This is a genomic window from Winogradskyella aquimaris (assembly GCF_042676105.1).
Taxonomy (GTDB): Bacteria; Bacteroidota; Bacteroidia; order Flavobacteriales; family Flavobacteriaceae; genus Winogradskyella; species Winogradskyella aquimaris.
On record NZ_JBHTJQ010000002.1, the window covers coordinates 346,029 to 403,346 of the forward strand.

Genomic DNA, 57,318 nt, shown 5'->3' on the forward strand with positions numbered 1-57,318 from the left:
TCGATTAGTTTACCAAACAGGTAGCGATCGTAATACCGCTCACGGCTCCATCCATGCGTTGCACCTGGAGCAAAGACAAAGTCGAAGTCCTTACCTTGTTTAATGAGTTCTTCAGCTAACACCGCCGTTGTCTTGAATGGTACCACATGGTCTTGTAGCCCATGGATAAACAGGAGTTTATCCTCCAGATTCTTTGCATAGTTGAGCGCTTTTCTTTCAAAAATCTGAGGGTGTGTCTGTGGGCGCCTAACAATAGCCACGTCGTCTGTGCCGAAGAACATCGGGTCAACAGCCGCTGCTGCTGCAATACCCACCTGAAATAAGCCAGGCTTCATTAACAGCGAGTATACGGAGAGTGTGCCACCGTAACTGCTACCCCAGATACCGATGCGATCGGGATCTACATAATCTAGCGACTCCATGTAAGCAACGGCGCTTGCATAATCCTCAATATCCTGGTCGGCAAAGCCTAGAAGAAACTCTTCACGAAATGCCCGACCATAACCATTGCTACCACGTGAATCTATTTGAACGATAATATAGCCCTTTTTAACCAACAGCTGCTGTACAAGGCTGTAGTTACCGGCCCAGCGGTTTCTCGCTGTATTTGAATACACAGGCCCAAACAGCACCGGATACTTCTTACCGGGCTGCATGTTGGTAGGTTTCAGAATCCGGGCATGGAGGGTGTAGTCATCAACCAGGCTAGGGAAACTAACGTATTCCGCAGCCGTCCAAGTTCGCTCTGTGAAGGCGGGCAATGGTGAGTGGGTTACTCGCGTAGCGTCACCATTTTCGCTGCTTACCACGTAAAGCTCCTGCGGTGATATGTCGTTACTATGCAAAAAAGCCAATTGCTTACCATCAGGTGAGGGGTATCCAACGTTTCGTCCTGCAAGACGTGTCATCTGTTTGGGTTTGCCACCAGACATATCCAATCGATATACATGATGTTCATACGGATTTACGCCGTTACCTTCATAAAACAGTGCATCACCAGCAATACTTGGGACAGATAGCACATCGTATGATGGATCTGTCAGGAGCTGTGGATGATCCTCAGCCTTTGAGGGATCGATTGTATAAAGGCCATATCGATCACCCATATCGCTTAAGAAAACGACCTTCTTACCATCCGGATGCCAGTTAGATCCAAAGGATGTGTACATGCGGCTCTCCCGAACACCGCGCCAAATCTCACGTAGCTTGCTTTCCCCAGGTTTTACAATGTACAGCTTACGTTCAACTGCTGTGTCGGATGCGGTATCAACTAGCAATGTACCACTCGGTGACCAGTTAAAGTCAATTACTTGGTTGGCGTGTGGGTCTGGCAAATTAAGGTAGGTAATGTTGCCGCTTTCTACATCGAGCAGGCCAACCTTACGAATTTCGTTAGGGTCACCCGGGTAACTTCTTCTTACCTTGTTAGGGTCGGTTTCATCTGCAAGGTAGTTTGGGAATGGTACTTTTCGCATCTCGCGTCGGTCAACGACATGAAATGCTATTGTCTTGCCATTAGGGGACCACTTGTAAGTAGGTCCACTCCAAATGCCTGGACCGATTTCTCGTTCCGGTCGGCTATAGCGTCCCTTTGGTAGGTTCGAGAGACTGGAGATACCGATTTCGGTAAGCTGATGATTCTGTTTGGTAGCGAAGTCAGCAAGCCACAGGTCTCCGTTTGCTATATAGGTTGCTTTGTTGCCGATTGGCGATATTGAGAGGTTATGTGCACCTGCCTCAACGGGTAAAAACTGGAGATCTTCTCCTTGGCTTAGTGATGTCTTCCATAGGTTGTTAGCTCGCAGGCTAACAATTGTGTTTGAGTCGGTCCAGACAATTTCTCGGACTGTCTCGGATGCTGTATTGGAGCTAAGGCGCACTTTCTTCCCATCGCTTGTAGATACCCAGAGACCACGCCCAGGATTTCCTGGTTCACTCCAGGAAAAGGCGAAGTGCTCGCTATTCGGTGACCATATAGGTCGGGACGGGCTTGTTCCCGTCAGTTTTGGTGTTGCGAAAATTTCATCAAGGGTGAGCTCACCTCTCTGCGCTGTGACTGTTGTGGGTAGAACCATGAGTAAGGCTAGCAGTACCCATATTTGCCAATACGATATCTGTTTCATTTTTTTCTTAATAAATGTCTAGTAAAATATTCTTAAACTACTCAAAATAACCTTCTATCCATTAGATAGCCCACTTCCTGAATCTATTTTTGTTTTCTCATCAATTCTTATCTGGTGCCTATCTGTAGGCATTATGGTATAGCGTTTTTTTATTTTAAATCATCAGAGAAATGTCCTTTGTGTTTTCCTTTTGAGAATTTTTCTTTGTTAAATTTATGAGATTTTCCTTTAGAGATAGTCAAACTTTTCCATTCACTTCCTTTAATCATTTTGCCAATATAGACCAGCTGTCCAATGTGGTAGGCATAATGAGCTAATTGTCGGTTTATTGCTTCAATTATTGAGTGCTCTTGATTTCGGATATAAACTTTTGTTTCAAAATTATCTTTGGTGATTGAGTCTAACGCATTAAACAAACATTTCCATCCATCATTCCATTTATCGATGAGGTCGTTCTTTGTTTTTATGACTGATTCAAATTCCAAATCCCTATTTCTCCATTCCTTTTCACCGTCCGAAGTCAAAAAATTCGTCCAGCGTGATTTCATATTTCCCCAAAGATGGTTTACAATTATTGCTATAGAGTTTGATTCCTCATTAAATTGCCAAAAAAGTTCTTCTTCATTCAGTTGATTGAATGTTTTCTCTCCGACAGATTTATAATATTCAAACTGTTTTTTGACACTATCTAGGTATTTGGTTTTCATTTAGTGTTTGTTTTTCTCAAATTGGCTATAACATTCTTATATATAGCTATTCTCATAAAATCAGATATGAAATTTGGCCATAACCTAAAGATAGCAAATTGCAGTGACACGAGCCATTTTTAGTGGCGAACTGGCGAATCAATTCTGATTAGAGATTTTAGATCTAAGGTATTGTAGGCGTTTTTGTAATAAGTCCTTACAAATAGCTGAGCCATTTTTTATCCTTGTTGTTAAGCTTGTAGTTACCAAACTTTTTACAAAGTGGGTAGAGCATAAGTATAATAACAATCCATATGAGATAAACATATACCAAGTTTAACCCATACCCATCAAGATTAGGCGATTCGGTAACCCATCCTTTAATAATCATTTTGCGCCAACCAAAACCTGTGAACCAAGCTAAGAATAATGCTAGGATATGGATGACATACAAATGAAGGATGTAGTAGAAAAATGGCACCTTACCAAATACACTGATGAATTTTACGGTTTTCCCCTTTACATTTTCAGTATAGGCCAAAATTAATAGTATTGGTCCTAATGTCATAAGTAAATACGTTAGTGATGGTGGATATTTTGCCGGATTTAAAAACGAAAACACTGTTTGTAATACAGTATTATAACTATTCCAAGGATTGAGGTTGCCATAAGTATTGAATAGACGAATGATTATAAAGCCTACTATGGAAAATGAACCAATTAGTTTAAAGACTTTTTGTCGCTGCAATGCGTCTTTATTTGAGCTGTAGAATGAACCAAAGTAATACCCTAATGACATTACGCCAATCCAAGGAATTATAGGATAACCGATCACTAGAATTTTGCCATTCTCTAAAGTGTAAAAACCAAATTTATGAATTATTGACCAAAATATTCCTCCTTCAATAGGTACATAATCAAGGCCGTTGTGCCCAAATATCATTAACAGACTAAAAATCAGAATATATTTTAAATTTAAATGAATTAGTGCAGCTAGGAATATCATGCTTACCCCTAATGACCAGATAACCAATAAGCTTATGGTACTAAAATGAATATCGAAATACCAAGAAAAATTAACAACAACCAGTTCAATAAAAACCAACCAAATACCTCGTTTTAAGAGAAATGAAGACAATTCAAATTTTGATTTTTTTCTTCCAACCAAATAAGCAGATATGCCAGCTAAAAAACTAAAGGCTGGAGCACAATAATGCGTAATCCAGCGTGTAAAGTATAATGCGGTATTTGTTTTTTCGGGATCGGTAGGGTCAAAGAAAAAGGCATCATAATGAAAATAGTCCCTGACGTGATCTAGTGCCATAATAATCATAACTAGCCCTTTGAGCAGATCAAGTGATTGAATTCTGGTTGATTTAGTGCTGTTCATTTTATGATGTCATTTTTTCTAAGGGCTTAAAATACGTGTAGTTTTGAGGTTGTAAGCAAATTATTGATATCACGTTAAAGTTACTGTTTTTTAGCTAGCATGTTGCAAATGTTTTAAAATGGTGCTTTTTATATTAATTGAAATATTATATGAATCTAATCAGATACAACATTTAGAAGCTTTCTAAAAGCCTCCCATTTAACCTTATCTGCATGAATCTCAAATATTCTTGGATTTTTACCAATAGAAGTAATGGCGCCAAAACCAGCACCAACTCCTGCAAAAAGCAGGGTTCCAATACCAGTATAACCCTCAACAGGAGATTCCCCAGAACCGATACTTAAAAGAATTATTGTTCCTGCACCAATTGAAGAACCTACTAGGATATTATTACCAAACGATCTCTTAGTTTTAATACTACCGATGCTGTCTAAAGGAATGGTAATTAGTTTCTTTTTTCTTTTTAACTGCAAGTGGGATTCGTCAGTTGATACTAACTTGCCCTTAGCAATTTTTTTACCTTCTAAATTGTATACTCTCAAAAATGCATTTGACTTTACTTTTTTCTCTTGAGCATTTATAGAGAAGCACAGTGAAAGCGTCAAAATGAGGATTAAATGTTTCATAATAATGAATGTAATTCAAAATAGATTGTCCATTATTGAATTAGATTGGTGAGTTAAAGGCAAAAGTCTAAGTTAAGTATAGATGGAATGGGTTGGGTACTAAGTTAATAAATAAAACCTTGCAAAAGTCTTTAGGAATGAATTCCGATTAGGAATTTCAGCCGTAATGAACTATAGCCGTTGTTGTGGTTAGTGTTTTTTATTTATTTACTCAATTTTAATATTCTAAATGCTCCTTGAATTACCAACACAAAAACGATTGTTCCGATAATCAAATCAGGTTTATTGGAATTTAACCAATTTACCAAAACTCCTGCGATTATCACTCCCAAATTGATAATCACATCATTCGAGGTAAAAATCATACTTGCTTTCATATGAGCTTCTTCCTTGCTCTTTGACTTTTGCAAAATATAAAGGCAAATTCCGTTTGCAATAAGTGCAAAAATCGAAACGATAATCATTGTTGAGAAATCGGGAAGTTTCTCGTCTCCTAAAAACCTTCTTAAAACTTCTACAAATCCAATAATCGCGAGTGTTATTTGAAAATATCCAGCAAGTTTTGCAATCCGTTTTTTTCTTGTCAGAGTGCCGCCAACTGCAAACAAACTAATTCCGTAAACGAAACTGTCGGCAAGCATATCCAAACTATCGGCAACCAATCCCATTGATTTTGAGATTATTCCAGTTGTCATTTCGATTAGGAAAAATGCGAAATTTATTCCGAGTACTGTCCAGAGTATTTTTTTCTGGTCTGCGTTTTCTTTAAATTCAGTTTGGTCGGTTTGTTCGGTTGAGATTTTCTTTGCGCCTAAATTAAGTTCGAAAACTGACTTTTCGATTTGGTCGATTTGTCCGCTGTGAAAAACAGTCAATTTTCGGTTCGGAATGTCAAAGTGCAAATTCACGATACTCGAGATTTCATTCAATTTCATTCGGATTAGATTTTCTTCCGATGGACAATCCATTTTGGTAATCTCAAATATCGTTTTGTTCATTCACTTTCTCAGTTATTGGACATTAACCACAACGTGTTTGTGTATGATTTCGTTGTGAGTTTCAGCAACTAAATTAGCAAATACAAACCAAATAGAAAATCCGTTTGGATTTTGAGAAGTAGTCAAGAACAAGCAATTTCTAATACCCATTACTGTGTTTAGTTTTTATTTATAAAATTCTTCTTCGTGAACTTTTATTGTAGTTAATTCAACTGTATGCCCATCAAGGTCTTTGGTGTAAATTGAATTAAAGTAAATATGATCTTGGATATTAAATTCTAAATTTAGTTCGACATATCGAAGTTTTGCTTTTTCAAAATTTTCTTTTGTCACATTAAAAGCAAAATGGTCTATTTTCACATTTTTGGAACTCGGATCAAGTTTAGAGTCCGCTGGATCTGCTGGAAATAAGGCGATTCCTGATTTGCCAGAAAGTAAAAGGATTGGAAAGTCTCCCCATTCAGGTAGCTGATATCGTTCAAGTCCCAACACGTTTTCATACCATAAAGCAGAAGCTTCCATATCACTAACTCGAATTGCTACATGATCCAAAAATTCAATTTTAAACTTTTTATCTATCATATGTCAAACTAAACACTACGGTCTTGCTAGTAGTAGTTGTATGGGTTAGTACTTAATTTTGCAAGCATACCCCAAGCCTAAAAAAAAACCAAGCGAATTTTCAGAATAAGGCCAGTATAAGCAATTACTTTTAGCCATTTTTGTAGCTATTTATTCTTTTAAACTTACTAGAAACTCCTTTATATGACTTGTGACTAGTTCTGGGTTTCTTTCAAATTCATACCCTGTTACGGCTCTTACATCAAGATTTACAATTTTAAGAGAGGGAAACGAGTCTACCCAATTTTCAACATCCGCCGTGAGCAAAGGTTTTACAGTATTTTCAAAGTAATCTTTAACTTCTGATTTTATTTTCTCCTCAGACGATACTTTTTGGAAAAACTTCTTTGGTTCATCATATTCTATTCGCTCAGGTGCAGAGGCATACAATAGAATTATATTCATGTTTTCAATACCACGTTGGTTATCGGCATTTAAAAAACCAAGTGCTGGGACATTTGGAATTTCCGTTTCCTTGGTAATGTATTGAGGTTGATAAGATGTGATGGATTCTATACTCTCATCAGCATATTCTTCACCACCTTGAGCCCAAAACATCATTTTATAGGAGTTTAGAGGGTCTTTCTCTATTATTTCTTTAAAACTGAATCCTGGATTTCCCGCTAAATAGATTTGGCCAATATTCTTTTCGGGATGATTTTCGGCTAAATAAGTCATCATAAATCCTGCGTAGGAGTTCCCAATAAATACTGCTTTATCAATTTCTAAGAATGTCAAAAGGTTCAATAAATCATCAACATCAGTTTCCACTTGATTTGATTTAGAATCGGAAGAACTTTTCCCATAACCTCGTCTTGAATAGGTTATGATACGGTTTGAATCCTCAAAGTTTGAAATGAAGTTGTCATACTGACTACCATCACGGCTATCTCCATGAAGAAAAACAAGTGGTGTCTTATCTCCACCAGAGTCATAGTATTCTATTTTAACGTCTTCTAATTCTGCAATTGTTTTTTCTTGTCCATAGGATAAGGAAATAAGAAAACACAAAAGCAATGTGATGTTGGGTATTATATTATGGCGGTATTTTTTCATGTTCATATCAGTTTTAATTAGCTACAACGGTTTTGTATGTGATACGTTGCGGAAAAGCAGCTATGTTTTTACGCCGTAACCGAAAGATAGTGAATTGTAATGACACGAGCTATATAGTAGCGAACTGGCCGAAGGCAATTTAGCCGCAATGAGCTACACACGTTGTTGTGTTCTGTTTTTAATTTATTTTAACCCAATTTTGAGTATAGTCGGTTCCATCTTCATTAAAGTCTATTGTAAGAATATCTTGAGACTCATCTAATGAGAACGTAAACAAGAACTCGTCATCATCATTATCAATAAATAGGATTATCTGATTGTCAAAATCTACTTCAAATGTGCCAGAGTTAACCAATCCCTGTGAGTCATTATAAGTTAGCAGCCCTTTATTATCTCTGATATCATCATCAGGATCAAATTCCAAAAACTCGCAACACCTTGGAATCATATCAGAAATATTTCCATTGATAACTTCATCTTGAATTTCCCAACTACCCAAAATTCCTGTGGTTTCTAAGTTGTCAAATGGTGCTGGATCATCACTTTCACATTGAAAAGCCATTAAAAAAGGGGTGAACAAGAGTATTTGAAGATATTTTTTCATATCGAATTTTATCCGAAAATTACATTATAAATTTTTTTGTTAGATGTCTTTTTTGATTACTAAATCGTTATTTTTTCACTTCCAAGCAAGTATTTATTTCCTGAATCAATTGCTTAGCTTCTTTTTTTACCCTCTTAAAGTATTTCATCATACCTTTTCTGCGAACATAAGTTTGCTTTATATAATTTCTTCCTTCAATACTTTGAGCAAATGAAATCAGGTTCTCAAGTGATTCTTTTTCAATCGGTAACACGGGGAAGCCACTTAAGTCTTTTTCAGTTTTTTGACGAATTACCTGGTTTATTTCATGATACATGGCATTATATTTCTCCTCTTCATTAAAAGCATCGAGAAGGTACTTAGTATCAGTATAATATTTCGTGAGATTGTTTTGTAGATTTTCAAAACCTGTAAGATTTGGGTTTTCAGAATTCTGCAGTTTATTAAATGTTCTATCTGTCATTGGTAGCTGATGATAGGGACTAAAAAAAACGAGTTTTAAGCTATCTAAGTGGCTGGTGTCATACGAAATTTTATGAAGTGCCCATGCCCCAATAGTTATACGGCGTTCTAATTTACCCGTAACGTAATTACTTTCTACTGTATCTCGAGCGAGGTCTCTTTTAAACTCTTCTAATAGTGCCTTAGACTTATTGAATTCTTTTCTTCCTTCATTCCAATTATTGATCTGCAACGCAATCAGAATACCTATAACCACAAGTATGATTTCTCCGATTGCATATTTAAGATACTTTCCAGTTTTACCTTCTGAAAGTAAATTTTGTCTAATTTTTCTAAAGAATTTTATCATTGGCAGAGAATTTCTTTAAAGTTAGAATAATTATTTATTCTAGAGTCTACCATGATAAAACACAACGGTTTTGTTTAAGCATTGACGCTCGCAATTCCGAGTGGATTGCTTCACCAGTTCGCACTTGGTGTTCGTGTCGGACGTAGTCGAATCCGCCGTAATTGCGGTGACACATTGTTGCCAATAGTATTTTATTCGATATTAATTTCTACATAATTATATTCATTACGCTTATCATAGATTTTTAAGAGAAATGAATTTTTATCATTAGATTCAAAAACTTCCTGTATGGACCAATTTTTTGAATTAATACTGCCAACATATTTGAATTTTTGCTCTAAATCATTCGCGGTTTTTAACTCATAAATGTCAATAATTGAACGATATTCATAGTAGTCTTCAAAACTGTTATCGTAATAAGATGAGTAAAGAATCATATATCCTGGTAAAAAAACAGGAAAAGAGCCACCATCAAATTCAGAAGGAACAGAGAGAGTTGAGCCAGTATATGAATCGATTAGATATAATTCGCAAACATCCCTACATTTGGAGATAAGGTGAACTTCAGCATTTTCAGAATACCCTACATATCTGTAACAAGTTTCAGGATCTCTTTCTTTACATTCAAATTTAATAATTGATTTTCTGTCGCCTGTTTGCAACTCAAAGTCCTTTTCATAGTCAGCTGTTTGCAGGTCTTTTTTAAATGAATTTTCGTAAAAATATAATGAATCAATTATTTTAAAATCATATTTAAAACGACTATCAGTATTTGAATCAGTTGACGTGAACAGTTTTTTATCTACACTACTGAAATCAACTGTTTTAATCGAGTCGTTTTGACCATAAATGTTCAAAAAACAAAATAGATTGAATAATAGTACTGTGGTTTTTTTCATTTTGTTGGCAATGGTTAATATATGAAAAGTAGGTGATTTCAAATCACGAAACTTTCGGTTAATTACAAACTTTGACACGAGTCACAATCCTTGATTTTAAAATTGTTTCTCCTGTTTTTTAATACATTATTTTAGGTCTTTTTTTATCAGTACGTTAACTCTTGAATTTGATTTAGTTCTTTATCCCAAATTATAATTTTTCCTTTTTCATCAGTTGTCACAATTTTGCTATCTGATTTATTCCAATCAATACCCCAAAGAAGATTTTCCGATTTGGATTCTTTAAGTAGATCACCATTTTCAGTCCATAGCCTTAATGATTCACTAGCAGTTGCTAAAGTTTTTCCATCTCCGCTCCATTTTAGATTTCTATATTCAGCTTTACTCTTTTTAATGTTCTTTAAATTTTTACCATTTGCTGACCAAAACTGTAATAAAGGTGTATAATCATTTTCAAAATCGCCATAGTCGGCCGTTACAAAGAACCTGCCATTTGGATGCCACGCTACACAAAGCATAAGGACATCTTCTTTTCTTGGCTTAATGTCATAAATAGAATCGTTATCAAAATCGTAAATGGATATTCTCTCGCCAACAACTGTAACTATGTTTTTATCTGGGTGCCAATCTAATCCCATAAGCCCTTTTTGTTTTGTATCAATCCGTTTAATAATTCCTCCACTTTCGTTGTAGATGTTTAGAATGCCACTATAATCTCCAGTTGCAAGCAGTTCCCCATTATAGTTCCAGCCAATTGCCCTCGCACCAGATTCATCAAGACTGTCAAGGACGATTTGATCATTTGAATTAGGGTCTAATATCAATGATTTCGATTTCTCATTTTGCATTGAAATAGCCAATATATTTTTCATTGGATGCCATTTCGTTTTGGTTATTGTTCCTTTCAGAGGGATATTATATACCAGTTGATAGGATTCTGATGAAAACAGCCTTAATGTATCCTGAGTACCTCCAGCAGAAATTTGGTCGTTATTTGGATTCCAATTCGCTGTCCACAGCCACCAGTTCTCTCTTTCTTTTTCTGTAGCCTCTCGACTTTCTTTACACCCATAAACAAGTATAAGAAAAACAATTAGAATTATTGAATGGTTGGTTTTCATAGGTTATTCAAGATTACTTATGCCCATTGTCGTGATTTCGTTATTGCTTAATATTTACCGATTTTCTTTCAATTCTTTTTTTATCAATTTCATTACAGATTCATTTCTTTTTTGTTGTTTTTTCAAACTCTCATAATAATAATCCCAAAGGAGTTTTCGTAGTGTCAATAAGGCATCAAATTTTAATACAAATTCTTTTTTATCAATATTTTCCCATGAAATGACTCGTGCTAAATATTCATAATCTAATCCCTTATTTAAAATAAAGTGTTGACTAAACTCGTGTAAGCTTCTTCTGTATTGAGCATTCAATTCGTTTAAAATCGATTCATAATACCCAATTTTATTATAGAAGACAATAATTTCTTTCTTTATTGAATCTGATAATAATTCAAGTTTACCTGATGATTTAATACTTTGAAACGTAGTCGAATTATAATTTAAAGGTGCTACCCAATGAGGTTGAAACTCATTCTTACCCAAAAAAACTAAAGTGTCCAAAGTAGCACCTTTGTTTCTAGCCCTATCAATAATTAAGTTATGCCTGCTAAGTTCTTGTTCAGAATATTTAACATGATAAGCAAGATCAATACTGTCTTTTTTTAAATCAGACATTAAATCATACAAAATATTAGAAACTAATTTTTGATTCTTTTTTTCTTCATTCCAATTATTGATCTGCAACGCAATCAGAATTCCTATAACCACAAGTATGATTTCTCCGATTGCATATTTAAGATACTTTCCAGTTTTACCTTCTGAAAGTAAATTTTGTCTAATTTTTCTAAAGAATTTTATCATGTTTTTGGTTTGTGTTCTCCATAAGCAGCTTGCTTAGCCAGATGTTCTAGGTATATTTGATTTGGCAATATCAAATTGACTTTAAATAACTTTATCATTCCTTAATACTGGGATACGTTTCTTCTAGAGCAACTTTTAATAATTCCATTTTTTTAATTGTCGTATTAAAGTAATTTACAAACGGCATACTAGACCCAATTACGTTTTGAATTGCATTATCAAACTTTAAATCATTTAATAAATTCTGGTGATTAACTGCAAATCCTTTTGATTCTTTAGAAATGATATTGTTAAAGTTCCGAAAAGAATAATTTTCGAATAAGTATGGGCGTAAGGTATTTCTGTTCACCTCAACATTTGATTGATAATATGATTCTAAGGTTTCATATAAGCTTTTTAGAGCTAGCATTTCTCTTTTCAGTGAAGTAGATTTTTTAAACTCAAATGTTTCTGATGAGACGATATTATCAAATTTGTTTTTTATCAAATTCAGTTTATAATACCCTAATATGTAAAGCATTGTGCTGTCAAACTGTTTTTGCGTTAACGATTCTGATTTTGAAATGATTATTTTTGAAAGCGTTTGGGCTGTATTTGCACGTTTCTCCCAGTTTATTTTCTGTTTTTTCACATATGCCAAGTTCTCATTGAGTTCAAAATATATCTCAGTAGCAATATCAATTTCTTTTTGTTCTAATTTTAATTCTTCGTTCCAGTTATTAATTTGTAATGCAATCAAAATTCCAATAACTACCAATATAATCTCACCAATTGCATAAATTAGATACTTGCTGAAATTGTTTTCAGAGAGCAGCTTTTGCCTAATTTTTCTAAAGAATTTTATCATTGATTAATGGTTGGTTATAATGAAGCACAACGGTTTTGGCTATGGTTTCGTTACGGAATGTTACGCGAGTATCATTCCGCCGTAACCATAAATTTAGCAAAAAGGCTTGAAATTCCGATTAGGAATTCAACCGCAATGAATTATAGCCATTGTTGTGCTTTCGTTATTTTTTTAATTCCTGTTCAATCAGATTAATTATTTCGTTTGTATCTGTAATCAATACTTTAAGTTTATCAATTGGGTCTTTATTAATCCAAAAGTGAACTGCCGCATTGTTTATATATTCTTCTTTTTTGTCCCTCAAATGATTAGCTAAATCCGATTGGTTTTGTTCTCCAAATAAAAAGTCAGATACAGGCTCAAATCTCATTATACTATTATTATATGTAAAAGGCGCATCATTTGGAAGAGCCCATTCCGTTCCAATTCTTATCCATTCTGCAACTTGTTTGTGCTTTGCATAATGTTTGACTAATTCATCTCGCAATTCAGAATTCCGAATATCCTTTAAATTTCCTGTACTCGAAAGGTCATCAAAAGTTGAAGTAGATGAAGAAAATATAGGATATATGCTACCATAGCCAAAGAAATCGTTCGCAGCTGCAATAAGTCTTTCGTCATTACTGTCTTTGGAATTGAGAACTAAAGACAGGTTTTCTATGGTTTCAATTCCTTTTTCTAAATCAGATATATTATTTTTAAATGTATTGATATCGTCTCTGTTTTCAGAGAGTAATCTTTTTAGGTATAGATTCTCTTGCTTTGCAGATTTTCGATTTTCATTCGCATTGTTGATTTGTAAGGCAATCAAAATTCCAATAACTACCAATATAATCTCACCAATTGCATAAATTAGATACTTGCTGAAATTGTTTTCAGAGAGCAGCTTTTGCCTAATTTTTCTAAAGAATTTTATCATTGATTATTGGTTGGTTATAATGAAGCACAACGGTTTCGTGTATGAGCTGTTTTTAATGGTTTATATACTTTGTTGTGCTTTCGCTATACACTTACTAACCATTAGTTCTTTTTAAATACTTTCTTTATTTTGCTCGGAAGCTATAAGTTTTTTGAGCTTTTCAGCTTCTTTGATTATACCATTTAATTTGAAGGACATCAGCCCATGGTGACTCCTTGCTGCAGCTACGAATTGTCTAAATTGAATGAATTCAAGAGATCTTGGATTGGCAATCCAAGGATGATGTTTTATGGCCTCATTTGGGTCTTTTTTATAGAGATACTTAAAGTCGTTCCATTTATCATAGCATCTAAACCTAAGAGTATTTACATTTTGACTATATTCTAGATTGTAGTATGATTCTCTATCACAAAGTTGGTAATACTTTTGAATTTGTGTCACTAGACTATCTGAGCCTATTGAGTACAAACTACCAGTGTTCTTTAATTCTTGAAATACAGAGGTATTAAGGTTAAAGGTATTTATATAAAATATCAAATCACTTGTTATGTAATCTAAGTGATTTGTTGCCAGATTCTTATCAAGTAAATTAAAAATACTGTCAGTAAATTTTAATTTAATCTTAAAGCCTCCATTCAAATCAAAAGAATCAAGGCTAGCAGCTCGTTCGATATTTAAATCTAATTCTTTGGATAATTTTATTAGTAGCGTATTATTTCGATCAATAGATAATCTATTTGAGTTCCAATTATTTAAAGCAAGTGCAATTAAAATACCGATAACTACTAGAATTATTTCTCCAATAGCATAAGTCAGGTATTTTCCGAATTTGTTTTCAGAGAGCAGCTTTTGCCTAATTTTTCTAAAGAATTTTATCATTGATTATTGGTTGGTTATAATGAAGCACAACGGTTTTGTAAATGATACGTTGCGGAAATGGCAGCGCACATGTGCGGCTGGCTTTCCGGGGAAAAACGTGCGCTGTTTGCTCTTTTTTTCCGAGTTATGTTTTTTTAAATGTAAGAAAAATTCTTTGAGTTAGGTTGGATTAGCTATAAACTATACACGTTGTTGGCAGCAGTTTAATATTGAATTTATTATCACATTTTTATATTTTTTAGACTCCAAAACTTGGGTAGATCTTTATTGTCGCCATTAGTATCTTTTACCAACCCGTAATAATTTTCCGCAATATGCATTTTTGATATTTTTAAGTTTTCATTTTTACCTACAGAAATATCTCTAACAATTTTAATATCATCAAACAGTGTTCTACAACCAAATATAATTTCCTTTAATTCTCCTGGATAATCGTGCAGTTTATTTTTTAGTAAAAATACTTCTCGATATTCTTGTTCATAAGCCCAATCTATTGATTTTGTTGTCACAACAGGAATGATATCTTTGATATTAGATCCATTAAGTCCCACAAACGGGAATTTTTTACTGTAAGATACTTTATGTAAATCTGGAACTTTATCATCGGGAATATCAAAAACTAGACACATTCCTTTATGATTATCAGCATAATGTGCCCACAAAAGATTATTCGTGTAATCAGAACTATAACAAACGACACCAAACTGACTTATTTGTTCTTGAATAGCTTGTATTCTTAAAATATGTTCTTCTTCTAATCGTTCCAATTTACCATTTGATAAAGGAAGAAATTTTTCTATTAGACTAAATTCAAATGGATCATTAAATTCATAAGGATCAGCAATCCAATTTTTCTGGTTACTCAAGTTTTGCAGAGTTAGTTTGTTAATAGACTGATATCGATATAATTTCATGTAGTAAAAATTGCTGCCAACGGTCTCGTATAACCGTCAGTTACGGGTTAATTTGCGTTAATTTTCGTTTGAGCACAGACGCTCGCAATTCCGAGTGGATTCGACTGCGTCCGAATCCACCGTAATTGCGGTTATACATTGTTGTAAAACGTTTTTATTCTTTTCATTCCTTGACAAAATTTTCTCCTCCTCCAGTTAATGTTAAACTTGAATTGTTATATCCTCCACCAATTTTCATTACTTTATCAAGCCCATTGTCGAAATTTAGGATTACAGATTTATCAATAAATTCAAACTTTCCTTTAAAATTTTTTCCGTCTCCATTTTCAAAAAGAAATGTTCCATTCTCGTTAAAGCGTATTTTTCTCACAGCATAATGTGGTGTCCACCAATTTCCAATTAAATTTTTACTTGAGTAAGATTTTAAATCGTAATCTTTTTCGGTAGTTAAATCAGTCATTTTGGAATACATCTTTTGTTTTCCATTGTTAAGTAATTTTAGAAATAGTCCCATTGATTCAGCTGTTTCTCCCATCAAGTTATTTTCAATAATATAACTCCATTCTCCACTTCGGAAAACGTAGTGATAACCACCACCTGTTCCTTGTCGTTCTACTTTTCCGTCGTATAGTATTAGATTCGGTTTGTCAGATATCGTTTTGGGTTTATTCCAAGAAATGTATCTTAAATCTCCATTTTTAAGTTTGTCTATTTTTATAATAAACTTTTTATTCTCACAATGAATAATGTTGTTTTGAACCTCAGCATTAAGTTTTAGTATCTGTTCTTTAACTTCAAGCTCTTTAGTTTTTGATTCGAGTTGATTTTCTTTTTGAGTTAATTCTGTTTCTTTTTGGTTTAGGCTATTTTCTTTTTCTGAATTTTTACACGACAAAAAGCTAATTAAAATTACTAAACTTAAAATTTTTCTCATTATTGGTTGATTTGGTTAAATGTTTTACAACTTGTTTATATGCGTTATTGAAAGTTCTATAATATGCCCAATGGGAGGGATAACGATGCTTTTATGTGATTTTTTTCATCCATATTTTTCGCTTTCAAAATTTCAATTTTCAATATAGACACTTTTTACAACTTATCGAAAGGATTAATAAGCTCAATTAAGGTAGTGGCAAAAACATGGGTGTAAACTTGCACCTAATTGATATTGGTCATTTTATAAATCCTTCCTTCTTAATACCTTAAGCTTACTAAAACTAATTATCATGAAAGGTCTATATTATATCGTAGTTCTTGTATTAGGTTTTACAATGGCTACATCATGTTCTAGTAATGATGATAACAGCGATCCTGTTATTGAAACCACTTTTTTAGAAATGTACGAAGGAACCGTATGGCATATTGCCATTAACGAACTCAGTAGCGAGTATCTCAAGTTTCAGAATAACGAAACCTTCCCTTTTGAGCAATGGGGATTGATTTATGGTGCAGGTTGCTATGAACATATCTATTATAACGTTAATGACTTTAGCGCTGTGATTACTGAAAATTCCGAAGACTATTTAGAACTTACCCTTCCTAGTGGACATGTATGGATTTTTGCAGTTGAAGACGGCCTGTTGCACTGGGTAGACGTGAGTGAGGATGGTATTTATGATTATGTTTATGACAGTCAGAATGCCGCAGTAATAGACGATTTGGATATTTGTTGGGAATAGATGTATCCAACTATCACGTGATTGCATATGAGGTATTCTTTTAGTTTGAACTTATGGATACTGACTAAAATCATACGAAACTAAAATTAAGATTACTACATTTAATGTATGAAAAATATACTGTTGCTTACCGACTTTTCAGAGAACTCCATAAATGCGATACACTATGCTTTAAGGTTGTTTTCTGGCCGTAGCCATAACTTTTTTGTGTTACACGTTAAGGTTTCAAACACGTATCTAAGTGACGATTTAGTGGCTATGGGCAACAAGAGTATTTATGACTCATTGGTAAAGAGACCAAAAAGTAGATTGAAAAAATTGGTAGCAGGTTTTGAGAAGGCCTACAGTAAAGAGGACTTTCGTTTTGAAATGCTCATAGATCATGATGTATTTATAGATGCGGTTAAGCAAGTTATTGCATCCAAGGCTATAGATCTTATAGTTATGGGAACTAACGGTGTTACAGGTGCCAAAGAGGTCTTATTTGGTAGTAATACCATTAATGTAATTAGAAAGGTATATTGCCCAACTTTGGTCATTCCTGAGCGGTTTGAATATACAGCGCCTGATGAGGTACTTTTACCATTGGATCTTAAGGATTCACTGCATGGTGATGCATTTGCTAGTCTACTGGCTTTTATGAGACTATATTCTAAAAAGTTGCACCTGCTGCGTATACATCCTAACGGTGAATTTTCTACAGAAGAAGAACAAGACCGCAAACATATTGAGCAACATTTAAATGATATGACTCATGAGTATCATGTGGTAAGTAATACACCAATGGATCATGTGGTGAATGCCTATACCCAAACGCATGGTATTGATTTAATTGCGCTTTTGGTTCAGAAAGAAAGTCTGTTTGAAAGATTCTTTACGGGATCGTCAACAACGGAGATTAGCAAGAAACTTAAAGTGCCGTTATTGGTCTTTCATGTTTAAAAACAAAAACTGAATTTATAATCAAAAGTGTGCTTAAACGAGATGTGTACTTTTTAGGTAGAGTTAGATGATTTCCTTTTTAATACCTAATGCTATTGGGTTGATGAGCTGTTCCTTTTCTAAGGTTTCAAGAATGACATTAATGTAGTCTCTTACGGTTTTTTCAATGGATTGTGGATCTACAATTTCAATAGATCCTTTCCAGAGTAATTCTTGGTCTTTAGTTGGGCAAATACAAAATACCGAAGTCTCGGCGTGGTAAACCGTATATTCTTCATAATATTCTGGATTGTAAAAACTGTCCTGGTATCTTAAATAATCCTCTTTAAATTTTATAAACGTTTCATCGTACACATCAAAGTTTTTGGTGTACACTATTTTATCTTCAGAACCTACTACCTTTGAGAATATAATGGTGTCAAAGCCATTTTGTAAAAGCTGTTTTTCCAGGGTGTCTAATTCCGTTTGGGAAAGTTTTTCTGTAATAGTACGGTCTGGGAACACCTCAAAGCTGGTATAAGCATCTGTGCCTCGTTCAATAAACTTGGTCTTAAGTTCGTTCTCAAATTTTTGCTTGGCTTCCATATTAGATGTAAGACCAACTACTAAAATTTTAGAAGGAGCGTAAGACTCAACATTTGGACTTTTCCATTGTTGTGTTAATTGTACTGAGGCACAATTGCTTACTAGAATTGCTATAAGTAGAATCATCAGCTTTTTCATAACAGAGCTATTTCTTTTCTATAAGGTGATTTTCTTTACTCTCTTTCATTATCATTTTTATAAACTTAAAGAACTTGGCTTTTAAGGTTCTGTAACGTTTTCTTAACTCATCTACAAGTTCAGTAAGATTGCGATGTTCTTTTTTATAGGCTGTTTCTTCCTTGATCTGGTCTATGCCATCTACCATGATGGATAGTTGCTTTTCGTGAGATTTAACAGCTTTTAATAGGGTCTGTGTTTGCTCTACTATTTTGGTAAGCTTATCAATAAGTCGTTTGCTTTCATCAAAATGATTATGGTCTAAGATTTGCAGTGTGTACGTGCGAATTAAGTCTTCAAAAAACCATTGCTCTTCTTTGTAGAATTCTAATTCTGAAAGCCATTTTTTCGATTCAAAGTGCATCTCGTCTGCACTCAACCATTCTGTGTGTTTGGCATGGGTATGTATTGTTTTCATGATTAAGAATTTAAACAGGCAGAGTGTAAGGCTATTTAAACATACACTCTGCCATAATTAACTGATTTTAGATAACTTCAACCTTTTTAGGTTTTAGTGCTTTAGCTTCTTCTTTTTTTAGAAGATTAAGTTTAAGAATACCGTTTTTGTAGGTTGCTTTAACTTCCTGATCTGTATTAATAGTTTTAGGTAATGCTATAGATCGTTTAAATGAGTTATAGCTAAATTCTTTGCGGGTGAAATCTTCTTCTTTCTCTTCAGATTCGTGTTTTTTCTCACCACATACATTAAGAATATTATCTTCTATAGTGACCTCAAAATCTTTTTTATTGAAACCAGGAGCTGCAAACTCTATTTCAAAATCGTCATCGTGTTCCTTAACATTCATAGCTGGCATTAAGCTATCTTCTTCAAAAAAATCATTGTTAAAGAAATCGTCGCTGCTTAAAAAATTTTTTAAGCCTTCATTTGTCCAATTAGGAATCAAACGTCTTCTGTTGTTAAATTTAATTAGTGACATAGCTCTAAATTTTTAGTGTTAAACTTCGATTTTACTGTTTCTAATTTAATGAGCTAATGAGAATTCTGAAATGATATTAATCAGTTTGAATCAGGTTGTTAAAAATTAAACTATCAATTTCTCAACGTCTGTTAACTGAGGAATTTTCACGTGCCAACCATAAGTATTTTCAATTTTTGACCTAAAGGCATCTAGTGCGGTAGGTTCGCCATGGATGAGGTAGACAGTTTCCGGAATATTTTTGATGTTAGACATCCAGTTGAGTAAATCGTTTTGATCTGCATGCGCGGATAAACTTTCAATCGTTTTTATGGTGGCTTTAACCGGATAGTATTTTCCGAAGAACCGGATTTCATGTACGCCTTCCTTAAGTTGTCTTCCTCTTGTACCTTCGGCTTGGTAGCCTACTAAAAGTACTGTGGTTGATGGTTCGTCTATAAGTTGTTGTAAGTAGGTGAGTACGCGTCCACCGGTGACCATGCCACTGCCGGCAATAACTATTTTAGAGCGTTTGTCATCTATGGTTTCCCAGGTTTCTCTGTACGATTCTACTATGTTTACATGATTGCACATGGCCTGATAGTCTTCATTGCTCAATCTGTGCCATTTTGGGAAACGTTTAAAAACATCCAAAACATTATCGCCCATTGGGCTATCTATAAAAATAGGAATGTTGGGAATTCTACGGGTTTTATACAATTGCCAAAGAATATACATCAGTGTTTGTAGGCGTTCTACCGCAAAACTTGGAATGATAAGGTTCCCTTTTTTATGTAGCGTTTCTTTGATAATGCTTTCTAAAATGGATTCTACATCTTCCTCTGGATGTAACTTGTTGCCATAAGTACTTTCAATAAACAGGTAATCTGCCCATTCTGGTGTTTTTGGATTGTTGAGCAAGTAATCATCGGTTCTTCCAATATCTCCTGAAAACACAAAGCGTTTCCCATTAATATTTAGCTCAATAAATGTGGCACCAATGATATGTCCGTTATATTGAAAGCGATATGAGATGTTTTCGGTCAATACAATCCAATGATCCTCTGTTTCTGAATGAAATAGCTTAATCGTTTTTTCAGCGTCTTCAACGGTATAGAAAGGTAAAGCAGGCTGGTGCTTGGAGTACTTTTCTTTATTGGCTTTTTCTGCTTCTTCCTCGTGAATCTTAGCACTGTCTTTTAGGATGATTTCTGCTATGGCCAATGTTGGAGCTGTGCCAACAATTTTACCTCTAAACCCTTGCTTTACTAGTCTTGGTAAATACCCAACATGATCTAAATGTCCATGAGTAAGAAGGACAATATCTATCGATTTAACATCTACGGGTAGGTCTGCCCAGTTAAGTTCTCTTAAGGCTTTTAAACCTTGAAACATCCCACAGTCTACTAATATATTTTGCTCGGAGGTTTCTATTAAAAATTTAGAACCAGTAACGACACCTGAGGCACCCAAAAAATTAACCTTTACAAAATTGTCCATAGCTATTGATTTTTAGAGTTACAGAGTTCTGAGATTTCTTTTAGTATTTTTTCTTTTCTAGCATCGGAAATTCCCAAATGATCGAGATAAAATCTGTCATGTATGAGTTCTCTACATAAGACCACATTTCTACTCAACAAAAACTGCTTTTCTCTATTGCTCAGAAGTGTAGAAACCGTGATAGGGTAGAGACCGAATCGATCAATACGATCTTTTAGTGCATTGTTTTCTGGGTAGTCCCAACTCAATAAATAAAGACCACAACATTTACTGTATTGCAAGGCGTCTTCCGTAAATCTGGTATTAGTAACGACCCATGCTTTTGTGAGGCTTGTTTTGTTATTAGGATTAGTATTCCAATGAGCTTTGACATCTTGATATCTAGAGTGAATGTATAGCGGTACTTTTACATTGCAGTTGATACCTTGTTCACTATGAAACTTACATTCTACAATCGTGGTTTCATGATCTTTATGTGCTAAGACATCAATTTCATGGGTAACGCATTTACCTTGTAGAACTTCGCCAATTTTAATGTCATAGCCAGAATTTTTTAAAACTGCACCAACAAAGCGTTCAAAGGGGAAACCCGTTGGCCCCAGCTCATAAATGGCTTTTTTGAGTTTATACTTAGAAGCAAAATGACGTTTCTTTTTCTTAAGTAATGCAAAGGCTCTGTTGTAAATCGCTCGTGTAGAAATACCTTGGTACAATTCGTCTCTAACGGTATCTATAATTTGATCTATAGTTTCTTTATCGGCACCAGTTCGTTTTAAGGATGAGCGCAGTTTGTTAAGAGAAAATTTAACCTTGTCCCCAGATGATTTTGTAATAGTAATACCCTCGTCTTTCATTGCTGTTCATTTAAATAAGCTGCCAAAACATTTTTTGGTTCTGGCAGCTTTGCCGACTAACTAAACACTTTTGAAACTAATTGGACTTAAAATAATCACGAACCCAAGCCATAATCTGATTGTTGGTCATACTATCCGTTTTTACTACGTCCTTTACTTTAGAGTCTAGTGCATTATAATTTTCACTCAACTCTTTTTTAAATTTTTGATTTGTGTTTGCAGGTCCAAAAATGACCAGTGCATCGGTATCATTGATGTTTTCAGTAATAGTTTTAAAATATTGTTTTAATTGGTGTTTCTCACGTTCTAAAAATTTACTATCCTTAACAACATCTTGTGGGCCACTCTTAAATCGTTGGCCTGACCCACCTTTAGCACTAAAATGTTCTACTTCAGATTGTAAAGTTGAAAAGCTTTCTTTACCATTGTCTATAGTTACAACATGTGCTTTATCCTTGTCTATCCAAACTCCTGTGTACTTCATAATCTTAATTTTTTAATTTCTAAGGTCGTGCATAGCTAAAATGGGGACATTTAAGTGAAATGAAATTTCTTTCACTAATGGGCTGGTAAGTATGCTGCCAAAAAATTTATGTTTTTTGTTTATAAAGGCCACCATATCGCTTTCCCTACTTTCTACAAAGACATTGATGGCTGCTATCACAGAATGATGAGATAGGGTATGACGCTTAAAGTTTGTGTCTTCCAGTATCTCTTCAAGAAGCGCTTTGTTATCTTTTTGATTGTCGTCTAATTCATCCGCTTCCTTAACGTGTAGAACAATGATTGAGGCCTTGGATTTTTTTGCAATATCTTTTAGGTATACCAACTCTCTTTTTTTGAAGGGTACTTCAAATCCTGTCGGAAATACAATCTCTTTTGGTAATTGTATTTGGGCCTTAAGCGGAACCACAATAACGGGACAATGGCGTACTTTTTCCATGACATATATGGCTGTACTACCAAAAGCAGTGGCACTAGAATGTGTTTGGCCCTTGGTGCCCATAACAATCATGTCTATGTCTTTTTTATCCACGATGTCTTTAATGGCATCAATAGTGTTGTTAAAGGCAGAAATGGTTTTGAAATGATGTTTTGGATTGTTTTTCTTAGTGAGAACTAACTTGTCTAAAATTTTAGCCAGACCATCTTCTGAATGCCATTTTTTAGACTCATATATATCGTTTCCAGATTGTGGATTCATTAAACTTTCCACAATATTTTCAGTAGCCGAGAATACATTGAGAATGTAAAAATCGGTTGGCTCGTTTTTATAAAGCTCGGTAGCATAATCTATCGCATGCCAAGCATTATCCGAAAAATCTGTTGGTAATAATATCTTATGCCTCATGATTGTATGTTTTAATTTGGTATTTATTGCGTCAACTGCCTCTTATGCCGAAGACGGAATGACAAAGAATGGTATGGTGGCATGAAAGCCTATATTCTTTATCACCGATTCGTTTATAATACTTTCTAAAAAGCTATGCTCATAGTTAATCATGACTAAAATGTCTATGCTGAGTTCTTCAATGAAATCAATGATGGCCTTTTCTTTCTTCGTATAGTCTGGCATCCAATGAAAACTATGCGGACACTCTTCTAAGTAAACCTTTAGCATGGCTAAGTTGTAGTCTTGTTGATGACTAAGGTTTTGCTCTTCGTTTATATGTAATATCCTAATCTTGGAATCGTAAAGCTTTGCAAGGTTTTTTAGTGGTAGTAATTCTTCACCATAAAACCGATTAAAATCTGTTGGGAATGCAATTTGTTTTGGGATTTCAAAATCACACTCGTTAGGTATTAAAAGAATTGGACACGCCTTAACGTGCTTTATGATATTAACGGCATTACTGCCCATAAAAACCTCTTTGGCACCTGTAGCACCTTTTGTGCCCATAACAACCAGATCTATATTGTACTTCTTTACAGCCAACTCAATGGCATCATCCATGGTATCGACACTCAGTAGGATGTCGAAATAATGGTTGGGGTTGTCGTTGGCGCTTTCGGCCATATCCTTTAGTTCCAATAACTCTTGCTTTGCATTTTCTGCCATTGTTCTCAACAATTTGTTTGAAAGGTTGGACATTGTAGAGACTTTTATTTTGTACGAGTGTAGAAAATAGAATGTACATTCTTCTTTATCATAAAGCTTTAGTGCATATACGGTTGCACACCAGGCATTATCTGAAAAGTCTGTTGGTAGGAGAATTTTTTTCATGGCAAATAGCTTTGATTCTTCAGCAAAAGTTACCACTAACTTTTACATTTTGAAATGATATCAATCAGTATTATTCTTATTTATGACGGGATAACCATAAAGGGCACATTAAGATGAAAACCTATGTGTTTTATGTTTGATTTGAAGAACAAGTTTTCAAAAAATGAATGCTTATTGTTAATCATCACCAAGAGGTTTATCCTTGTTTTTATCTGAAATTCCGCAATGGCATCAGGTATGTTCTGGTTTTTAATACTGTGGAATAAATGTGCGATTCCTTTAAATTTATCCTCTAAAATTTGCTTGTTTTCTTCTTGTCTTTTGGATAGGCCTTCACCATAATGCACATGCATGATATTGATGCGTATATTATAGAGTTCGGCAATATCTAACAACGGTTTTAGATGATGATCCTTAAATTCTAAATCATAATCTGAAGGAAATAATAGGTCGTGTGGTTTTTCGAACGTAAAACCACCAGGTATGGCAATTACAGGACATTTAGCATGATTAAGGACGTGCATAGTATTGGAGCCAAATAAAATTTCCTGTACACCAGAAGCGCCTTTTGTACCCATAATTATAAGATCCATCACATTGCCATCATACAATTGGTCGATTTCACCTGTTAACGTATTGAAGGCTGAAATCGTTGTGAATTGATGCATTGGGTTGGGAAACTCAGTTTCTATTTTTTTTACGAGATTTTGAAGTCGGGTTTTACTGGTTTCCTTAACCGCCTCCATCACTTGAAACTGAGGCTCGCTAGACTGCATATACTCTACCTGATAGAGGATGGGTGTGTAGGTGTTGAGCAAAATAAAATTGCACTTTTCATTTTTATATAGTTGTAATGCGTATTTGATAGCATTCCATGCGTTCTCCGAAAAATCTGTTGGTAACAATATCTTTTTCATGATGATAGATTTTAATGGTTAATAGCGTCTTATGTTTTGCAGTGCCAAAAATGGGATGTCTATACGTAGGGTTATGTCGTCTATTTTAGATTTAAAGAATATATTCTCAAAAAATGAATGTCTGGTGTTGACCATAACCAACATATCTACATCATTTTCATCTATATAATTGCATATGGCATCTGTGATATCTGAACTGTCTACGGTTATGAAATTGAGTTCATTTTTGCACAATTCGTCCTTAACAAAGCTTTGGTTTTGTTGTTGTCTCATGGATAGTCTTTCACTTTTCGAAACGTACAACATATCAATAATGGCACGATAAGGTGCAGCGAGTTCACATAATAATTTGAGTTCTCTTCTTTTGTAAGGTATGAGATAATTGGTAGGGAAGAGAATATGCCTTGGCTGAATACCTTTATAATGCTCAGGTATGGCTAACACCGGACACTGAACATACCTTAACACTTGTAAGGTATGACTGCCAAAAGTGAGTTTTTTATCATTTGTATTACCACGCGTTCCCATAACGATAACGTCTATATTTTCTTCATCTACAATTTTATCGGCTTCATCCACGAGCATATTATTGGCCGAAATAATAGAGTAGCTATGTCTTGGGTTTGGAGATACCGTTTTAATTTCCTTTAAGACATTTTCTAAGTTTGAAATTGAATTATCTGCGACTTCTTGAGTCACTTTTACCAAGGTTTCTTGCTTGATGCGTTCTTCATCTTCAAATATCTCATCTTGGTATGCGTGCATTATAAAAAAGCGACTTTTGTCGTATTTAAACAACTCAGTAGCATATTTTAAAGCATTCATGGCGTTGGCAGAAAAGTCTGTTGGAATTAAAATATTTCTCATGGTAAATACATTTATAACTTATTAAAGCTATGATATTTACCGTCGTTTAACAATGATATTTATCATGCTAATAATATCAGAATGCACAAGATGATATAGGTATATAAAAAAGAAACAGGAAGCTTAAACTTCCTGTTTCCTTAAAGTGTTTAATTCAATAATTCACCTCTTAATCTGAAAACCCACAAAATTCTTTGAAATCAAAGAATTAAAAACGGATTGCTTTAACTCAACCAAAGCATTAAACACTTTTCGCAATCATAAACTCTTAACGTTATATGAATGTTTGACAAATTATTACAACTACTCATAATAACGGCATTAAGGTAATTATCGTGTGTGTTTTATGAAATGACCAATATCAGTTTTGTTGTGATTTTAAAAACAAAAAAAGCCAGAGATGGCTCTGGCTTTTTTCGTGATTAATAGCACATGATATTAATGATGTATTAGCTGTTATAATATCATGTATCAAACATAAATAACCCTTTGCTTTTAAAAAATGATAAATATCACTTTTCTCTAATAGGGTATAATTTGATATGCGGTATTTAGTAAAAAGAGACCAATTAGAAATAACAGTATATATATGAGCTGAACCATTTTTACATTGGTTAAAATTAACCATGAAACTGTTTTGTTAGGGAAAATAAAGAGCGCCAAACCAGAGAATAAAAACGACCAGCCAATTAAAGTTATGACTAGCTTGTAATTTAATTCCCAAATGTTATGTAAAATAATAGTGGTAAGGCCTAACGTAATACAAAGAAAGGCTCCGAGGATTAAAAACTTTTCGTCCTTTAAATTATTAAAAATCTGTTTAATGCGTTTTGGATTAAAGCTAAGAACAAAAAAGAAAATGATAAGGTACCATCCCCAAAATTTTGTAAAGAATAATGAATTTTCCATGGTTTTTAATTTTTTTCGTGTAATACTAATAGTGGTTTGTCTGTGTGATAACTAATTTTTTCAACTCTACTATGAAAAAATAGTTGTTGAAAATAATTGAGGTTCTTGGCTACCATACAGATTAGGTCAATGGCTCTATCCTCCACAAAATGCTGTACGGCATCTTCTAATTTTTCATCATTTAGGTGATGGAAACTGCTCTTAACATTAGAGAAATAATCTTTGAGCAATGCAAGGTTTTCATTTGAAACCCTATTTAAATTTTCATTGTTTTTAGAATTATGGAGTATGCTTACGGTGCTCTCATAATCTTGAATAATTCCAATTAATGGTTGTAATACCTCTATATTGTAATTTAAGTTTAAGTCTGTGGGGAATGCAATATTTTTTACAGGACTGAATTTACTGTTTTCTGGTACCGCAAGTGTATTACATTTAACTTTGGTAATAACATCGGCCGTATTGGTGCCTAGAATAAATTCTGTTATACCTGATGCACCTTTGGTGCCCATAACAATAAAATCAATTAGTCTCTCTTTAACAATATTTCTGATAGTATCAATAAAAAAGCCTGTTTCTGATAGCACAAAGAATCTGTGCATAACTCTATTTGGTCCTAATTTAGAAATACGTTTCATAAGTCTACGTAGCTTATACTTGGTATCATCCGCATAAGTATAATCATAATGATAAGTTCCAAAGGATAATGATTCGTCTACAGGTATATACTGGTTTAAGTTGTTAACATGCAACAGATAAAAATGGCATTCTGTGGATTTGAAAAAGTGAATGGCATATTGAATGGCATTCCATGAATTTTCTGAAAAATCTGTTGGTAAAAGCACATTTTTCATGATATTAATAATTTAATATCCTAAATGTATAGGCTAATAACGACTTATAAAATGATGAGAATCATTTTAGCCTTTTGTTTTAATTTATTTGTTTTAGCCCTTCGATATCAAGCACAACAATATTTCTGCCTTCAGACTTAATTAAACCCTGGTTTTTAAAATTGGTTAAAGTGCGAATAAAAGTTTCTGTTGCTATACCTGCTACACTTGCAAGGTCATTTCTTGATATTTTTATAGGGTCTTTAGGTCTGCGATTAATTTTTTCTGCAAACTCTAGAATTGTTGTTGCCGTTTTTTTGTTTACAGAACTGTAGGCCATTTCTAAAAGTTGATCCTTAATATGTGATAAATCATCCGTGAGATGATCGATTAACGCAATAGCAAGTTTGTTGTTGTTTTTTAAGATATCGGATAGTTGTAATATGGATAGACCAACTAACACTGTATCTTTTAATGCAGTTGCCGTTTCTTTATGAGGTAGGTTATGGGTAAAGGATGTATAGCCAAATAAATCGTCTTCCTTATAAAGGCTTGTAGCTAATTCTTTTCCGCTACTATCTAATTTATGACACTTAACAGCACCTTTGGTGATGAGATAAATAAAATTGGAATGATCTCCCTCCCTGTAAATAATATCATCCTTACTAAACTTAAATTCTTCGCCGTAATCGTCGAAGAAATTTTTTAAATCATTCAGATTGATTAACTCATCTCGTTCTGAGTAATTGTTAACATTATTTTCTTCTTTTTCTTTTAAAATACGGACTTTGGCCAACCTGCTTCTAATGGCACTTATAAGTTCATCTTCTGTAAACGGTTTTGTTATGTAATCATCTGCACCAAGGTTCATTCCTTTTCTTACATCTTGATGTTCGGTTTTAGCAGACAAGAAAATAAAAGGGATATGTTTTGTTCTATCATTTTTTGTCACCTCTTTTAAAACTTCGTAACCATTTAATTCTGGCATCATTATATCACAAACAATAATATCAGGGTTATTTATATTTATGGATTTTAAACCTAATTTTCCGTTTGGTGCAGTAATGACATCAAAATCTGACAGCTCTAAAAGTTCGGCAGTATTTTCTCTTAAAACCTTATCATCTTCTATGAGTAAAACTTTAGTCATGTTTTGCGCTATTTGGTATTTGAAGTGTAACCAGTGTTCCCTGGTTTTCTACACTATCAATTTTTATTTGTCCACCTAGATTTTCTAGGTGTGTTTTTACAATGTTTAGTCCTATTCCAGTTCCAGGTCTATTTAGTACATTTTCAGCACGATAGTATCGTGCAAAAATATTTGGTATATCTTTTTTTGGTATCCCTATGCCATGGTCTTCAATTTCGAAAACGGTATTATTGGAGTTTTGCTCAATTCTAATATCGATTTCTGATTGTTCACCAGAATATTTTACGGCGTTTTGAAGAACATTGTATAAGATAATTTCAATGATTCTCTCGTCCTGATACATGGATATACCATCAATGTCATTAGGGTAATTGATGCGTTGCCCTTCCTTTAGAAGCATATTAGAATTATAAACTACTTCATTGATTATTTTACTTAATCTAAAGTCTGAAAATGAATAGTTATATGTTCCTGTTTCTAATCTTTCAATTGATAAAAAATCATTTAATATAGCGTTGAGGTAATTTACTTTATCTTTTAAGGTGGCTAAATGCTTATCGCGTTTTGGTTGCTCTTCTGTAAGTTTATACTTTTCTAAAAGTATTAGAGATGTAGCAATACCGCTTAAAGGGGTTTTAAATTCGTGTGAAACCAAAGATAAAAACTTTGTTTTAAGCTCATTAAGTTCCTTTTCTTTGTTTAATGCTTCCTGTAATTGTAAGGTTCTTTCTTGTACTGTTTTCTCAAGCTTTGTAGTATAGTTTTTTTGATCGGTAATATCTGCCACAATAGAAACCAGCACTTTTTTATCCTTTAAATAAGAAAGTTGTAAATGCACTTTTACTGGATACGATGTGCCATCTTTTCTAATGTGTATGGTTTCAAATTCAACTTGGTCTTCTTGCTTTTTTAGTAGTTTGTTGATGTATTTTTTTCTAAACGTAGCCTCATCAATATTTGATTTTAAGTCCAATGGAGTCATAGATTTCAATTCTTCAATGGTGTAACCGATGTTGTTTAAAGCTCCTCTATTGATATTAATGAATTTTAGGGTCTCAGCGTCAAAGACATAAATTTCGTTTAGGGACTCATTAAAAATTGTTGCTAAATGGTGTTTTTCTTCTTGAGCTCTAATGCGTTCGGTTACATCATTTTGTACGCCAATAAAATGGGTTACGATGCCTCTTCTATTGGTTATTGGAGTAATATATAAATCATTGTAAAAGAGTGTTCCGTCCTTTTTGTAATTTCTTAGAGTAGCTAGGCAACCTTCACCGTTTTTAATGGCTTTTCTAATTTTAGCGAGTTCCTTTTGGTTTCTGTCATCACCTTGAAGAAATCTACAATTCTTATTTAAAATCTCACCTTTAGTATACCCAGTAAGTTTTTCAAAAGCCGAATTGTGATAAATGATTGGGTTATCTGGTTTTAGGGCGTCGGTTATTACAATGCCATTATTTGCAGAATCCAAGGCTTTTGTTCTAAGCATAAAGTTAAATTCGCTCTCCTTTTGCTTAGAAATGTCCTTAACCAAAGCCATAACATAGGTCTTATCATAAATATTGTAGGGGTTTAGTTGTACTTCAATAGGTATAATACTACCATCTTTCTTTAATCCATAAACATCTGTAGTTTTAGCCATTTTGCTGCGCTTATACTCCTCAATAAAACGCTCAACATTTTTACCGTGGCCTTTGCGGAATTTAGTAGGTATAAGCACCTCAATAGACTTACCTTTAATTTCAGTTTTATCATATCCAAAAATCGTTTCAGCAATACCATTCACTTCCATGATATGTTGCTTTTCGTCAACTATAATCACAGCTTCAGATAGGGCTTCTAAAAGAATATTGAATATTTCTTGGTCTTGATTAATCATGGCTGAAAAAGGTGGTTAGTACCTCTTATAAAGATACGCATTAAAAAGGGATTATTTTATGATAATGATCAATATCATTCTTTATTTCTGCGTAATTAAATACCTTGAGACTATCATAATTCAATACTGATGACTAGGACTTTATTAATACATTTAGCACATTTGTTTTATGCCATTTCAAAAGTTGATGGAAACTTGGCTTTTGACGAGTACACAACATTATCAGAAAGTCTTAAAAATCGTTGGCATCATCTTACGGATGCTCAACTAGAGGTTGTAAAAAATCAGTTCAATACACTGCAGAGAAACAATATAAGTTCCAAAGAAAGCTTTTCCACGTTTATTGAGTTTGCGCATCAAAACCCAAATCTATTTACTGAAGAATTAAAGACAATAATACTTAAGACTGCGAATGATATTGCTTATGCATTTGCCAAGATCAATAAATCTGAGTTAAATTTAATGGTCAATTTGAGTCTTGAGTTTAAGAAACTTTCAATATAATTCGTACAGCTCTAAGCACTAAGAGTGACCAATATCATTTTATAATACCTTTCTGAAAGTTAGCTTTATAGAGTTAATCTTTAAAGCAAATAATCATGAAAAAAATGTTAGTATTATTGGTTGTTTTTATGATATTACCCTTATCGGCATTATCACAAAACATAAAAAACATAGATTTTGTGTCACCGTTTTATGATGGACTAGCGGCTATTGAAAAAGACGGTGAATGGGCTTTTATTGATGAATCTGGAACTATAATTATTGATTATAGAAACGATGTAGTTTTAAACCGCTTTGGTGATGATAGCTATCCTGTTTTTAATTCAGGCAGATGTCTTATAGTCAAAAAAGAAAAAGGGATTTCTTACTTTGGGTTTATTGATAAAGAAGGTAAAACGGTTATTGAACCTCAATTTTTAAATGCTACAAGCTTCAATAATGAAATGGCCATCGTTTTACAATTGCATGAAAATGTTTTAGGCGAAAATGACCTATTAGATAAGAGGGTGATTGAATATACGTATACTAAAAATGTTATTAACACTAATGGTGAAGCCATAATGTATCTCTCAGAAAAGCCAAGTCACGTTACCTTGTCTAAAGACTACCTTAGAGTTCCTCCTGAGATAGGCGCAAAGTTTATATCTAATAAACTTATAGCTATTAAAACCGATAGTGGTAAATGGATGATAAGACGAATCGATGAGTCAAATCAATAAATATGGCTACAACCCTTTAATCCGAATTCCTTCTGTATGGCTCTTATTGGTATTAATTGTTTCAAACTCGTGTCAAAACAAAAGAGAAGCAATTCAGCCGGAGTACAGAGAACTTACAGAATCGGTATATGCTTCTGTTATTGTTCAGCCAGATAGCTTATATCAAGTCTATGCCATTGTTTCAGGTATTTTGGATAAGAATCTTATTGAGGAAGGCGATCCTGTTGTAAAAGGACAAAATATTATACAGGTCATTAATAATACTCCCAAGCTTAATACCGAAAATGCAAAGCTCCAACTGCAGTTAGCGCAAGAAAACTATAGTGGTAGAGCGGCAATTCTTAATAGTATTGAGGATGAGATTTTGTCTGCTACTTTAAAATATAAGAATGACTCCACAACGTTTTTTAGACAAAAAAACCTTTGGAATCAACAAATCGGTTCTAAAGCAGAGTATGATGCCAAGAAGTTAAATTATGAATTGTCAAAAAATAATCTTCAGTTAATACGAAGTAGATACCAACGCACACAAAGTGAATTGCTTACTGCCCTTAAGCAAGCAAAAAATAATTTGGCTACAACTCAAATTGCCAGTGAAGATTTTACCATTAGCAGTAAGATAAATGGTAACGTATATGCCTTATATAAAGAGCCTGGTGAAATCGTTAATACGATGGAACCTCTGGCAACCTTGGGCAGTAAAAATCGTTTTATCATTGAAATGCTTGTAGATGAGGTAGATATTGTAAAGGTCAATGTTAATCAGCTTGTTATAATCACTTTAGATGCTTATGGAGACCAAGTTTTTAAAGGAAGGGTATATCGTATTTTGCCAAAAAAAGATGAGCAGAACCAAACGTTTACCGTAGAGGCGCTTTTTGACCATCAACCCACCAAATTATATCCAGGCCTATCTGGTGAGGCTAATATTATTATAGCTAAAAAAGATAGCGTACTTACGTTGCCAATATCTTATGTTAGAAATAACCAAGTCGAAACAGAAAGTGGTATAAAAGACGTTGAAACAGGTATGCAAAACATGGAGTTTGTAGAAATTATTTCAGGTATAAATGCCAATACTAAAGTTTATGAACCTGATGAATTATGAATTGGTCAATCATACTAAATATAGCCAAAACCCACTTGATCACAAAGCTAAAGCAAACATCAACAGCAGCCTTGGGAGTTACCTTTGGCATTGGTTCTTACATTACGCTTGTTTGTTTTATGACGGGATTAAATGCTATGCTAGATGATCTTATCCTTAATCAGACACCACATATCCATATTTATAACGAGATAGAGCCTTCCAAAAAACAGCCCATTTCATTATACCAAACGGTTGAAAACAGTTTTAATGTGGTCTACTCCATAAAGCCAAAATTAACACAGAAGAAAATACATAACGCAATCCCTATTATTAACTATCTAGAACAACAAGATGATGTTAAAGGTGCATTGCCTCAAGTTAAAACTCAAATATTTTATATCGCTGGTTCTATTGAATTGGGTGGCAATATTACAGGTATAAAAGCATTAGGTGAAGCCAATTTTTTTAATCTTAATGACTATTTAGTAGACGGTTCTGCTAAAGATTTAGAAATAACGGACAATGGTATTTTACTTGGTATAGGAATAGCCAAAAAAATGGCCTTAAAGGTTGGGGACCGAATACAGGTAAAGCCCATTACAGGTGAAATATTCCCACTTAAAATTGTTGGATTTTATCAAAGTGGTATTACGGATTTAGATAATATTCAAAGTTTTGCTAGTATCAAAACGGTTCAGAAGTTATTAGGTAAGGCTGAAAATTATATAACAGATATTAATGTTAAACTTAATGATATCAGTGTTGCAGAATCAATGGCAAAACAAATAGAATCTCAATTTAAACTTAGGGCAATTGACATAAAAACAGCCAATGCACAATTTGAAACCGGCACCAATGTTAGAAATCTAATAACTTATGCGGTATCTATTACACTTTTAATTGTAGCTGGCTTTGGAATCTATAATATTTTGAATATGCTCATTTACGAGAAGATGAATGACATTGCAATTCTTAAAGCTACAGGATTTTCTGGCAGAGATGTTAAGGCTATTTTTATGAGTCAGGCTATGATTATAGGTTTTGTAGGTGGTGCTTTAGGATTGTTAATCGGTTATGGTTTGGCCAAATTAATCTCAACTATTTCATTTCAAACAGAGGCCTTGCCAACGGTAGAAACTTATCCTATAAACATGAATCCTGTGTTTTTTGTAATCGGGTTTTCCTTTGCCATGTTATCGACTTTTTTAGCGGGTTATTTACCATCCAAAAAAGCAGGGAAAATCGATCCCGTAAAAATCATTAGAGGGCAATAACATGAGTATCCTTGAAGCTAAACATATAGATAAATATTTTAAGAAGCCTGTGCTCTTTCATGTGCTAAAGGACATCAATTTTAGCATCAAGAAGGGGGAGTTTGTATCTATAATGGGCAAATCGGGTTGCGGCAAGTCTACGCTGCTTTATATTCTTTCTACCATGGACACAGATTACGAGGGCGAACTATGGTTAAATGATGAATTAATCACAGGTAAAAGTAGGGAGTTTTTGTCTTATGTAAGAAATAAGCATATCGGTTTTGTCTTTCAATTTCATTATTTATTGCCTGAGTTTTCTGTTTTGGAAAACGTCATGCTTCCAGCAAAAAAGCTTGCAGAAAAGTCACTTAAAGCTATTGAGCAAGATGCTCTTGAAAAGTTGAGCATACTAAACATTGAGCATCTCGCAAAGAAAAGAGCAGCTCGTATTTCTGGTGGTGAAAAACAACGTGTTGCCATTGCTAGGGCTTTAATAAATAATCCGTCTATAATTATGGGAGACGAACCAACAGGTAATTTAGATAGTCATAATGCTAAAAATGTGTTTGACATCTTCAAAAAATTAAGCCAAACAAACGATTTGTCATTACTCGTTGTTACACATGATGAGGATTTCGCAAATAAAACAGATCGAATTATTCAGATGGAAGACGGCAAAATCCTATCCTAAATTAGGGATTTAGTTTTTAAATGATTGATTCTTTATTATTTAAGATTACCAACGCTTAAAGTAAAAAATGTTTTGCAGAAGGACGTGAAGTATAAACTAAGCTGATAATAATCATTTTAAAAAGGACATTTGCTTTTTAAATTAGTACATATTCGACTAAATGTGCTACTATGAAAATTTTTGTCAAACTACTTATGGCCTTTTTAATTCTAGTATTAACTACCATTATTTTATTGTAAGTTGTTAATATAAAAGACTAAAAAGCAACATGAAATATATATTTAGCTTCGTTTTGGTAATACATGCTTGTATCCACTTAATGGGTTTTGCAAAAGCTTTTTATGTGACAGATGTTAAGCAACAAGTATTAGGTATTTCAAAACCCATTGGATTATTGTGGCTGATTGCTTTTGTACTTTTCACGGTTTCGTTAGTTCTATACATAACCAATAAAAAGTGGTTTTATATTGCTTTTTTAGCAATTATACTTTCTCAAATTTTAATAATTATGGCTTGGCAAGATGCCAAGTTTGGAACGGTAGCTAACATCATAATTCTTATGGTCAGTCTTTCTGCTTTTGGACACCATCAGTTTCAGAATATGGTAAATAACGAGATTGTAAACCTTTTGGATAAAAACAAAATACAAGATGCTAAAATCATAACTCAAAATGATCTTGAAACGCTTCCACAGATTGTTGGAAAATGGTTGAAGATTTCTGGTGTCTTGGGGCGTGAGAAAACCGAAACGGTGTATTTAGAACAAAAAGGGCTAATGAAGACAGCACCTAACAGTAAGTGGATGAGTTTTGAGGCCAAGCAATATTTTAATATCAAAACTGCTTCTTTTTTATGGAGTGTGACTGTAAATGCCATGCCAATGATTAACATGGTTGGACGAGATAAACTTGTAGATGGAGAAGGGGAAATGCTCATTAAACTTACAGGTTTAATTCCTGTTGTCAATGAAAAAGAGAATCTAAAAATTAACTCTGGGGCAATGATTCGACTTTTAAGTGAAATGTGTTGGTTTCCATCTGCTGCTGTAAGTGATTATATCTCTTGGCAAGAGCTTGATAATAATAGAGCTAAAGCTACACTTGCTTGGAATGATGAATCTGTTTCAGGTGTATTTTCTTTCACTGAAGAAGGCGATTTGCTATCGTTTGAAGCTGATCGTTATTATGGTGGTGGTGTTGATGCCAAGGAAGAAAAATGGTTCGTTCTGGTCGAAGATTATAAAACATTTCATGGGATAAAAATCCCAAACAAAAGTAAGGTTATCTGGAAATTTGAAACAGGTGACTTTTATTGGTTGAACGTAGAGATTACAGACATAAAATTTAATATTAAATAGTTTTAATAACCTATTTTATTTTTTGTATTTGGTATTTCCCATTTAATCATTTCTTTTAAAAACTCATCTACTTTTTCTATTATAATCTTTTCTGTGATGTGTTCTGGATTGTAGATTTCTAACTCAACACTACTGTTTTCTGCAGGTATTTGTTCTATGTATGGAAATAAAATAAATGTGTGCACGTCGCCACTATATGATTGAGAGAATACCAATGCACCACCTTGTATAAATTGATAGGTAGGTATCTGATTGGTTCGGTCCATGAGTTCTTTGGGAAAAGAATCAAAGGTAATGTTAACAGCTTCGTTAGTTCCAATCCAATTTAATTCTTGTACTTTCCATCCAATAGCATAAGTTTTACAAACATTTTTTAATGTTTTGCTAATTAAATCTTTGGTTTTTGTTTGCCAAATAGTCTTCTTATCTACAACTGTTTTTATAGAAGTCTTATAATCATTGATGCGTTCTTCTAGGTGTTCTATTTTCATGACTTAATCATTTATTATCAGTACTTTCTTTGGCCGCTTTCTTTTCTTGTCGTTCTAATCTTCTAAAATAACCACGGGTTAAGAAATTATGCTTCAAGGCTTCCATATTTTCATTAAACTTTTCGGTGCCTTCATTAATATTTTTAATTGTAGATTTTAGATCGTTAACTAGGGTCGTGTCTTTAACAAGATAATTGTAGGTTCCATCGCTAGAATGCAAATCGTTTACAACCGTATTTATGTTGTTTAAAATTGAATTGATTTCGTTGCTGGATGTCTCCAGGTTAGTTACAACATTTTTTAATTGTTTTCCAGAAACGGTATCATTTAGTACCATTCCTAATATAGACTCATCATCCGTTTTTAAAGAAGCGACAATATCCGTTAGCTCATTAATAGCTCTTGTAGCACCTTTACTAGCCGTTTTAAGATTATAGACAGATTCTTTTAAATCTTGTGCCATGTCGGTATCATTTAATAAAAGCCCAATGGTGCCTTCACCTTCCAACATTTCATTGGTGATTTTTAGTAAATCAACCGTCAATAAGGCAGCGTTCTCTGAGCCAACACTCAAAGTGCTAAGAATATCATCAGCGCCAATCTTACTGAAAGACTCAATAGTGTCACCGTTTTTTATTATGGCTGCAGTACCCTTTCCTGGTACAATATTTACAATCATGTTGCCTACCAACCCATCAGAACCAATGGTCGCAATAGCGTCCTTTTTAATATGCATTATAATTTTCTCATCTATATTCATATCCACTTTTATGGTAGAGTCATTAACCATAGTTATAGCTTTTACGGTCCCAATATCAATACCAGCATATCTGACATTGTTGCCATTTTGCAAACCATTTACATTTTGAAAGTATGAACTTATTGTAAATGTTTTTTTAAACATATCTCTTCCTTGACCAATCATATAAACAGCTATAACAAATAAGATGGTGCTAATAATAACAAATATGCCTAATCTTGTTTTTTGTGATGCTGACTTTTTCATCTCTTTGAGTTTTTAAAGAACCTACGGTTCTATAATTTATTAATTTTTAGCCGTGATGGTTGCTTGCTAATGACCTATACAGATTTCATAATTCTTGTTTAAAAAATGCTTTAATTTTTGGATCTTCAGATGCCGAAAGCTCTTTGTAAGTGCCCTCAGCATAGTCTATACCATCTATGAGTAAAATCATCCTATCAGAAATGACTCTTGCACAATCTACATCATGGGTAATAATGAGTGATGAGGTGTTATATTTTTTCTGAATGTTTTGCATTAAAATAATGATTTCTTTAGCTGTAATAGGGTCTAATCCACTTGTAGGTTCATCATACAGTATAATTTTTGGCTGAAGAATTAACGTTCTAGCCAAAGCCACACGTCGTTTCATTCCGCCAGATAATTCAGAAGGCATTAAATCTATAGCGTTAGCCAATCCCACATTCTCCAATGCTTCGATAACCAAACCCTCGGTATCCGTATCTTTTTTAAATTTTTTTGAATGGCGACGCAACGGAAACTCCAAGTTTTCACGAACACTCATAGAATCATACAGGGCGCTGCCTTGAAACAAAAAACCGATGTCTGCTCTTAAAATATCAAGGGCTTCTCTATCTAGTTTAGTTATATCATTTTTCATCACGGTTATGGTACCTTTATCAGCTTCCATAAGGCCAACCAAACATTTTATCATCACAGACTTGCCCGTTCCTGATTTGCCCATGATAACCAAGTTTTCACCTTGATATAGCTCTAAGTTAAAGCCATTCAATACATGATTATCACCAAAGCTTTTGTGTAAATCTTTGATTTTTAAAACCACCTCTTTTTTAGATATGTCTGAATTTTTATTCATAAATCATAAAATATATCAGCTACAAAAACGGCTATAAAATCTATTATAAATAGTAAAAGCGATGTAAATACAACAGCAGAATTTGCAGCTTTACCAACTCCTGCAGTGCCTTTTGTACTGTAATAACCCTTGTAACAACCAACAATACCTATGGCTAAGCCAAAAAAGAATGTTTTGATCGTTGCAGGAACAATATCACCAAACTCCAATGAATTAAAAACTTGATTAAAGTAAAGCGTAAAAGACACGTTGCCTTTTACATTCTCAACCAGAAAGGATCCTAATAGGGCCAAGGCATCTCCAAAAATAACAAGCAATGGAAGCATTAGAGTTACTGCTAGCACCCTGGTTACTACCAAATACTTAAATGGGTTTGTGCCCGAAACCTCCATAGCATCAATCTGCTCAGTAACGCGCATAGAACCCAATTCTGCTCCAATACCAGAACCTATACGTCCAGCGCAAACCAGTGCTGTAATAATTGGCCCTATCTCTCTTACAATAGAAATACCAACCATCGAAGGCATCCAGGATACCGCACCAAACTCCATTAAAGTTGGTCTGGTTTGAAGCGTTAAAACTAAACCAATTATAAACCCTGTAATTCCTACCAATAACAGGGAGCGATTTCCCATATTGTAACATTGTCGGAGTAATTCTTTGAATTCAAATGGTGGTTTAAGAACTTCCTTAAAATATCGATTGGTAAAATAAGCGAGGTCTCCAATCTCCATGAAAAAGGATTTCAATTGATTATTTATGGAAGTAAGATTTTCCATAGAACATTAATCGTTTTAGTAACACCAGAGGCGCTATCCTGTTAACTCGTTTTCATTTGTCTTATCGTTTTCCCAGCAGTCTAAATTATAAATGGTGGTTTCGGCAATATTGGTTAAGGCTTCATGAGTTAAAAATGCTTGATGTCCTGTAACCAACACATTTGGCATAGCAATGAGCCTTATGAGCACATCGTCATCTGGGATATCATGTGATAAATCTTTAAAAAATATATCTTTTTCGTGTTCATAAACATCCATGCCATAGGCAGTAATTTTTTTATTTACCAAAGCTTTAACTAAGTCCTCTGAGTTAACCACGGCACCACGTGCTGTATTTATAAGATATGCACTTTCTTTCATTACATCAAATAAATCCTCATGGATTAAGTGATGTGTTTCACTATTTAAAGGAACGTGCAGTGAGATGATATCTGACTGTTCGCACAAACTTTCTAGCGATACATAGTTTAGATTATAGCGTTCCTTTAATTGATTATTTTCTTCGATGTCGTTTCCAAGTAAATTACATCCAAAACCGTGCATTATTTTGGCCATAACAGACCCAATTTTACCAGTGCCAACAATGCCTATCGTTTTACCATTGAGGTCAAAGCCTGTAAGATGGTTTAAATCAAAATTAAAGTGTTTTATATTATTGTTAGCTTCAATAAGTTTTCGATTTAAAGCTAAAAGTAGTGTCACGGCATGTTCTGCAATGGCATTTGGAGAGTATGCTGGTACGTTGGCTACTTTAATACCTTCGCGTTCAGCAGCATTAAGATTTACGTTGTCATGGCCAACAGATCTTAAGCAAATGTACTTCACCCCAAAACCACGAAGCTTTTCTATAGTAATGAAACAGGCTTCATCAGCAGAGAAAATAGAAACGGCATCGTAACCAATAGCATTAATTGCCGTAGCGGAAGACAAGGCTTCCTTTGTAAAGGTTATAGAATGTTTGCCATGATTTGCATTTTCTAAATATGCTTTCTCAAAATCTCTAGTACTGTAAACGAGAACTCTCATAACTAAGGTTTTATATGGTTTATAATGTCACTGCCCAAGCAATCTATTGGTTATTACCCTTACTTTCTATGCAGGAATTACCATAAATGGCGTTTGTAAATGCATGGCGATTTTAGAAATTATGGGTTTGAAAAATAGATTTTCAAAAAACATGTGTTTATTGTTTATCATCACTAAAAGGTCAGTTTCATTATTTTTTTGATAATCGAAAATAACCTCAGTAATGTTGGTTTCTTCTAAAATGTTAAACTTGGTTTTAAAGTCTGCAAAATGGTCTTCAAGATATTTTTTGTGCTCGCGTTGCATAGAACTCAGTCCTAATAACGAAATATGGAGGACATCCATAGCGCTGCTGTGCAGGTTTAAAATTTTAAGTATGGGTTTTAAATGACGGCTTTTAAATTCGAGATTTAAATCTGTCGGGAAAAGTATATGATCAAGACCATTAAATTTGTAATCGTCTGGAACAGCTATAATAGGACAACAACGTTTATTGATAACTTGCGTGGTGTTACTTCCAAAAACTACCCGTTCAGAATCGGTTTCGCCTTTAGTGCCCATAACTATGATATCTATGTTAGAACTGGAAACAGTTTTGGAAATACGATCAGGTAAGAATCCCTTCACCACTTCAATTTCAAACTCTTGTTTATTACCGTGTTTACGCATTAATGTGAGTGCAAACTCGTAGAGTTTTTCTTTAGATTCTTGCTGGAGGATTTTATGTATGTCTTTTCCAATTAAGCCTTTTTCTATCTGATATTCATAAGAAAAAATGACTGGAGGATAACAATGTAAAAAGTGAAATTTACAGTTTTCGTTCTTAAATAATTCTAACGCATATGTAATGGCATTTTCAGAATTTTCGGAAAAATCGGTAGGTAATAAAATAGATAACATAACGACCAGACTTTAAGGTTCTTAGTATCTAAAGTTATTACTAAGATTTAAATTTTCCCATGATAATTATCAGCTAAACAACAAAACCCCTTGATAATTCAAGAGGTTTTGTTGTTGTACGCTCAATTGAGGTATTATATCTGTTTTTTCTCTATAATCTCTGTTTCTTTATTCTTAGGCTTTGTTTGTTCTGGCGGAATGATGTAGCGATAATTGTCATAAAAAAAGTTTTGTCTCATCGCCTCCATTTGCTTCATGATATCATCCATGTTTGAAAATCCTGGCATACCATTAGAAAAGAAATCGTCTTTAAAAATATCATCAGAAAAGAATTGTTTAAGTATGGAATCCTGCTCAGTGAAATTATTGAGGCCTGGTGCCTGCAACATTGAAAAACGTTTGTGCATCATAGTGCGCATACGATTAAAGATACTGTCACTCTCCATACCTTTAATACTACTGGAAGAAGACCAACTGTATATGGAATCATAACGGATGATGTTGCCGTTTTCATCTAATTCTTTATTGACTTTCCAATTTCCTTTAGGTTTGTTAATGGAGTCTTGTTGTGTTTTGTATTTTTCAGGACTCTTTGTTAAAGTATTTGAATCTTGTGCGTTGCAGCTTGTCGCTAAAATTGCGGCAAACAAAAAGAGCATTACTTTTTTCATTTTTTACAATTTTAAATTAGACATATACTTCTTTAAATTCAAAAAAAATGCCATTGTAGAAGCGACTTACATTTTGTCAGTATGTTTTATTTTTGTGGTTATGACAGATAATTTTGTTAATGAATTTTTTGGTATAGGCATACAAAATGGAAAAACTCCAGAAAATCTTGGTGTTTTATGGCGCTCAGCGCAAAATTTAGGAGCTAGTTTTATTTTCACAATAGGCAATCGTTATGCAAAACAGGCCTGTGATACTCATAATGCTGTGAAATCGATGCCTTATTTTCATTACGATACGTTTGAAGACTTCTATAATAACTTACCAAAAGGAGCACGGTTGGTTGGTGTAGAATTAACGGATGAAGCGGAAGATCTAGAAACGTTTCACCACCCAAGACGATGTGTATACCTGCTTGGTGCAGAAGACCATGGGCTATCCAAGGAAGCTAAGGAGAAAAGCCATTTTTTAGTTAAATTTAAATCGCAATTGAGTCTGAACGTGTCTGTAGCAGGTAGCATTGTGATGTACGATAGAGGAGTTGATAAGCCTAGATCGTAAGTTTTTATTTAAAACAAACCACTAATTTCACCACTGTCGCTAATGTCAATACCTTCCGATGCAGGATGAGCTGGCAATCCAGGCATACGCATAATTTCACCAGTAATAGGAATTAAAAATCCTGCGCCTGATGCGATTTCGATTTCACGTACCGTAATGATAAAATCCTTGGGTCTACCTAATAATTTAGGATTGTCTGATAATGACTTTTGAGTTTTTGCAACACAAATAGGAAGATCATCTAAGCCAAGTGCTTTAATTTGTTTTAACTGGCGTTTTGCATTGGAGTTATAATCAACGTGTTCGGCACCATAAATTTTTTGGGCAATGGTTTCAATTTTGGTTTCAATGTCCATATTCCAATCGTAGAGTGGTTTAAATTTCGCCTTATGGGATTCTGCCACCTCAATAACATGTTCAGCAAGTTTTAGTGCACCTTTGCCGCCTTTAGCCCAAACATCGGCAACGGCTACTCTGATATTTTTGATCTTAGCCAAGTCTTTTATGAGTTCAATTTCTTCCTTGGTGTCCGATTTAAACTTATTGATGGCAATGATTGGAGTGACTCCGAATTGCTTAATGTTTTCAAGATGTTTTTCCAGATTAGGAAGCCCTTGTCTTAAAGCATCGATATTAGGAACGTTTAAAGACTTTAAATCTGCACCTCCGTGGTATTTGAGCGCACGTATCGTTGTGGTTAATACGACTGCTTTTGGAGATATGTTGGCACTTTGACATTTAATATCAAAAAACTTCTCTGCTCCTAAATCAAAACCAAAACCAGCTTCGGTAACAGTGTAATCAGAAAAGGTCATGCCCATTAAAGTACCGATGACAGAGTTGGTGCCTTGAGCAATATTGGCAAATGGTCCACCATGAATGATGGCGGGATTCCCTTCAATAGTTTGTACCAAATTGGGTTTAATAGCATGCTTTAGTAAGGTGGCCATGGCTCCAGCGACTTTTAAATCTTTCGCATATATGGGCTGTTTCGAAAATGTGTAACCGATAAAGATATTTCCCAGTCGCTTTTTTAAATCGCTCAAGTCTTTTGAAATACACAGAATAGCCATAATTTCTGAAGCAGCAGTGATATCAAAACCAGTTTCCCTCGGAATACCTGAGGAAGTTCCGCCTAGTCCAACGATAATGCGTCTTAGTGCTCTATCGTTCATGTCTACAACGCGTTTCCAGGTAATTGTTCTTGGGTCTAAGCCAAGAGAATTGGTCTTGCTTTGAATGTTATTGTCTATAACAGCAGCCAAAAGATTATGTGCTTTTTCAATGGCTGAAAAGTCTCCTGTAAAATGCAGGTTAATGTCCTCTAGAGGTAAGACTTGTGAGTAGCCACCACCTGTAGCACCCCCTTTTATACCAAACACGGGGCCAAGTGAGGGCTCTCTTAAAACGACCGTTGTTTTTTTGTTTAATTGATTGAGTGCTTCAGATAATCCAATAGATATGGTGGTTTTACCCTCGCCAGCAGGTGTAGGTGAGATTGCAGAAACCAATATAAGATTGCTCTTCTTGGCTTTATTCCGATTGATAAAAGACAGCGGAATCTTGGCTTTGTCATTACCATACATTTCGATACTGTTTGGATCAACTCCAAACTTTTCTGCAATTTTGGTTATAGGGTTTAGTGTTACTTTTTTGGCTATCTGAAGATCGGTCATAACTTTTTTAATAAATTCATACAGATTCAAATTTAGGCCATTGAAATTAGATAAATGGTGATTTTTGTCATGTGATTAAATCTGGTTATCAATTCTAAAACTTATAAACTTAAAGGTTGTAACTTTGCCAAAACTTATATTCATGCACAAAGCTGGTTTTGTAAATATTATTGGTAATCCTAATGTGGGTAAGTCGACATTAATGAATGCCTTTGTTGGTGAAAAGCTATCCATCATAACCTCAAAAGCACAAACGACGAGACACCGTATTTTGGGAATCGTTAATGGTGAAGACTTTCAGATGATATTAAGTGACACACCAGGTATTATTAAACCAGCCTATGAGTTGCAATCCTCAATGATGGATTTTGTAAAATCGGCATTTGAAGATGCAGATGTCCTCGTTTACATGGTTGAAATAGGTGAGAAGGAACTTAAGGATGAGGCCTTTTTTAAGAAAATCACCAATTCTAAAATTCCTGTCCTGCTGTTATTGAATAAAATAGACAATTCAAACCAAGAGCAATTGGAAGCGCAAGCTGAGCTGTGGCAAAGCAAAGTGCCTAATGCTGAGTTTTATCCTATTTCGGCTTTAAATGGGTTTAATGTTAAAAATGTATTCCAAAGAATTATAGAGTTATTACCAGAATCGCCACCCTTTTATCCTAAAGATCAATTGACCGATAAGCCAGAGCGCTTTTTTGTTAATGAAGCCATTCGTGAAAAAATATTGATTCACTATAAGAAGGAGATTCCTTATTCGGTTGAGGTGGATACAGAAGAGTTTTTTGAAGAAGAAAAGATCATTAGAATCCGTTCTGTGATTATGGTAGAGCGCGATACCCAAAAAGGAATTATTATTGGGCATAAAGGTGCTGCTCTAAAGCGTGTGGGAGTAGAAGCTAGAAAAGACTTACAAAAGTTTTTTGGTAAGCAAATTCACTTAGAGTTGTATGTAAAGGTCAATAAAAATTGGAGAAGCAATCAAAATCAATTAAGGCGTTTTGGTTATAACCAAAAATAGTTTAATCTAATACTTTTGGTTTTTTAATTTAGGTTATTAAATGTTTCAAACAGTAAGTCTAAAACCTTTTTGCAATGCCCATACCAATAGAAATAGCATAGTTTCCATCAAACTTTTTGTCATAAAAAAGAGTTATAGGTACATCCCAATGATGTCCTAATTCTAGATCACGTTCCACACCTATTCTTACAAGTGGTTCTATTTCACCCTTTTCTGAGATAAAACCAGGACCCAAGACAAATTCCCAATGTTTAATCGGACTCTATAAAACATCTAAGGTCGCAACCAAAGGATATTCTCTTTCAATGTTAACATCATTTACAGTTGGGCTAACCTCTTTAGAAATGAGTTCCAAATCGCTAAAAACACCAATACCCCATTTTTCGTTAATCCAATATTCGTAATCCAAACCAAAAGTAGGTACAGATAGTATCTCTTTATTTTCTAAAGAAATAAACGAATGTCCTAAAATAAAAGCGGCTCTGTGTCTTGGATTTTTGTTGTGTATTTCGGTAGTATGTTGCTCTTGGGCGTAGTTGTAGGTCCAAGCTATTAAAATAAACAGTAAGACTCCTGTAATACGTTTCATGAGAAATATTTTACCTCAAAAGTACTCAAGTGTTCTTACCAATTCACTGACTTATGTCAGTATTCAATAAATATCAAATTAACTATTTTAAACTATTCAATTTCGACCTAAACTTCAAATCTTTTTAGGATAGCTCATTTAAACAGCATGTATGTCTTTACTTCTAAGGGTATCGCGCATAAAGTGATGTAATTCATGCATTTGTTCCATTCCTGCTTTTTTGCCGAGCCTTCCACTAAAATAAAGGACAAACCAAACAATTACCATGAATAGGGTTACGAATAATTGAATGGCATAATCATTTCCTAAAGACCAGTTGACATATGCCCAAATTCCAAATCCTATAAAAAAACCAGCCACGGCAAAATGAAGAAACATAAACATGGTCCATACCGTTGGGTTTGGTCCAAAGAGACCATAAATAGTACTTAGCTGTTTGTCGTCATAATCTTCATTAATTTCAAGGTGCAATTGTGGTGACCAAAAATGCTGTTTTGCTTTTGGTATTTTAATAAATACGTGATCGTCTACTCGTGTTACTATAAAGTCAGATTGATTTTTACCTTCAGTTTCAAACAACGAAAGTAAGCTTTCATTGTTTTGACTAACATTGAATTTGAATCGCGGTCTTAAAACGATTTCGTTAGAAAGTTCCATTGCAAAAGGATATAAGTACCAATGTACATATTTTCTTAATTAAACTCAAAGCTTAAATTCCAAAATCATAAATCGTAAATCTAAAATTAAACCCTACCTTTGCTACCGCTTACAGGATATGTAATGCAGATTAAATAAAGATATATGGGAAATATTGTTGCAATAGTAGGAAGACCAAATGTAGGTAAATCAACATTTTTTAATCGTCTTATCAAAAGGCGTGAAGCTATTGTTGATGCCGTAAGTGGTGTAACTAGAGATCGTCACTACGGCAAAACAGACTGGAATGGAAGAGAGTTCTCTATCATCGATACAGGAGGATATGTGGTTGGAAGTGATGATATTTTTGAAGCCGAAATCGATAAACAGGTAGAACTAGCAATTGATGAAGCGGATGCCATTATTTTTATGGTCGATGTTGAGACTGGCGTTACTGGGATGGATGAAGATGTCGCTAACTTACTCAGAAAGGTTGAAAAACCTGTTTTTCTAGTTGTAAATAAAGTAGATAATAACAAGCGAGCAGAAGATGCTGTTGAGTTTTATTCACTTGGTTTGGGTGATTATTTTACAGTAGCAAGTATAAATGGTAGTGGAACTGGGGATTTATTAGATGCGGTAGTAGAAGCGCTTCCTGAAAAAGAAGACATAGAAGAAGAAGTACTCCCTAGATTTGCTGTGGTTGGTCGTCCTAATGCTGGTAAATCGTCATTTATTAATGCTTTAATTGGAGAAGATCGTTATATCGTCACAGATATTGCTGGCACTACTAGAGATTCTATAGATACTAAGTATAATCGTTTTGGATTCGAGTTTAATCTGGTCGATACCGCTGGTATTCGACGTAAGTCCAAGGTAAAAGAAGATTTAGAGTTTTACTCGGTAATGCGAAGCATTAGAGCCATTGAGCACTGTGATGTGTGTTTACTTGTCTTGGATGCCACTCGAGGATTTGATGGTCAAGTTCAAAATATATTTTGGTTAGCGGAGCGCAACCGAAAGGGGATTGTTATTTTAGTCAATAAGTGGGACTTGGTAGACAAGGATAATAAAACAACCAAAGCATTCGAAAAACATATTAGGCAAGAGATAGCACCGTTTACGGATGTGCCAATTGTTTTTATTTCAGTTCTCAACAAACAACGCATATTTAAGGCTATTGAAACTGCTGTAGAAGTTTATAATAACAGATCTAAGCGCATTAAAACTAGCGTACTTAATGAGGTGTTGTTACCTATTATTGAACAAAATCCTCCTCCAGCATACAAAGGAAAGTATGTGAAAATTAAGTACATTATGCAGTTGCCAACTCCACAACCGCAATTTGCTTTTTTCTGCAATTTACCGCAATACGTTAAAGATCCATATCGACGATTTTTAGAAAACCAGCTCAGAGATCATTTTGATTTTACTGGTGTACCCGTAAGCGTTTACATGCGCAAAAAGTAGTATCTTTATAGGGCTATGACAACCTTATCGCGATACTTCATATTGTTATTGTGCTCTACTATTTATTTCAAAAGTATCGCTCAAAGTCCTCCGCAGATTGTTGTAGAAGGCAACCAGATGTTTTGTGGTGAAGCACCAATGCCTATCATTACGGCCATTGATATTAATGGTGGTTCGGGGACTCTTGAAACCGTTTTTGTTCAGATTTCAACAGGTTATAGCTTGGGATCAGACGAACTATTTTTAACTGGGGATCATCCAAACATCTCAGCATCATGGTCCATAGGAGAAGGATTATTAACATTAACAGGGCCAGCTACGTATACAGAATTTGAAAATGCAATAAGTGATATACGTTTTCAAACTAACGAAAGCAATTTTACGCAAGACAAGTTTTTTTCTGTCAATCTAGGTGAAGCCAATTTTTTGCCTGCAACTGGACATTACTACATTTATGTTTCCGATGTTGGAATCAGTTGGTCTGAAGCATTAAATGCAGCTTCAACACAAACTTATTTTGGTCTACAAGGATACTTATCAACCATAACGACACCAGAGGAAGTACAAATAACAGGTGAACAAGCCCAAGGTACTGGTTGGATCGGTGGCTCCGATAGTAGCTCAGAAGGAGTTTGGAGATGGCAATCTGGACCAGAAGCAGGGCAAATATTTTGGAACGGTACTGCTAATGGAAGTTCTCCAGATGGGATGTTTGCTTTTTGGAATAATGGTGAGCCTAATAATTTAGGGGATGAAGATTATGCACATATAACCGATCCTGATATAGGCATACTTGGTTCATGGAATGATTTACCTGTAACAGGTTCAACAGATCCAGATAGTCCATACCATCCTCAAGGATATATCGTTGAGTTTGGTGGTATGGAAGGTGATCCAGACATCAGTGTTTCGGGTAATTCCGTTATCATAATGCCAAAAACCTCAATAATAACAAATAGCTTGTGTGATGAGGGATTGGCTGAAATCAGTTTGACCACAAATACCGATGAGGTTTTATGGTACAGCTCTGAGACTTCCCTAGATGTTATAAATACAGGTCTTTCTTTTGAAGATTATATAAATGCAAGTACAACCTACTATATACTGCCTTTGTTTGAGGGTTGCACAGATGGTATTAGAATTCCAGTTACGGTAAACGTGTTCCAATCACCTATAGCTAATGATATTACTATAATTCAATGTGATGATGAAGTTGCCGACGGTTTATCAAGTTTTAATCTCAATACTTACACGGATGATATTGTAAGGAATGAGTTGGGGCAAGTTGTGCCGATTTGGGATATTTCATTTTTTGAGGATGAAGATCTCACCATTCCCATAAATAGTGCTAGCTACACCAATACTTCGAACAATCAAATTGTTTATGCCAAGGTTTTTGATGAGTTTTCGGGATGCTATAATAGCTCGGAAGTGACGTTGCAAGTCAATTCCTCACTCGGTAATACAGCAAGTTTAGAGGTCTGTGATGATTTTATAGTAGATGGTTTTGCGTTTTTTGATTTGACCGAAGCAGATGGTCAGATTCTTGAAAATTCGCCTGTAAATGCAAATATCGGATATTATGTTACTTATAATGATGCCTTATTAAGGGTTAATGAAATTATTGACGATTATTTTAATGAAGAGCCCTATCAGCAAACCATCTATGCAAGGGTAGACATAGATGATGTTTGCTATGCTATAAACGAAGTTAATTTATCAGTTAAGGAGTTACCAAATGTTGCCCAGTTTGAGGAAGTCTATTATTGCTTAAACTCATACCCGGAGACCATTACCATTTCAGGTGGAATTTTGGACGATATTCCTAATAACTATGCTTATGATTGGTCAACAGGTGAAACCACTATAAACATAAACATTAATGAAATAGGTGACTATGAAGTTTTAGTTACAAGACCAGCAGGATGCACCAATAGAAGAATGGTTAGAGTACTTCCGTCTAGTACAGCTGCAATAGAAACTATTGAGGTAATTGATATTTCTGAGAATAATACAATTACAGTTTTAGTGTCTGGGGAAGGTGATTATGTATATGCCTTAGATGATGAAAATGGTGCTTATCAAGAATCTAACGTCTTTGAAAATGTAGCCATAGGAATCCATACAGTATATGTAAAAGATATGAAGGCTAATTGTGGTGTGGTTTCAGAGGCTATTTCCGTTTTAGGCTTTCCAAAATTTTTTACGCCAAATGGCGATACTATTAATGATACATGGCAAATTAAAGGTTTTTCTTCTGAGTTTCCTGTAACGGCAACCATCAAAATCTATAATCGCTATGGAAAACTTCTGACGATCCTCAATCAAGACAATCCCAAATGGGATGGTATGTACAACGGAAAGCGGCTTCCAACAGACGACTATTGGTTTGAGGCCGTTTTAGCAGATGGCAGAACGTTTAATGGTCATTTCACGTTAAAGCGATAATCATTTACTAGGGATAACTTGTTTTAAGCTTATTACAAATTTTTATAAATTATTTTTTACAAAAAGTAAATAAAACTTTACATAATGTAAAAAATTATATATATTTGTAGATATAACTTTTACATGAGTATTATGAAAACAAATTATCTTTTACCGCACAGATATAAAATTATTGGTTGGGTTCTATTGATTTTAGGAGTTATTTCTGGTTTAGTATTTTTCAATCAGGACTTTGAATCTGATATGTTAAAAATGGACGTTTTTGCTATTTACAATGGTGAAGACATTTTCAATAAGGATGGTGGCTTTTTTAAGATTATCGAGAACAACAGTATCCTAGATGAGATTACTGCCTTAAGCATTATTTTTGGTGGACTCATTGTCGGCTTCACTAAGGAAAAGGTAGAAGACGAATTTATATTTAAGCTTAGAAATGATTCCTTGGTATGGGCTATTATTGTCAATTACATCATACTAATTTTTACCATTATATTTATTTACGAATTTACCTTTTTTAATGTCTTAGTATATAACATGTTTACGCCGTTGCTCTTTTTTATTTTTAGATTTAACTTTCTTAAATACAGGTCATGAGAAATAATATTAAGATTGAGCGCGCAAGACATAATCTAACTCAAGCTGATCTGGCCGAAAAAATTGGTGTGAGCCGCCAATCCATTAACGCTATTGAGAAGGGGAAATATGTGCCTTCAACCGTGTTGGCACTTAAAATGGCAAGATTATTTAAAATGTCAGTCGAAGACTTATTCACTCTAGAGATAGATGACTAATTTTTTTGCCTTTAGGTTATTCTTTAAAGGTAGTTAAAAGCGATCAATTTTAAAATTTACTAGCCACCAGAGGCGTCACCACCTTCATGCCATCACCGAAGCCTCTTGTTTTAAAGCTGTGCTTTTATTTTAATTAGCTGTGCTTTTATGCTTTCCAGCTTTTCAATGATTTCAAATTTTTCAAGAGATTGCTTTTTTTCTTCTTTCAAATGAATTTTTGCACCTTCCAAGGTGAAACCTCTTTCCTTTACCAGATGGTATATAAATTTAAGATTTTTGATGTCTTCGGGTGTGAATTTTCTGTTACCCTTAGCATTTTTTTTAGGCTTGATGATGTCGAATTCCTTTTCCCAAAATCGAATTAAAGAGGCATTCACTTTAAAGGCCTTGGCAACCTCACCAATACCGTAATAACGTTTTTCTGGTAAATCTATATGCATGTTAATCGAGGGATTGGTTTTCTAGAGATGCCTTTCTCAGTAATTCATTAAACTCTGAAGCAGATAAGTTGCCATAGTAGAAATTAATTGGGTTAATGCGCTCACCATCTTTAAAGACTTCGTAATGCAAATGTGGTGCTTCTGAGCGTCCGGTACTACCAACATACCCAATTAAATCGCCACGTTTTACACGCTGATTAACGCGTACATTGTATTTGTATAAATGAGCATATAGGGATATATAGCCATGGCCATGGTCTATACGAATATGTTTACCATAACCAGAGGCTCTGTTATCTGCACGTTTTACGATGCCATTTCCAGTAGCATAGATTGGTGTACCACGAGGCGCTGTAAAATCCATTCCAAAATGAAATTTTCTAGCTTTTGTGAATGGGTCCGTCCTGTAACCATAACCTGAGGCCATACGTGTCAGGTTTTCATTTCTTACAGGTTGTATGGCAGGTATAGCTTCTAAAAATTTTTCTTTGTCTTTAGCTAATTTTGCAATTTCATCTAGGGATTTGGATTGGACAACTATTGCTTTTTCTAAGATATCTAAGCGTTTGTTGCTCTCAGCAATCAACTGGGAGTTGTCATACCCTTCAAACTTTTTATAACGGTTTACACCACCAAACCCAGCACGTCGCTGTTCTTCTGGTATAGGGTTAGCTTCAAAGTATAAACGGTAAATAGCATTGTCGCGTTCTTCTACATTTTCTAATGCAGCAATAGCGTCATCCATACGCTTGTTTAACAACTCATATTGCAGTTGCATATTTTGGAGTTCCCTAGTCAATTGTCGCTCTTTAGGAGATTCTATATACTGACTGGCAATAAAAACAAATAAAAAGGCAAATAGGGCAGAAGCTAAAAGAAAAACTGCGGTATATTTTATGGTGGTCGATTTTTTACGCTCTATCTTACGATAAGAAAGCGTTTCTGCATCATAATAATATTTTACCTTAGCCATGTTCTATTTTATACTATTTTTGCAGCAATAATGCACATTTATTATTCTACAAGTATTGCGAACCTTCAAATATAAAGATTGTTTTGCAATTGTGGTAATATAAACGAAACAAGCTATAATTTCAGTATATGACGTCTCAAGAAATTCGATCTAAGTTTTTAAATTTTTTTGAAGAAAAAAAACATCTTATTGTGCCTTCAGCACCAATGGTTTTAAAAAACGATCCAACATTAATGTTTGTGAATTCTGGAATGGCGCCTTTTAAAGAATTTTTTCTTGGTAATAGTGAGCCAAAAAGTAACCGAATTGCAGATACCCAAAAATGTTTGAGAGTATCTGGTAAGCATAACGATTTGGAAGAAGTGGGCTATGATACTTACCATCACACGCTATTTGAAATGCTTGGCAATTGGAGTTTTGGTGACTATTTTAAAAAGGAAGCCATTGCTTGGGCTTGGGAGTTGTTGACAGAAGTTTATGGCATTGACAAGGATATTTTATACGTCACAGTTTTTGAAGGAAGTGATGACGGTGATAATTTAAAAATGGATCAGGAAGCTTATGATATTTGGAAACAATACATTTCCGAAGACCGAATTCTTATGGGAAATAAGAAGGATAACTTTTGGGAAATGGGAGACCAAGGACCTTGTGGACCATGTAGTGAAATCCATGTAGATATACGTTCAGCCGAAGAAAAGGCTAAAGTTGATGGTAGATCTTTAGTGAATATGGATCATCCTCAGGTTGTAGAAATCTGGAATTTGGTCTTCATGCAATATAACCGTAAAGCCAATGGGTCTTTAGAAACACTTCCAAACAAACATATTGATACAGGTATGGGCTTTGAGCGTCTTTGTATGGTGCTTCAAGGTGTGCAATCTAATTACGACACCGACGTGTTCACACCAATTATTCGTGAGATTGAAACCATTACTAACAAAGATTACGGAAAGGACGATAAAGTAGATGTTGCTATAAGAGTTATTTCTGATCATGTTAGGGCAGTTGCTTTTTCTATAGCAGATGGGCAGTTGCCAAGTAATACTGGAGCTGGTTATGTGATACGCAGAATTTTGCGACGAGCAGTTCGTTACGGATTTACTTTTCTAGACAAGAAAGAACCATTCATTTACCGTTTAGTAGATATATTGAGTAAAAAAATGGGCTCAGCATTTCCAGAAATTAAGGCTCAAAGACAATTGATAGAAAATGTTATTAAAGAAGAAGAGTCTTCGTTCTTAAGAACCTTAGAACAAGGTCTAATATTACTTAATGGTATTGTTAAGGATACTAAAGGGGATACAGTTTCTGGTGAAAAAGCTTTTGAATTATATGATACTTACGGATTTCCGATAGATTTAACGGCTTTAATTTTAGCTGAAAAGAATTTAAAATTGGATGAAAAAGGTTTTGAGGAGCAACTTCAAATCCAAAAGACACGATCTCGTCAAGCCAGTGAAACGTCAACTGAAGATTGGACTATTTTGGTTGATGATGCCGAACAGGAATTTATTGGTTATGACGCACTAGAAGCCAATGTAAAAATTACTCGGTACAGAAAAGTAACTTCAAAGAAGGAGGGCGATTTGTATCAGCTGGTATTTAATTTGACACCGTTTTATGCTGAAGGTGGAGGGCAAGTTGGGGATAAGGGTTACCTTGAAGATGTTCATGGTGATGTGGTTTACATACTAGATACGAAGAAAGAGAATAATGTTATTATTCATTTTGCTAAAAGCTTACCAAACCATATTAACGAAACGTTTAAAGCTGTTGTTGATGAAAAACAGCGCTATAGAACAGAGTGTAACCATACCGCTACCCACTTGCTACATCAAGCACTAAGAGAGGTTTTAGGAAGCCATGTAGAGCAAAAAGGAAGTGCTGTTCATGCCAAGAGTTTACGTTTTGATTTTTCACATTTTTCAAAATTATCTGTAGAAGAATTAAGAGATGTTGAGAATTTTGTCAACGCTCGTATCGACGGAAAATTAAAATTAGAGGAACAAAGAAATGTGCCAATGGAAAAGGCTTTAGAAGAAGGCGCAATGGCATTGTTTGGTGAAAAATATGGGGATACGGTGCGTACAATACGTTTTGGTAAATCTATAGAATTATGCGGAGGTACCCATGTTAAAAATACGGCTGATATTTGGCACTTTAAAATTGTATCTGAAGGCGCTGTAGCGGCAGGAATAAGACGTATAGAGGCCATAACCAACGATGCCGTAAAAGACTTTTATTTTGAAAATAACAGAGCTTATTTTGAAATGAAAGATCTATTGAACAATGCTCAAGAACCGGTCAAGGCATTGCAAAACTTACAGGCAGAGAATGCGAGTTTAAAAAAACAAATTGAACAATTACTTAAAGATAAAGCCAAGAATTTAAAAGGTGATCTAAAAAATGAGATTACCGAGCATAACGGTATCAACTTTATTGCAAAAAAGGTGGATTTGGATGCTTCTGGTATTAAAGATTTATGTTTTGAATTGGGTGGGGAAGTAGATAATCTTTTTGCATTGTTTGGCGCGGATAATGATGGGAAAGCACTATTGTCTTGTTATATCTCTAAAAACTTAGTTGCAGAAAAGGAACTAAACGCAGGTAAGATTGTGAGAGAGCTAGGTAAACACATCCAAGGTGGTGGTGGAGGTCAACCTTTCTTTGCTACAGCTGGTGGTAAACATCCAGCTGGTATTGAGGAGGCTTTGGAGGCTGCTAAAGATTACTTGAATTAATCATGGCTTTAATTTTTGTAGGCCATACCAAATGTGCAATTTGCTCTAAAGTTTTAGAAGAACAAGATAATATTTTTGGTTTGCCTCCATCAATTAAAGTCGGCCATAGGTTATATGAATTTTTTGATAGAGGCTTTTATCAAGAATGTTTTGATAATTGGGTAGAAAGAGATGAGATTTTAGAAATCTTAAACGAAGGTTAAACTTTCTAAATAGTGAAAATGAATCTTCAAACCTATACAAAATTAGATAAGCAACTACATCATCAAATAGATTACACGTCTAAATTGATGTTGCTAGGATCATGTTTTTCTGAGAATATAGGTAGTAAGTTTGAGTATCATAAATTTCAATCTGAAATAAATCCATTTGGCATTTTATTTCACCCTATTGCTGTAGAAAATTTAATCACTAGAAGTATCAATAAGGATTTCTATAAGGAAGATGATCTAATCAGTCATAATGAAATATGGAGTTGTTTTGATGCGCACTCTAAAATGAATGCTTTTTCTAAGAAGGACTTACTCAACAATTTAAATGACACAATTGAGTCGACACATAAAAACATCAATACAGCAACACACCTTATCATTACTTTAGGTACAGCTTGGGTTTACAGGTATATTGCATCAGATAGGATTGTAGCGAATTGCCATAAAATTCCTCAAAAGCAGTTTTTAAAGGAACTACTTCCCATTGATGATATTGTCGCCTCTCTTGAAAAAATAGTGGCTTTGGTACGAAGTGTAAACCCGGAAGTTAACTTCATTTTTACAGTATCTCCCGTAAGACATCTTAAAGATGGTTTTGTAGAAAACAACCAAAGCAAAGCACATTTGTTAGCTGCTATTCATCAGCTTGTTGAACCAAGAAAACGGTTATTTTATTTTCCGTCTTACGAGATTATGATGGACGAGCTGCGAGACTATAGATTCTATAATCAGGACATGATTCACCCAAATGACGTCGCCATAGATTACATTTGGGAAAAATTTAAAACGGTTTGGTTAACACAAGAAGCTATTTTAACTTTAAAAAAAGTAGCTAGCATTCAAGCAAAGAAAGCGCATCGGCCGTTTCATCCTAATTCTGAAGCCCATCGTCACTTCCTACAACAATTAAAAATAGAGATTGATGCACTTCAGAAGGAAGTTTCACATATAAAGTTCGATTAATTGGAAAGGATTACATTTAGAAGTCTCTCTTTTCTTATTTATAGTGCTATAAATTATATTATTTAGAAGTCACTCTAACGCTATCTGGAACTAAAACGGTATAATCTCCATTATTTCTTATCACATCTCTAACGATTGAAGAGGAGATGTAAGAGGTTTGTGCAGCTGTCAATAGAAAGACGGTTTCGATTTTTGAAAGTTTTCTATTGGTATGGGCAATGGCTTTTTCAAATTCAAAATCTGCAGGATTTCGTAAACCTCTTAAAATAAATTTTGCCTTGATTGCTTTACAATAATCAACAGTAAGCCCTTCATAGGTCGTGACTTTAACCTTTGGCTCGTCTTTAAAGGCATCTTCAATAAAGGCTTGGCGTTCCTCTATAGAAAACATGTATTTTTTATCGGCATTTATACCAATTGCTACGACAACTTCATCAAAAAGTTTAACACCACGTCTAATAATATCGTAGTGCCCATTGGTGATTGGGTCAAAGGATCCAGGAAATAATGCGCGTTTCATTTTTATAATCTTCTATATGGTTTCAAAGATAACTATTAATTCTTCATGGCTTCCTCAATGGCATTATCAAACAGCTCTTCCATACTAATTCCAGCGGCAGCAGCTTGTTGAGGTAAAATGCTTTCTTTGGTGAGTCCAGGTACAGTGTTCATTTCCAATAAGTGTGGTTCGTCATCTTTAAATATAAATTCACTTCTGGAAA

At 34.4% G+C, this 57,318-nt stretch carries 63 protein-coding genes (2 of these 63 running past the window's edge); 17 read left to right on the plus strand and 46 right to left on the minus strand.

Annotated features, from left to right (window positions below):
- The 17 genes from ACFQ1K_RS02105 to ACFQ1K_RS02185 form a co-directional block, all read right to left on the minus strand.
- Window positions 1-2,123, minus strand: partial view of a S9 family peptidase gene (locus tag ACFQ1K_RS02105; RefSeq protein ID WP_320555315.1) — the 5' portion only. 37 nt of this gene lie to the left of the window's left edge; 2,123 of the gene's 2,160 nt are visible here — the first part of the coding sequence; the start codon lies at window positions 2,121-2,123; its stop codon lies off the left edge, out of view.
- A 149-nt stretch (window positions 2,124-2,272) separates the two neighbouring features.
- Window positions 2,273-2,830, minus strand: a complete 558-nt coding sequence (locus tag ACFQ1K_RS02110) for a DUF1572 family protein (protein ID WP_320555314.1) — start codon at window positions 2,828-2,830, stop codon at window positions 2,273-2,275.
- 196 nt (window positions 2,831-3,026) lie between these two features.
- The gene (locus tag ACFQ1K_RS02115) at window positions 3,027-4,199 is read right to left on the minus strand and encodes a DUF1624 domain-containing protein (protein WP_320555313.1); all 1,173 of its coding nucleotides are present in this window, start codon (window positions 4,197-4,199) and stop codon (window positions 3,027-3,029) included.
- Window positions 4,200-4,354: 155 nt separating this feature from the next.
- A complete protein-coding gene (locus ACFQ1K_RS02120) occupies window positions 4,355-4,825 on the minus strand; it encodes a hypothetical protein (protein ID WP_320555312.1) in 471 nt (156 codons plus the stop codon).
- Window positions 4,826-5,028: 203 nt separating this feature from the next.
- On the minus strand, window positions 5,029-5,823 hold the full coding sequence (locus tag ACFQ1K_RS02125; protein WP_320555311.1) for a cation transporter: 795 nt from the start codon (window positions 5,821-5,823) through the stop codon (window positions 5,029-5,031).
- 165 nt (window positions 5,824-5,988) lie between these two features.
- Entirely contained in the window at window positions 5,989-6,405 is a 417-nt protein-coding gene (locus ACFQ1K_RS02130; RefSeq protein WP_320555310.1) for a VOC family protein, read from the minus strand.
- 150 nt (window positions 6,406-6,555) lie between these two features.
- A complete protein-coding gene (locus ACFQ1K_RS02135; protein ID WP_320555309.1) occupies window positions 6,556-7,500 on the minus strand; it encodes an alpha/beta fold hydrolase in 945 nt (314 codons plus the stop codon).
- Between the two features lie 178 nt (window positions 7,501-7,678).
- Entirely contained in the window at window positions 7,679-8,104 is a 426-nt protein-coding gene (locus ACFQ1K_RS02140; RefSeq protein WP_320555308.1) for a hypothetical protein, read from the minus strand.
- A gap of 67 nt (window positions 8,105-8,171) precedes the next feature.
- Entirely contained in the window at window positions 8,172-8,915 is a 744-nt protein-coding gene (locus ACFQ1K_RS02145; protein WP_386133677.1) for a DUF6090 family protein, read from the minus strand.
- 191 nt (window positions 8,916-9,106) lie between these two features.
- Window positions 9,107-9,814 carry a hypothetical protein gene (locus ACFQ1K_RS02150; protein WP_320556871.1) on the minus strand — a complete coding sequence of 236 codons (708 nt, stop codon included), beginning with the start codon at window positions 9,812-9,814 and terminating at the stop codon, window positions 9,107-9,109.
- A gap of 146 nt (window positions 9,815-9,960) precedes the next feature.
- The gene (locus ACFQ1K_RS02155) at window positions 9,961-10,935 is read right to left on the minus strand and encodes a WD40 repeat domain-containing protein (protein WP_320556872.1); all 975 of its coding nucleotides are present in this window, start codon (window positions 10,933-10,935) and stop codon (window positions 9,961-9,963) included.
- Window positions 10,936-10,989: 54 nt separating this feature from the next.
- Window positions 10,990-11,736, minus strand: a complete 747-nt coding sequence (locus ACFQ1K_RS02160) for a DUF6090 family protein (RefSeq protein ID WP_386133680.1) — start codon at window positions 11,734-11,736, stop codon at window positions 10,990-10,992.
- Between the two features lie 94 nt (window positions 11,737-11,830).
- Entirely contained in the window at window positions 11,831-12,583 is a 753-nt protein-coding gene (locus ACFQ1K_RS02165; protein WP_386133683.1) for a hypothetical protein, read from the minus strand.
- 163 nt (window positions 12,584-12,746) lie between these two features.
- Complete coding sequence (locus tag ACFQ1K_RS02170) at window positions 12,747-13,502, minus strand: DUF6090 family protein (RefSeq protein WP_386133685.1); 756 nt, start codon at window positions 13,500-13,502, stop codon at window positions 12,747-12,749.
- Window positions 13,503-13,613: 111 nt separating this feature from the next.
- Entirely contained in the window at window positions 13,614-14,381 is a 768-nt protein-coding gene (locus tag ACFQ1K_RS02175; protein ID WP_320556295.1) for a hypothetical protein, read from the minus strand.
- Between the two features lie 221 nt (window positions 14,382-14,602).
- On the minus strand, window positions 14,603-15,247 hold the full coding sequence (locus tag ACFQ1K_RS02180; protein ID WP_320556294.1) for a DUF2971 domain-containing protein: 645 nt from the start codon (window positions 15,245-15,247) through the stop codon (window positions 14,603-14,605).
- A 211-nt stretch (window positions 15,248-15,458) separates the two neighbouring features.
- Window positions 15,459-16,229 carry a hypothetical protein gene (locus tag ACFQ1K_RS02185; protein ID WP_320556293.1) on the minus strand — a complete coding sequence of 257 codons (771 nt, stop codon included), beginning with the start codon at window positions 16,227-16,229 and terminating at the stop codon, window positions 15,459-15,461.
- A 292-nt stretch (window positions 16,230-16,521) separates the two neighbouring features.
- Between ACFQ1K_RS02185 and ACFQ1K_RS02190 the strand changes: the two genes are divergently transcribed.
- Window positions 16,522-16,974, plus strand: coding sequence for a hypothetical protein (locus tag ACFQ1K_RS02190; protein ID WP_320556292.1), 453 nt, complete (start codon window positions 16,522-16,524; stop codon window positions 16,972-16,974).
- 108 nt (window positions 16,975-17,082) lie between these two features.
- Window positions 17,083-17,916 (plus strand): universal stress protein, encoded by an 834-nt coding sequence (locus ACFQ1K_RS02195; protein ID WP_320556291.1) that lies wholly within the window; start codon window positions 17,083-17,085, stop codon window positions 17,914-17,916.
- A 63-nt stretch (window positions 17,917-17,979) separates the two neighbouring features.
- On the opposite strand, the gene ACFQ1K_RS02200 is transcribed toward ACFQ1K_RS02195, so the two are convergent.
- The 14 genes from ACFQ1K_RS02200 to ACFQ1K_RS02265 form a co-directional block, all read right to left on the minus strand.
- Window positions 17,980-18,639, minus strand: coding sequence for a hypothetical protein (locus ACFQ1K_RS02200; RefSeq protein ID WP_320556289.1), 660 nt, complete (start codon window positions 18,637-18,639; stop codon window positions 17,980-17,982).
- Window positions 18,640-18,646: 7 nt separating this feature from the next.
- On the minus strand, window positions 18,647-19,096 hold the full coding sequence (locus ACFQ1K_RS02205; RefSeq protein ID WP_320556288.1) for a hypothetical protein: 450 nt from the start codon (window positions 19,094-19,096) through the stop codon (window positions 18,647-18,649).
- 67 nt (window positions 19,097-19,163) lie between these two features.
- Window positions 19,164-19,616, minus strand: a complete 453-nt coding sequence (locus tag ACFQ1K_RS02210) for an Hsp20/alpha crystallin family protein (RefSeq protein WP_320556287.1) — start codon at window positions 19,614-19,616, stop codon at window positions 19,164-19,166.
- A 105-nt stretch (window positions 19,617-19,721) separates the two neighbouring features.
- Window positions 19,722-21,095, minus strand: coding sequence for an MBL fold metallo-hydrolase (locus ACFQ1K_RS02215; protein ID WP_320556286.1), 1,374 nt, complete (start codon window positions 21,093-21,095; stop codon window positions 19,722-19,724).
- A gap of 2 nt (window positions 21,096-21,097) precedes the next feature.
- Window positions 21,098-21,949 (minus strand): restriction endonuclease, encoded by an 852-nt coding sequence (locus tag ACFQ1K_RS02220; RefSeq protein WP_320556285.1) that lies wholly within the window; start codon window positions 21,947-21,949, stop codon window positions 21,098-21,100.
- A 76-nt stretch (window positions 21,950-22,025) separates the two neighbouring features.
- Entirely contained in the window at window positions 22,026-22,433 is a 408-nt protein-coding gene (locus tag ACFQ1K_RS02225; protein ID WP_320556284.1) for a hypothetical protein, read from the minus strand.
- Window positions 22,434-22,445: 12 nt separating this feature from the next.
- Complete coding sequence (locus ACFQ1K_RS02230; protein WP_320556283.1) at window positions 22,446-23,300, minus strand: universal stress protein; 855 nt, start codon at window positions 23,298-23,300, stop codon at window positions 22,446-22,448.
- Between the two features lie 42 nt (window positions 23,301-23,342).
- Window positions 23,343-24,173 (minus strand): universal stress protein, encoded by an 831-nt coding sequence (locus tag ACFQ1K_RS02235; protein ID WP_320556282.1) that lies wholly within the window; start codon window positions 24,171-24,173, stop codon window positions 23,343-23,345.
- A gap of 80 nt (window positions 24,174-24,253) precedes the next feature.
- Complete coding sequence (locus ACFQ1K_RS02240; protein WP_320556281.1) at window positions 24,254-25,090, minus strand: universal stress protein; 837 nt, start codon at window positions 25,088-25,090, stop codon at window positions 24,254-24,256.
- Between the two features lie 18 nt (window positions 25,091-25,108).
- Window positions 25,109-25,957, minus strand: coding sequence for a universal stress protein (locus ACFQ1K_RS02245; protein WP_320556280.1), 849 nt, complete (start codon window positions 25,955-25,957; stop codon window positions 25,109-25,111).
- Window positions 25,958-26,479: 522 nt separating this feature from the next.
- Window positions 26,480-26,866, minus strand: a complete 387-nt coding sequence (locus ACFQ1K_RS02250; protein WP_320556279.1) for a hypothetical protein — start codon at window positions 26,864-26,866, stop codon at window positions 26,480-26,482.
- Between the two features lie 5 nt (window positions 26,867-26,871).
- Entirely contained in the window at window positions 26,872-27,720 is an 849-nt protein-coding gene (locus ACFQ1K_RS02255; protein WP_320556278.1) for a universal stress protein, read from the minus strand.
- A 79-nt stretch (window positions 27,721-27,799) separates the two neighbouring features.
- A complete protein-coding gene (locus ACFQ1K_RS02260; protein ID WP_320556277.1) occupies window positions 27,800-28,849 on the minus strand; it encodes a response regulator in 1,050 nt (349 codons plus the stop codon).
- Window positions 28,842-30,728 carry a sensor histidine kinase gene (locus ACFQ1K_RS02265; RefSeq protein ID WP_320556276.1) on the minus strand — a complete coding sequence of 629 codons (1,887 nt, stop codon included), beginning with the start codon at window positions 30,726-30,728 and terminating at the stop codon, window positions 28,842-28,844. The genes ACFQ1K_RS02260 and ACFQ1K_RS02265 overlap by 8 nt, the downstream gene beginning before the upstream one ends.
- Window positions 30,729-30,857: 129 nt before the next feature.
- Between ACFQ1K_RS02265 and ACFQ1K_RS02270 the strand changes: the two genes are divergently transcribed.
- The 6 genes from ACFQ1K_RS02270 to ACFQ1K_RS02295 all read left to right on the plus strand — a co-directional run bounded on the left by ACFQ1K_RS02270 (window position 30,858) and on the right by ACFQ1K_RS02295 (window position 36,345).
- The gene (locus tag ACFQ1K_RS02270) at window positions 30,858-31,232 is read left to right on the plus strand and encodes a hypothetical protein (protein WP_320556275.1); all 375 of its coding nucleotides are present in this window, start codon (window positions 30,858-30,860) and stop codon (window positions 31,230-31,232) included.
- Window positions 31,233-31,327: 95 nt separating this feature from the next.
- Window positions 31,328-31,951: a WG repeat-containing protein gene (locus ACFQ1K_RS02275; RefSeq protein ID WP_320556274.1), complete on the plus strand. Its 624-nt coding sequence runs from the start codon at window positions 31,328-31,330 to the stop codon at window positions 31,949-31,951.
- A complete protein-coding gene (locus ACFQ1K_RS02280) occupies window positions 31,935-33,059 on the plus strand; it encodes an efflux RND transporter periplasmic adaptor subunit (RefSeq protein WP_320556273.1) in 1,125 nt (374 codons plus the stop codon). Before ACFQ1K_RS02275 ends, ACFQ1K_RS02280 begins: the two co-directional genes overlap by 17 nt.
- The gene (locus ACFQ1K_RS02285; RefSeq protein ID WP_320556297.1) at window positions 33,053-34,315 is read left to right on the plus strand and encodes an ABC transporter permease; all 1,263 of its coding nucleotides are present in this window, start codon (window positions 33,053-33,055) and stop codon (window positions 34,313-34,315) included. The genes ACFQ1K_RS02280 and ACFQ1K_RS02285 overlap by 7 nt, the downstream gene beginning before the upstream one ends.
- 1 nt (window position 34,316) lies before the next feature.
- Complete coding sequence (locus ACFQ1K_RS02290; protein ID WP_320556272.1) at window positions 34,317-34,988, plus strand: ABC transporter ATP-binding protein; 672 nt, start codon at window positions 34,317-34,319, stop codon at window positions 34,986-34,988.
- A gap of 268 nt (window positions 34,989-35,256) precedes the next feature.
- Window positions 35,257-36,345, plus strand: coding sequence for a DUF6920 family protein (locus tag ACFQ1K_RS02295; protein WP_320556271.1), 1,089 nt, complete (start codon window positions 35,257-35,259; stop codon window positions 36,343-36,345).
- 2 nt (window positions 36,346-36,347) lie between these two features.
- Here the strand turns inward: ACFQ1K_RS02295 and ACFQ1K_RS02300 are convergent, their stop codons facing one another.
- The 7 genes from ACFQ1K_RS02300 to ACFQ1K_RS02330 all read right to left on the minus strand — a co-directional run bounded on the left by ACFQ1K_RS02300 (window position 36,348) and on the right by ACFQ1K_RS02330 (window position 42,071).
- Window positions 36,348-36,836, minus strand: a complete 489-nt coding sequence (locus ACFQ1K_RS02300) for a hypothetical protein (RefSeq protein ID WP_320556270.1) — start codon at window positions 36,834-36,836, stop codon at window positions 36,348-36,350.
- Between the two features lie 7 nt (window positions 36,837-36,843).
- Complete coding sequence (locus ACFQ1K_RS02305; protein WP_320556269.1) at window positions 36,844-37,842, minus strand: MlaD family protein; 999 nt, start codon at window positions 37,840-37,842, stop codon at window positions 36,844-36,846.
- Window positions 37,843-37,927: 85 nt separating this feature from the next.
- Window positions 37,928-38,695, minus strand: coding sequence for an ABC transporter ATP-binding protein (locus ACFQ1K_RS02310; protein WP_320556268.1), 768 nt, complete (start codon window positions 38,693-38,695; stop codon window positions 37,928-37,930).
- Window positions 38,692-39,474 (minus strand): MlaE family ABC transporter permease, encoded by a 783-nt coding sequence (locus ACFQ1K_RS02315; RefSeq protein ID WP_320556267.1) that lies wholly within the window; start codon window positions 39,472-39,474, stop codon window positions 38,692-38,694. Before ACFQ1K_RS02315 ends, ACFQ1K_RS02310 begins: the two co-directional genes overlap by 4 nt.
- A gap of 33 nt (window positions 39,475-39,507) precedes the next feature.
- Window positions 39,508-40,500 carry a 2-hydroxyacid dehydrogenase gene (locus tag ACFQ1K_RS02320; RefSeq protein ID WP_320556266.1) on the minus strand — a complete coding sequence of 331 codons (993 nt, stop codon included), beginning with the start codon at window positions 40,498-40,500 and terminating at the stop codon, window positions 39,508-39,510.
- A gap of 66 nt (window positions 40,501-40,566) precedes the next feature.
- Window positions 40,567-41,400 carry a universal stress protein gene (locus ACFQ1K_RS02325; RefSeq protein WP_320556265.1) on the minus strand — a complete coding sequence of 278 codons (834 nt, stop codon included), beginning with the start codon at window positions 41,398-41,400 and terminating at the stop codon, window positions 40,567-40,569.
- Between the two features lie 134 nt (window positions 41,401-41,534).
- Window positions 41,535-42,071: a hypothetical protein gene (locus ACFQ1K_RS02330; protein WP_320556264.1), complete on the minus strand. Its 537-nt coding sequence runs from the start codon at window positions 42,069-42,071 to the stop codon at window positions 41,535-41,537.
- A gap of 100 nt (window positions 42,072-42,171) precedes the next feature.
- Here ACFQ1K_RS02330 and ACFQ1K_RS02335 point away from each other — a divergent pair, with 100 nt between their 5' ends.
- Window positions 42,172-42,630 (plus strand): RNA methyltransferase, encoded by a 459-nt coding sequence (locus ACFQ1K_RS02335; protein WP_320556263.1) that lies wholly within the window; start codon window positions 42,172-42,174, stop codon window positions 42,628-42,630.
- Window positions 42,631-42,638: 8 nt separating this feature from the next.
- Here ACFQ1K_RS02335 and ACFQ1K_RS02340 read toward each other — a convergent pair whose 3' ends face one another.
- On the minus strand, window positions 42,639-44,306 hold the full coding sequence (locus ACFQ1K_RS02340) for a formate--tetrahydrofolate ligase (RefSeq protein WP_320556262.1): 1,668 nt from the start codon (window positions 44,304-44,306) through the stop codon (window positions 42,639-42,641).
- Window positions 44,307-44,448: 142 nt separating this feature from the next.
- Between ACFQ1K_RS02340 and era the strand changes: the two genes are divergently transcribed.
- The gene (gene era / locus ACFQ1K_RS02345) at window positions 44,449-45,330 is read left to right on the plus strand and encodes a GTPase Era (protein ID WP_320556261.1); all 882 of its coding nucleotides are present in this window, start codon (window positions 44,449-44,451) and stop codon (window positions 45,328-45,330) included.
- 58 nt (window positions 45,331-45,388) lie between these two features.
- Here the strand turns inward: era and ACFQ1K_RS02350 are convergent, their stop codons facing one another.
- The 3 genes from ACFQ1K_RS02350 to ACFQ1K_RS02360 all read right to left on the minus strand — a co-directional run bounded on the left by ACFQ1K_RS02350 (window position 45,389) and on the right by ACFQ1K_RS02360 (window position 46,576).
- A complete protein-coding gene (locus tag ACFQ1K_RS02350; protein WP_320556260.1) occupies window positions 45,389-45,565 on the minus strand; it encodes a hypothetical protein in 177 nt (58 codons plus the stop codon).
- A 27-nt stretch (window positions 45,566-45,592) separates the two neighbouring features.
- The gene (locus ACFQ1K_RS02355) at window positions 45,593-45,919 is read right to left on the minus strand and encodes a hypothetical protein (protein ID WP_320556259.1); all 327 of its coding nucleotides are present in this window, start codon (window positions 45,917-45,919) and stop codon (window positions 45,593-45,595) included.
- 138 nt (window positions 45,920-46,057) lie between these two features.
- Window positions 46,058-46,576: a GTP-binding protein gene (locus ACFQ1K_RS02360; RefSeq protein ID WP_320556258.1), complete on the minus strand. Its 519-nt coding sequence runs from the start codon at window positions 46,574-46,576 to the stop codon at window positions 46,058-46,060.
- 144 nt (window positions 46,577-46,720) lie between these two features.
- Between ACFQ1K_RS02360 and der the strand changes: the two genes are divergently transcribed.
- The 4 genes from der (at window position 46,721) to ACFQ1K_RS02380 (ending at window position 51,264) form a co-directional block, all read left to right on the plus strand.
- Window positions 46,721-48,025: a ribosome biogenesis GTPase Der gene (gene der, locus ACFQ1K_RS02365; protein ID WP_320556257.1), complete on the plus strand. Its 1,305-nt coding sequence runs from the start codon at window positions 46,721-46,723 to the stop codon at window positions 48,023-48,025.
- Window positions 48,026-48,040: 15 nt separating this feature from the next.
- Complete coding sequence (locus ACFQ1K_RS02370) at window positions 48,041-50,473, plus strand: T9SS type B sorting domain-containing protein (RefSeq protein WP_320556256.1); 2,433 nt, start codon at window positions 48,041-48,043, stop codon at window positions 50,471-50,473.
- Between the two features lie 132 nt (window positions 50,474-50,605).
- The gene (locus tag ACFQ1K_RS02375) at window positions 50,606-51,067 is read left to right on the plus strand and encodes a hypothetical protein (RefSeq protein WP_320556255.1); all 462 of its coding nucleotides are present in this window, start codon (window positions 50,606-50,608) and stop codon (window positions 51,065-51,067) included.
- Window positions 51,064-51,264 carry a helix-turn-helix transcriptional regulator gene (locus tag ACFQ1K_RS02380; protein WP_320556254.1) on the plus strand — a complete coding sequence of 67 codons (201 nt, stop codon included), beginning with the start codon at window positions 51,064-51,066 and terminating at the stop codon, window positions 51,262-51,264. The genes ACFQ1K_RS02375 and ACFQ1K_RS02380 overlap by 4 nt, the downstream gene beginning before the upstream one ends.
- A gap of 110 nt (window positions 51,265-51,374) precedes the next feature.
- On the opposite strand, the gene ACFQ1K_RS02385 is transcribed toward ACFQ1K_RS02380, so the two are convergent.
- The gene (locus ACFQ1K_RS02385) at window positions 51,375-51,704 is read right to left on the minus strand and encodes a MerR family transcriptional regulator (RefSeq protein WP_320556253.1); all 330 of its coding nucleotides are present in this window, start codon (window positions 51,702-51,704) and stop codon (window positions 51,375-51,377) included.
- A gap of 1 nt (window position 51,705) precedes the next feature.
- Window positions 51,706-52,677, minus strand: a complete 972-nt coding sequence (locus tag ACFQ1K_RS02390; RefSeq protein WP_320556252.1) for a M23 family metallopeptidase — start codon at window positions 52,675-52,677, stop codon at window positions 51,706-51,708.
- A 128-nt stretch (window positions 52,678-52,805) separates the two neighbouring features.
- On the opposite strand from ACFQ1K_RS02390, the gene alaS reads away from it, so the two are divergent.
- Genes alaS through ACFQ1K_RS02405 form a run of 3 tightly spaced genes read left to right on the plus strand, consistent with a single transcriptional unit; the run spans window position 52,806 to window position 56,596 of the window.
- On the plus strand, window positions 52,806-55,421 hold the full coding sequence (alaS, locus tag ACFQ1K_RS02395; RefSeq protein ID WP_320556251.1) for an alanine--tRNA ligase: 2,616 nt from the start codon (window positions 52,806-52,808) through the stop codon (window positions 55,419-55,421).
- Window positions 55,422-55,423: 2 nt separating this feature from the next.
- On the plus strand, window positions 55,424-55,624 hold the full coding sequence (locus ACFQ1K_RS02400; RefSeq protein ID WP_320556250.1) for a hypothetical protein: 201 nt from the start codon (window positions 55,424-55,426) through the stop codon (window positions 55,622-55,624).
- An 18-nt stretch (window positions 55,625-55,642) separates the two neighbouring features.
- The gene (locus tag ACFQ1K_RS02405) at window positions 55,643-56,596 is read left to right on the plus strand and encodes a GSCFA domain-containing protein (RefSeq protein ID WP_320556249.1); all 954 of its coding nucleotides are present in this window, start codon (window positions 55,643-55,645) and stop codon (window positions 56,594-56,596) included.
- 58 nt (window positions 56,597-56,654) lie between these two features.
- Here the strand turns inward: ACFQ1K_RS02405 and coaD are convergent, their stop codons facing one another.
- Together coaD and ACFQ1K_RS02415 are read right to left on the minus strand one after the other, a co-directional pair.
- Window positions 56,655-57,116 carry a pantetheine-phosphate adenylyltransferase gene (coaD, locus tag ACFQ1K_RS02410; protein WP_320556248.1) on the minus strand — a complete coding sequence of 154 codons (462 nt, stop codon included), beginning with the start codon at window positions 57,114-57,116 and terminating at the stop codon, window positions 56,655-56,657.
- A gap of 35 nt (window positions 57,117-57,151) precedes the next feature.
- Window positions 57,152-57,318 carry the end of a D-alanine--D-alanine ligase gene (locus ACFQ1K_RS02415; RefSeq protein ID WP_320556247.1) on the minus strand. It continues 811 nt past the right edge of the window, so only the last 167 of its 978 coding nucleotides appear in the window; its start codon lies off the right edge, out of view — the gene reads right to left on this strand; it ends in the stop codon at window positions 57,152-57,154.

Coding starts and splice junctions, on each gene's coding strand:
- ACFQ1K_RS02110 (WP_320555314.1), bottom strand. CDS start 2,830: ATGAAAACCAAATACCTAGATAGTGTCAAAAAACAGTTTGAATATTAT.
- ACFQ1K_RS02115 (WP_320555313.1), bottom strand. CDS start 4,199: ATGAACAGCACTAAATCAACCAGAATTCAATCACTTGATCTGCTCAAA.
- ACFQ1K_RS02120 (WP_320555312.1), bottom strand. CDS start 4,825: ATGAAACATTTAATCCTCATTTTGACGCTTTCACTGTGCTTCTCTATA.
- ACFQ1K_RS02125 (WP_320555311.1), bottom strand. CDS start 5,823: ATGAACAAAACGATATTTGAGATTACCAAAATGGATTGTCCATCGGAA.
- ACFQ1K_RS02130 (WP_320555310.1), bottom strand. CDS start 6,405: ATGATAGATAAAAAGTTTAAAATTGAATTTTTGGATCATGTAGCAATT.
- ACFQ1K_RS02135 (WP_320555309.1), bottom strand. CDS start 7,500: ATGAAAAAATACCGCCATAATATAATACCCAACATCACATTGCTTTTG.
- ACFQ1K_RS02140 (WP_320555308.1), bottom strand. CDS start 8,104: ATGAAAAAATATCTTCAAATACTCTTGTTCACCCCTTTTTTAATGGCT.
- ACFQ1K_RS02145 (WP_386133677.1), bottom strand. CDS start 8,915: ATGATAAAATTCTTTAGAAAAATTAGACAAAATTTACTTTCAGAAGGT.
- ACFQ1K_RS02150 (WP_320556871.1), bottom strand. CDS start 9,814: ATGAAAAAAACCACAGTACTATTATTCAATCTATTTTGTTTTTTGAAC.
- ACFQ1K_RS02155 (WP_320556872.1), bottom strand. CDS start 10,935: ATGAAAACCAACCATTCAATAATTCTAATTGTTTTTCTTATACTTGTT.
- ACFQ1K_RS02160 (WP_386133680.1), bottom strand. CDS start 11,736: ATGATAAAATTCTTTAGAAAAATTAGACAAAATTTACTTTCAGAAGGT.
- ACFQ1K_RS02165 (WP_386133683.1), bottom strand. CDS start 12,583: ATGATAAAATTCTTTAGAAAAATTAGGCAAAAGCTGCTCTCTGAAAAC.
- ACFQ1K_RS02170 (WP_386133685.1), bottom strand. CDS start 13,502: ATGATAAAATTCTTTAGAAAAATTAGGCAAAAGCTGCTCTCTGAAAAC.
- ACFQ1K_RS02175 (WP_320556295.1), bottom strand. CDS start 14,381: ATGATAAAATTCTTTAGAAAAATTAGGCAAAAGCTGCTCTCTGAAAAC.
- ACFQ1K_RS02185 (WP_320556293.1), bottom strand. CDS start 16,229: ATGAGAAAAATTTTAAGTTTAGTAATTTTAATTAGCTTTTTGTCGTGT.
- ACFQ1K_RS02190 (WP_320556292.1), top strand. CDS start 16,522: ATGAAAGGTCTATATTATATCGTAGTTCTTGTATTAGGTTTTACAATG.
- ACFQ1K_RS02195 (WP_320556291.1), top strand. CDS start 17,083: ATGAAAAATATACTGTTGCTTACCGACTTTTCAGAGAACTCCATAAAT.
- ACFQ1K_RS02200 (WP_320556289.1), bottom strand. CDS start 18,639: ATGAAAAAGCTGATGATTCTACTTATAGCAATTCTAGTAAGCAATTGT.
- ACFQ1K_RS02205 (WP_320556288.1), bottom strand. CDS start 19,096: ATGAAAACAATACATACCCATGCCAAACACACAGAATGGTTGAGTGCA.
- ACFQ1K_RS02210 (WP_320556287.1), bottom strand. CDS start 19,616: ATGTCACTAATTAAATTTAACAACAGAAGACGTTTGATTCCTAATTGG.
- ACFQ1K_RS02215 (WP_320556286.1), bottom strand. CDS start 21,095: ATGGACAATTTTGTAAAGGTTAATTTTTTGGGTGCCTCAGGTGTCGTT.
- ACFQ1K_RS02220 (WP_320556285.1), bottom strand. CDS start 21,949: ATGAAAGACGAGGGTATTACTATTACAAAATCATCTGGGGACAAGGTT.
- ACFQ1K_RS02225 (WP_320556284.1), bottom strand. CDS start 22,433: ATGAAGTACACAGGAGTTTGGATAGACAAGGATAAAGCACATGTTGTA.
- ACFQ1K_RS02230 (WP_320556283.1), bottom strand. CDS start 23,300: ATGAGGCATAAGATATTATTACCAACAGATTTTTCGGATAATGCTTGG.
- ACFQ1K_RS02235 (WP_320556282.1), bottom strand. CDS start 24,173: ATGAAAAAAATTCTCCTACCAACAGACTTTTCAGATAATGCCTGGTGT.
- ACFQ1K_RS02240 (WP_320556281.1), bottom strand. CDS start 25,090: ATGAAAAAGATATTGTTACCAACAGATTTTTCGGAGAACGCATGGAAT.
- ACFQ1K_RS02245 (WP_320556280.1), bottom strand. CDS start 25,957: ATGAGAAATATTTTAATTCCAACAGACTTTTCTGCCAACGCCATGAAT.
- ACFQ1K_RS02250 (WP_320556279.1), bottom strand. CDS start 26,866: ATGGAAAATTCATTATTCTTTACAAAATTTTGGGGATGGTACCTTATC.
- ACFQ1K_RS02255 (WP_320556278.1), bottom strand. CDS start 27,720: ATGAAAAATGTGCTTTTACCAACAGATTTTTCAGAAAATTCATGGAAT.
- ACFQ1K_RS02260 (WP_320556277.1), bottom strand. CDS start 28,849: ATGACTAAAGTTTTACTCATAGAAGATGATAAGGTTTTAAGAGAAAAT.
- ACFQ1K_RS02265 (WP_320556276.1), bottom strand. CDS start 30,728: ATGATTAATCAAGACCAAGAAATATTCAATATTCTTTTAGAAGCCCTA.
- ACFQ1K_RS02270 (WP_320556275.1), top strand. CDS start 30,858: ATGACTAGGACTTTATTAATACATTTAGCACATTTGTTTTATGCCATT.
- ACFQ1K_RS02275 (WP_320556274.1), top strand. CDS start 31,328: ATGAAAAAAATGTTAGTATTATTGGTTGTTTTTATGATATTACCCTTA.
- ACFQ1K_RS02280 (WP_320556273.1), top strand. CDS start 31,935: ATGAGTCAAATCAATAAATATGGCTACAACCCTTTAATCCGAATTCCT.
- ACFQ1K_RS02290 (WP_320556272.1), top strand. CDS start 34,317: ATGAGTATCCTTGAAGCTAAACATATAGATAAATATTTTAAGAAGCCT.
- ACFQ1K_RS02295 (WP_320556271.1), top strand. CDS start 35,257: ATGAAATATATATTTAGCTTCGTTTTGGTAATACATGCTTGTATCCAC.
- ACFQ1K_RS02300 (WP_320556270.1), bottom strand. CDS start 36,836: ATGAAAATAGAACACCTAGAAGAACGCATCAATGATTATAAGACTTCT.
- ACFQ1K_RS02305 (WP_320556269.1), bottom strand. CDS start 37,842: ATGAAAAAGTCAGCATCACAAAAAACAAGATTAGGCATATTTGTTATT.
- ACFQ1K_RS02310 (WP_320556268.1), bottom strand. CDS start 38,695: ATGAATAAAAATTCAGACATATCTAAAAAAGAGGTGGTTTTAAAAATC.
- ACFQ1K_RS02315 (WP_320556267.1), bottom strand. CDS start 39,474: ATGGAAAATCTTACTTCCATAAATAATCAATTGAAATCCTTTTTCATG.
- ACFQ1K_RS02320 (WP_320556266.1), bottom strand. CDS start 40,500: ATGAGAGTTCTCGTTTACAGTACTAGAGATTTTGAGAAAGCATATTTA.
- ACFQ1K_RS02325 (WP_320556265.1), bottom strand. CDS start 41,400: ATGTTATCTATTTTATTACCTACCGATTTTTCCGAAAATTCTGAAAAT.
- ACFQ1K_RS02330 (WP_320556264.1), bottom strand. CDS start 42,071: ATGAAAAAAGTAATGCTCTTTTTGTTTGCCGCAATTTTAGCGACAAGC.
- ACFQ1K_RS02335 (WP_320556263.1), top strand. CDS start 42,172: ATGACAGATAATTTTGTTAATGAATTTTTTGGTATAGGCATACAAAAT.
- ACFQ1K_RS02340 (WP_320556262.1), bottom strand. CDS start 44,306: ATGACCGATCTTCAGATAGCCAAAAAAGTAACACTAAACCCTATAACC.
- era (WP_320556261.1), top strand. CDS start 44,449: ATGCACAAAGCTGGTTTTGTAAATATTATTGGTAATCCTAATGTGGGT.
- ACFQ1K_RS02355 (WP_320556259.1), bottom strand. CDS start 45,919: ATGAAACGTATTACAGGAGTCTTACTGTTTATTTTAATAGCTTGGACC.
- ACFQ1K_RS02360 (WP_320556258.1), bottom strand. CDS start 46,576: ATGGAACTTTCTAACGAAATCGTTTTAAGACCGCGATTCAAATTCAAT.
- der (WP_320556257.1), top strand. CDS start 46,721: ATGGGAAATATTGTTGCAATAGTAGGAAGACCAAATGTAGGTAAATCA.
- ACFQ1K_RS02370 (WP_320556256.1), top strand. CDS start 48,041: ATGACAACCTTATCGCGATACTTCATATTGTTATTGTGCTCTACTATT.
- ACFQ1K_RS02375 (WP_320556255.1), top strand. CDS start 50,606: ATGAAAACAAATTATCTTTTACCGCACAGATATAAAATTATTGGTTGG.
- ACFQ1K_RS02380 (WP_320556254.1), top strand. CDS start 51,064: ATGAGAAATAATATTAAGATTGAGCGCGCAAGACATAATCTAACTCAA.
- ACFQ1K_RS02385 (WP_320556253.1), bottom strand. CDS start 51,704: ATGCATATAGATTTACCAGAAAAACGTTATTACGGTATTGGTGAGGTT.
- ACFQ1K_RS02390 (WP_320556252.1), bottom strand. CDS start 52,677: ATGGCTAAGGTAAAATATTATTATGATGCAGAAACGCTTTCTTATCGT.
- alaS (WP_320556251.1), top strand. CDS start 52,806: ATGACGTCTCAAGAAATTCGATCTAAGTTTTTAAATTTTTTTGAAGAA.
- ACFQ1K_RS02400 (WP_320556250.1), top strand. CDS start 55,424: ATGGCTTTAATTTTTGTAGGCCATACCAAATGTGCAATTTGCTCTAAA.
- ACFQ1K_RS02405 (WP_320556249.1), top strand. CDS start 55,643: ATGAATCTTCAAACCTATACAAAATTAGATAAGCAACTACATCATCAA.
- coaD (WP_320556248.1), bottom strand. CDS start 57,116: ATGAAACGCGCATTATTTCCTGGATCCTTTGACCCAATCACCAATGGG.